41 protein-coding genes (1 of these 41 running past the window's edge) are annotated in these 57,671 nt (G+C 42.0%); 25 read left to right on the forward strand and 16 right to left on the reverse strand.

The features are described 5' to 3' along the window. The first annotated feature begins 119 nt into the window (after positions 1-119). The 4 genes from AAEZ00_RS05170 (at position 120) to AAEZ00_RS05185 (ending at position 3,680) form a co-directional block, all read left to right on the forward strand. Positions 120-410 carry a putative quinol monooxygenase gene (locus AAEZ00_RS05170; protein ID WP_124011806.1) on the forward strand — a complete coding sequence of 97 codons (291 nt, stop codon included), beginning with the start codon at positions 120-122 and terminating at the stop codon, positions 408-410. 138 nt (positions 411-548) lie between these two features. Then, a complete protein-coding gene (locus tag AAEZ00_RS05175) occupies positions 549-2,018 on the forward strand; it encodes an ATP-binding cassette domain-containing protein (RefSeq protein ID WP_351088412.1) in 1,470 nt (489 codons plus the stop codon). A 219-nt stretch (positions 2,019-2,237) separates the two neighbouring features. Next, the gene (locus tag AAEZ00_RS05180; protein ID WP_124011804.1) at positions 2,238-2,783 is read left to right on the forward strand and encodes a thioredoxin family protein; all 546 of its coding nucleotides are present in this window, start codon (positions 2,238-2,240) and stop codon (positions 2,781-2,783) included. 240 nt (positions 2,784-3,023) lie between these two features. Beyond that, entirely contained in the window at positions 3,024-3,680 is a 657-nt protein-coding gene (locus tag AAEZ00_RS05185; RefSeq protein WP_101032163.1) for a nitroreductase family protein, read from the forward strand. A gap of 118 nt (positions 3,681-3,798) precedes the next feature. Here the strand turns inward: AAEZ00_RS05185 and AAEZ00_RS05190 are convergent, their stop codons facing one another. Continuing rightward, positions 3,799-5,088: an alpha/beta fold hydrolase gene (locus AAEZ00_RS05190; protein WP_124011803.1), complete on the reverse strand. Its 1,290-nt coding sequence runs from the start codon at positions 5,086-5,088 to the stop codon at positions 3,799-3,801. A 269-nt stretch (positions 5,089-5,357) separates the two neighbouring features. On the opposite strand from AAEZ00_RS05190, the gene AAEZ00_RS05195 reads away from it, so the two are divergent. The 6 genes from AAEZ00_RS05195 to AAEZ00_RS05220 all read left to right on the forward strand — a co-directional run bounded on the left by AAEZ00_RS05195 (position 5,358) and on the right by AAEZ00_RS05220 (position 12,539). Beyond that, positions 5,358-6,002 (forward strand): MBL fold metallo-hydrolase, encoded by a 645-nt coding sequence (locus AAEZ00_RS05195; protein WP_124011802.1) that lies wholly within the window; start codon positions 5,358-5,360, stop codon positions 6,000-6,002. Between the two features lie 123 nt (positions 6,003-6,125). Next, positions 6,126-7,145 (forward strand): XdhC family protein, encoded by a 1,020-nt coding sequence (locus AAEZ00_RS05200; protein WP_101032160.1) that lies wholly within the window; start codon positions 6,126-6,128, stop codon positions 7,143-7,145. A 28-nt stretch (positions 7,146-7,173) separates the two neighbouring features. Then, entirely contained in the window at positions 7,174-7,779 is a 606-nt protein-coding gene (locus tag AAEZ00_RS05205; protein WP_124011800.1) for a nucleotidyltransferase family protein, read from the forward strand. Positions 7,780-8,110: 331 nt separating this feature from the next. Next, entirely contained in the window at positions 8,111-8,563 is a 453-nt protein-coding gene (locus AAEZ00_RS05210; RefSeq protein WP_101032158.1) for a (2Fe-2S)-binding protein, read from the forward strand. A 2-nt stretch (positions 8,564-8,565) separates the two neighbouring features. Next, complete coding sequence (locus AAEZ00_RS05215) at positions 8,566-10,809, forward strand: xanthine dehydrogenase family protein molybdopterin-binding subunit (protein WP_124011799.1); 2,244 nt, start codon at positions 8,566-8,568, stop codon at positions 10,807-10,809. 284 nt (positions 10,810-11,093) lie between these two features. Beyond that, positions 11,094-12,539, forward strand: a complete 1,446-nt coding sequence (locus AAEZ00_RS05220) for a methyl-accepting chemotaxis protein (RefSeq protein ID WP_351088413.1) — start codon at positions 11,094-11,096, stop codon at positions 12,537-12,539. A gap of 826 nt (positions 12,540-13,365) precedes the next feature. On the opposite strand, the gene xthA is transcribed toward AAEZ00_RS05220, so the two are convergent. The 4 genes from xthA to astB form a co-directional block, all read right to left on the reverse strand. Then, positions 13,366-14,172 carry an exodeoxyribonuclease III gene (gene xthA / locus AAEZ00_RS05225; protein ID WP_351088414.1) on the reverse strand — a complete coding sequence of 269 codons (807 nt, stop codon included), beginning with the start codon at positions 14,170-14,172 and terminating at the stop codon, positions 13,366-13,368. Further along, positions 14,172-14,471, reverse strand: a complete 300-nt coding sequence (locus AAEZ00_RS05230; RefSeq protein ID WP_101032154.1) for a YciI family protein — start codon at positions 14,469-14,471, stop codon at positions 14,172-14,174. Before AAEZ00_RS05230 ends, xthA begins: the two co-directional genes overlap by 1 nt. A gap of 35 nt (positions 14,472-14,506) precedes the next feature. After that, positions 14,507-15,058, reverse strand: a complete 552-nt coding sequence (locus AAEZ00_RS05235) for a septation protein A (RefSeq protein ID WP_101032153.1) — start codon at positions 15,056-15,058, stop codon at positions 14,507-14,509. A 1,020-nt stretch (positions 15,059-16,078) separates the two neighbouring features. Continuing rightward, entirely contained in the window at positions 16,079-17,413 is a 1,335-nt protein-coding gene (gene astB / locus AAEZ00_RS05240) for an N-succinylarginine dihydrolase (RefSeq protein ID WP_351075202.1), read from the reverse strand. A gap of 378 nt (positions 17,414-17,791) precedes the next feature. Here astB and topA point away from each other — a divergent pair, with 378 nt between their 5' ends. Next, the gene (topA, locus tag AAEZ00_RS05245; protein WP_124011795.1) at positions 17,792-20,431 is read left to right on the forward strand and encodes a type I DNA topoisomerase; all 2,640 of its coding nucleotides are present in this window, start codon (positions 17,792-17,794) and stop codon (positions 20,429-20,431) included. A gap of 259 nt (positions 20,432-20,690) precedes the next feature. Here the strand turns inward: topA and pta are convergent, their stop codons facing one another. Beyond that, positions 20,691-22,838: a phosphate acetyltransferase gene (gene pta, locus AAEZ00_RS05250; protein ID WP_101032150.1), complete on the reverse strand. Its 2,148-nt coding sequence runs from the start codon at positions 22,836-22,838 to the stop codon at positions 20,691-20,693. A 61-nt stretch (positions 22,839-22,899) separates the two neighbouring features. Then, positions 22,900-24,102, reverse strand: a complete 1,203-nt coding sequence (ackA, locus tag AAEZ00_RS05255) for an acetate kinase (protein ID WP_101032149.1) — start codon at positions 24,100-24,102, stop codon at positions 22,900-22,902. A 225-nt stretch (positions 24,103-24,327) separates the two neighbouring features. Here ackA and yfbV point away from each other — a divergent pair, with 225 nt between their 5' ends. Next, entirely contained in the window at positions 24,328-24,765 is a 438-nt protein-coding gene (yfbV, locus tag AAEZ00_RS05260) for a terminus macrodomain insulation protein YfbV (RefSeq protein ID WP_198554811.1), read from the forward strand. Between the two features lie 52 nt (positions 24,766-24,817). On the opposite strand, the gene pflA is transcribed toward yfbV, so the two are convergent. From pflA to cysK, 6 genes are all read right to left on the reverse strand, one after another. Beyond that, entirely contained in the window at positions 24,818-25,555 is a 738-nt protein-coding gene (gene pflA / locus AAEZ00_RS05265; protein ID WP_351075206.1) for a pyruvate formate lyase 1-activating protein, read from the reverse strand. 77 nt (positions 25,556-25,632) lie between these two features. Further along, positions 25,633-27,915 carry a formate C-acetyltransferase gene (gene pflB, locus AAEZ00_RS05270; RefSeq protein ID WP_351088415.1) on the reverse strand — a complete coding sequence of 761 codons (2,283 nt, stop codon included), beginning with the start codon at positions 27,913-27,915 and terminating at the stop codon, positions 25,633-25,635. Between the two features lie 402 nt (positions 27,916-28,317). Beyond that, on the reverse strand, positions 28,318-29,850 hold the full coding sequence (locus AAEZ00_RS05275; RefSeq protein WP_351088416.1) for a DUF3360 family protein: 1,533 nt from the start codon (positions 29,848-29,850) through the stop codon (positions 28,318-28,320). 1,454 nt (positions 29,851-31,304) lie between these two features. Beyond that, on the reverse strand, positions 31,305-32,195 hold the full coding sequence (locus AAEZ00_RS05280; RefSeq protein WP_124011791.1) for a LysR substrate-binding domain-containing protein: 891 nt from the start codon (positions 32,193-32,195) through the stop codon (positions 31,305-31,307). A gap of 624 nt (positions 32,196-32,819) precedes the next feature. After that, positions 32,820-35,717 (reverse strand): TonB-dependent receptor domain-containing protein, encoded by a 2,898-nt coding sequence (locus AAEZ00_RS05285; RefSeq protein WP_351088417.1) that lies wholly within the window; start codon positions 35,715-35,717, stop codon positions 32,820-32,822. 734 nt (positions 35,718-36,451) lie between these two features. Then, complete coding sequence (cysK, locus tag AAEZ00_RS05290; RefSeq protein ID WP_101032142.1) at positions 36,452-37,417, reverse strand: cysteine synthase A; 966 nt, start codon at positions 37,415-37,417, stop codon at positions 36,452-36,454. Positions 37,418-37,815: 398 nt separating this feature from the next. Between cysK and AAEZ00_RS05295 the strand changes: the two genes are divergently transcribed. Beyond that, positions 37,816-38,937: a beta-ketoacyl-ACP synthase III gene (locus AAEZ00_RS05295; RefSeq protein WP_101032141.1), complete on the forward strand. Its 1,122-nt coding sequence runs from the start codon at positions 37,816-37,818 to the stop codon at positions 38,935-38,937. Between the two features lie 1,128 nt (positions 38,938-40,065). Here AAEZ00_RS05295 and cysZ read toward each other — a convergent pair. Continuing rightward, positions 40,066-40,839, reverse strand: coding sequence for a sulfate transporter CysZ (cysZ, locus tag AAEZ00_RS05300; RefSeq protein WP_101032140.1), 774 nt, complete (start codon positions 40,837-40,839; stop codon positions 40,066-40,068). Positions 40,840-40,999: 160 nt separating this feature from the next. Between cysZ and smc the strand changes: the two genes are divergently transcribed. The 8 genes from smc (at position 41,000) to AAEZ00_RS05340 (ending at position 51,064) form a co-directional block, all read left to right on the forward strand. Beyond that, positions 41,000-44,434 (forward strand): chromosome segregation protein SMC, encoded by a 3,435-nt coding sequence (gene smc, locus AAEZ00_RS05305; protein ID WP_351088418.1) that lies wholly within the window; start codon positions 41,000-41,002, stop codon positions 44,432-44,434. Positions 44,435-44,455: 21 nt separating this feature from the next. Continuing rightward, positions 44,456-45,505, forward strand: coding sequence for a cell division protein ZipA (zipA, locus tag AAEZ00_RS05310; RefSeq protein WP_101032138.1), 1,050 nt, complete (start codon positions 44,456-44,458; stop codon positions 45,503-45,505). A gap of 101 nt (positions 45,506-45,606) precedes the next feature. Beyond that, the gene (gene ligA / locus AAEZ00_RS05315) at positions 45,607-47,619 is read left to right on the forward strand and encodes an NAD-dependent DNA ligase LigA (protein ID WP_124011787.1); all 2,013 of its coding nucleotides are present in this window, start codon (positions 45,607-45,609) and stop codon (positions 47,617-47,619) included. A gap of 54 nt (positions 47,620-47,673) precedes the next feature. Continuing rightward, positions 47,674-48,183 (forward strand): DUF2919 domain-containing protein, encoded by a 510-nt coding sequence (locus tag AAEZ00_RS05320; protein ID WP_351088419.1) that lies wholly within the window; start codon positions 47,674-47,676, stop codon positions 48,181-48,183. Positions 48,184-48,349: 166 nt separating this feature from the next. Continuing rightward, a complete protein-coding gene (locus tag AAEZ00_RS05325; protein ID WP_124011786.1) occupies positions 48,350-49,549 on the forward strand; it encodes an HD-GYP domain-containing protein in 1,200 nt (399 codons plus the stop codon). 27 nt (positions 49,550-49,576) lie between these two features. Then, entirely contained in the window at positions 49,577-50,383 is an 807-nt protein-coding gene (locus tag AAEZ00_RS05330; protein ID WP_124011785.1) for an SDR family oxidoreductase, read from the forward strand. Between the two features lie 50 nt (positions 50,384-50,433). Next, positions 50,434-50,667: an RNA-binding S4 domain-containing protein gene (locus AAEZ00_RS05335; RefSeq protein WP_101032133.1), complete on the forward strand. Its 234-nt coding sequence runs from the start codon at positions 50,434-50,436 to the stop codon at positions 50,665-50,667. Positions 50,668-50,677: 10 nt separating this feature from the next. Beyond that, entirely contained in the window at positions 50,678-51,064 is a 387-nt protein-coding gene (locus AAEZ00_RS05340) for a ribonuclease E inhibitor RraB (protein ID WP_124011784.1), read from the forward strand. 117 nt (positions 51,065-51,181) lie between these two features. Here the strand turns inward: AAEZ00_RS05340 and AAEZ00_RS05345 are convergent, their stop codons facing one another. Beyond that, positions 51,182-51,388, reverse strand: a complete 207-nt coding sequence (locus tag AAEZ00_RS05345; RefSeq protein ID WP_101032131.1) for a hypothetical protein — start codon at positions 51,386-51,388, stop codon at positions 51,182-51,184. A gap of 94 nt (positions 51,389-51,482) precedes the next feature. Here AAEZ00_RS05345 and AAEZ00_RS05350 point away from each other — a divergent pair, with 94 nt between their 5' ends. After that, positions 51,483-51,686: a hypothetical protein gene (locus tag AAEZ00_RS05350; RefSeq protein ID WP_101032130.1), complete on the forward strand. Its 204-nt coding sequence runs from the start codon at positions 51,483-51,485 to the stop codon at positions 51,684-51,686. Positions 51,687-51,769: 83 nt separating this feature from the next. Here the strand turns inward: AAEZ00_RS05350 and AAEZ00_RS05355 are convergent, their stop codons facing one another. Continuing rightward, the gene (locus AAEZ00_RS05355) at positions 51,770-52,447 is read right to left on the reverse strand and encodes an SDR family NAD(P)-dependent oxidoreductase (protein ID WP_124011783.1); all 678 of its coding nucleotides are present in this window, start codon (positions 52,445-52,447) and stop codon (positions 51,770-51,772) included. 276 nt (positions 52,448-52,723) lie between these two features. On the opposite strand from AAEZ00_RS05355, the gene AAEZ00_RS05360 reads away from it, so the two are divergent. The 3 genes from AAEZ00_RS05360 to AAEZ00_RS05370 all read left to right on the forward strand — a co-directional run. Continuing rightward, positions 52,724-53,485, forward strand: a complete 762-nt coding sequence (locus AAEZ00_RS05360) for a TSUP family transporter (protein ID WP_101032129.1) — start codon at positions 52,724-52,726, stop codon at positions 53,483-53,485. Between the two features lie 88 nt (positions 53,486-53,573). Continuing rightward, positions 53,574-54,917, forward strand: a complete 1,344-nt coding sequence (gene sbcD / locus AAEZ00_RS05365) for an exonuclease subunit SbcD (protein WP_124011782.1) — start codon at positions 53,574-53,576, stop codon at positions 54,915-54,917. Then, positions 54,914-57,671, forward strand: the 5' portion of a protein-coding gene (locus AAEZ00_RS05370) for an AAA family ATPase (protein WP_351088420.1). It continues 941 nt past the right edge of the window; 2,758 of the gene's 3,699 nt are visible here — the first part of the coding sequence; it begins with the start codon at positions 54,914-54,916; its stop codon lies beyond the right edge, outside the window. The genes sbcD and AAEZ00_RS05370 overlap by 4 nt, the downstream gene beginning before the upstream one ends.

The raw sequence follows: 57,671 nt of genomic DNA on the forward strand, positions 1-57,671 counted from the left end.
CATAGCAAATCTCACTTCTAGTCTTGATTTATACTATAAGAATAGGCCAAAACTGACTCAGATGCATAGGCATGTTATTTAATAATGTTAAGTACTTATATTATCGAACAGGAATAAACATGTCACATTTAACGATTGTAGCCAACATTAAAGCAAAAGCGGACAAAATTGAGTTAGTAAAAACTGAATTACTGAAGCTGATTGAAGTCACACGCGCTGAAGAAGGGTGTATTAATTATGACTTACACCGAGACAATGAAAACTCAGCCCACTTTATGTTTTATGAGACTTGGCAGACCCGTGAATTATGGCGTGTGCATATGGAAAATCAGCATTTAGCCGATTTTGTGGCTGCAACCCAGGATGCTGTCGATGAATTTATTTTGAATGAAATGACCGTTATCGGCTAGTTGTATTCGAGTTGGCCATTCAATTGAGTGGCATCCTAAAGCAGAACATAGAATGTTCTGCTTTTTTGTCGATTTTTTTTAGCATCTTATGAGACACTCAAGTGATGAATCGCTTTAAAGATTAGGATAAGTGGCAAGATGGAAATCAGATTTACGCAGTTGCAGTGCCGTTCATCGAGTGTCACTGTCGACATTGATCAATGGGTGATTGAACCACAACAATCTTGGGGTGTATTTAGCACCGAAGGTGATGTCGGCGCGTTGCTTGGCCAGTTATTAACTCGGCAAATTGATGCGCCGATCTTAACATATAGTGGCGATATTACCGGTGTCGCGCCATCTTGTGTGGCATTAGTGTCATTGCTTGAACAGCAATCATTGCTTGAAGATATTTTAGAGCAAGATGACAGTGAGTCACTGGGATATACCGATCCTAAAACGACCGTATTTGGGGTTATTTTTAGTCAATGCCATGACAATGGTTTAACCCATCAATTGCTGCAGCAATTAGATTTGACTCATTTAAGCTTAAGTCCTTTTACTCAATTGTCTACGGGTGAAGGTCGTAGAGTTATGCTTGCCCGTGCTGTCGCAACCCAAGTGCCATTTTTAGTGCTCGACGAACCTTATGCAGGGCTTGATGTTGCGCACAGACAGACTCTTACTGAATATTTACAGCAATTATCACAAACGATACAAATGCTGGTGATTGTGTCGCGTGAAGAAGATATGCCTAAATGGATTGAGCATGTTGCCCTGTTTAGTCATGGCACATTAGACAGCGTAATGACCAAGTCTGAGTGGGATAATCATCCGCTTATTGCTCAATTAACCGCGCAATCTGGGCAACAAAGTAATGACATGCTGGCGCTCATTCGCCGTCATCATCACAAATCGACATTTTTAAATCCAGTTTTTCAATTACACAATGGCCGAGTTGCTTACAGCGACAAAGTGATTTTTTCGGGTGTTAACTGGCGTATCGATAATGGCGTGCATTGGCAAGTAAAAGGCCCTAATGGCTGCGGTAAAAGTACTCTGCTGGGGCTTATTTTCGGCGACCATCCTCAATGCTACAGCAACGACATTGATATTTTTGGTAAAAAAAGAGGTTCCGGCGAGAGCATCTGGGAGATAAAAAAACACATCGGTATGGTGTCATCTGCCTTACATTTACAGTATCGGGTTAATTGCAGTGCACTTGATGTGATTGTATCGGGCTTTTATGACTCCATTGGTTTGTATCAACAACCGTCGAAACAACAAGTGGCCATCGCAACAGAATGGTTGGCGATTTTACACATGAGCCATTTGAGTAAATCCGCTTTTCGACAATTAGAGTATGGCCAGCAACGGTTATTACTCATTGCCCGCGCCATTGTGAAACAACCCACCTTATTGATCCTCGACGAGCCTTATCAAGGCTTAGATTATCTGGGGCGTAGATTGATTAAAAACGCCCTTGAACTCATTGCGAAAGAGCATTTAAGTCAATTGTTGTATGTGTCACATTATCAAGAGGATAGCCTCGATAGTATTAAGCACTTTATTGAGTTTATCGTCGATAAACACCAAGGTGGTTATCGTACAGTGGTGACTGAAGCTTAATGCTTTATGGCTAAGAGGTTAACGTTAATCAGCTGACAATTGTTGGCTGTTTTTATTTTCTCGTTTAATTGTCAAATAATAATTGATAATGTTTCAATTATTATGCTGTATATGGCAGCTAAAGTATCGTATATGATGGCGATATTAACGCGGTTCAACAACATTGCTAATCAATATTACTATTTGATAACCGTTTATTATTCCGAGATGAGGTTAACGATGTTACTCGATACACCCATTTGTGATTTTGGCTGGCAAGCACCTGATTTTAAGCTTAAAAATGCTAACGGTGACGTTTTTTCCATGAGTGAAAACTTAGGTAAAAAGGGCTTGTTGATTATGTTTATTTGTAATCATTGTCCCTATGTTAAAGCCATTGCAACTCGTTTAGCCGAGGACACAGAGCAGCTTATGGCCGAAGGTATTAATGTATTAGCGGTAATGTCTAATGATTATCAGCATGTTGAAGCAGATTCGCCGCAGAACATGTTGCGCTTTGCTGAGCAGTATGGATTTAAATTTCCGTATTTAGTTGATGAAGATCAACAAGTCGGTAAGCAGTATGGCGCAGTGTGCACCCCTGACTTTTTTGGGTTTAATCACCTTGGTGAATTGCAATATCGTGGCCGCTTAGACGATGCGCGTTTGCACAATGATCCTAATCGAGAGCCCGAACTACTTAATGCTATGCAACTGATTGCCGCTATTGGTAAAGGGCCTAAGCAACAAACGGCCAGTATGGGCTGCTCAATTAAATGGCGATAATGATTTTATTTAACTCATAACCTTGAAAAATTATTTATTAGCACAATAACAAGATATTAATATTTCTACGCAAATATTATTGTTAATTAATTGTATTTGTTATTTATTTTCAAGTTAAATTTATTTTGTTAATCACACTATTTTATTGTGATTAACTTGGCAGGTTAATTAATAACCATTTTATGTGTTGTTAATCGCCAACCTTTTTAATGATTGTTTCAAATCCATATGGAGTCTGACATGACCAACGCTATTATTACTGATTTAGAAAAACGTTATACAGCCAAACGCTATGATGCGACTAAGCGCGTACCAAAAGAAGATTTAGCGGTGATTTATGAGGCAATGAGACTGTCGCCTTCATCGATAAACTCTCAACCATGGAAATTTATCGTGATTGAAAGCGATCAAGCTAAGCAACGTATGCATGACACCTTTGCCAATAAATTTCAGTTCAATCAACCACACATTAACGCGGCATCTCATATTGTATTGTTTGCTTACAACCCTAAGTATACTCGTGAAGACTATGCCAAAGTGGTTGACCAAGGCATTGTAGATGGTCGTACTAAGGCTGAAGATCGTGAAGCTGCGTTTGGTGGATATGCATTTGTTGACTTAAATACTGATGAAGCGGGTAACAATGCGGCTTGGACTAAGTCACAAACCTATTTAGCCTTAGGTAACACTATGCATTCTTTAGCACGTCTTGGCATCGACTCTACTCCGATGGAAGGCGTTGACAGTGAGATGATTGGCCAAATATTTGCCAAAGAACTTGACGGTTATGTATGTGATGTAGCATTAGCGTTTGGTTATCACCATTCAGATGAAGACTATAATGCCAAGTTGCCTAAGTCTCGTTTAGCAGCAGAGCAAGTATTACAAGTATTGTAATTGATTGTTTTGCTGCAAGTATTCATTTGTATAAAATAATATAAAACGGCTTAAACATCTAATGTTTAAGCTTTTTTTTTCAATTTTTTTAGAAAAGCCACGTTTAACGCCAGCACTTTTAGCGTAAGCAATGACCACGATTAAGACTCATTAGCTTATCTAAAATGCGTTCGCCATCCATGCGGATGCCGTTGTGTTCGTATTCTGAAGTAAGCCAATATTTGAGGTTATTGACTTGTTTGGCTGTTTCTAAGCTGTATTGCATTTCAACATACATGTCGTTGCTGTAAATAGCGGCCGCAACCGGGACTTTATTATTGGCCAATTTTTCAAGATCATATAATGCTGGCCAGTCTTTTTTTGCGGCGATTAAGTCTGCAGCAGCTTGTAATGGTATCAATGCTTCGAGTTGGGCAAACATCCAGGGGTAGATCATTTCACCAGTAAACAGCAAGGGTTTATCTGGACGGTAATTGAATTGATTAAACTGGGCCCGTACTCTATGAGCTGCCCACGATGAAGCATTATTTTGACAATAAATAGATTCGTGCATTAAGGCAAAAATAGGATTGGTATTGTAACTAAGGAATTGGCTAAATTGATGTAAAAATAGCGGGTTGAGATCAATACCGTGAGGCGTGTCAATTAAAGCTTGTTCAAGCAAGTAGTAAACGGCTTCGGGCCCTTGTTCCATGCCTATATTAACGCCTAGTAGCTGAAGCATTTCTACCGTCAACTGCTCACCTGTAGCTAAGTACACTTTGTTTTCATATAGGTGCTTTGCTAAGTTATCGACCAGCATTCGAGCGTCACTAAAACGATTAAAAAAGTCATTATTTTTGGTAATAACACGCTGATATGTCGCTTTGTAAACGTCATCAGCAGGGCGGGTTAGCGAAGGAATACCGCCAGTAATGTAAGCCTCTTTTAGGCCTTCTGGCGCGGCAGACACATAATGCAGGACACAAAAACCACCAAAGCTTTGGCCTAAAATACTCCAAGGTTCGTCTGGTGATAGTTTGGCTCGAATATATTCTGCATCGCGGATGATGTTATCGGCGCGAAAATGGCTTAGATAGTCAGCTTGGTCTGTGGCACTCATATAACTTAAGCTGGTGGCATTGACTGGGCTTGATAATCCTGTGCCTCGCTGGTCAAGTAATAGCACTCTATATTCAGTTAAGGCTCGTTTTATCCAGCCGTTGTTGCTAATCGGTCTTACGGCGCCAAACCCTGGTCCACCTTGAAAAAACACCAAATAAGGCAGCTGTTTATGTTGATTTTCAACACTGACAATTTCACGGGCAAAAACAGTAATCTGTTTACTGGGACTTTGTTGGTAGTCTAACGGCACCGAGAAAAAGTGCTTACGGGCAATAATGTCTGATAAAGTAAGGTCGATGTGCATAAAATGCCTATTCAGTGGTGATTAATGGCGATACTAATACTATCCAATCTTGATTTGTCATTGACGACAATCGCACCGTAAATGTGAGCTAATTAGTATGGTATTAAAGACGCTTATGTCGATGCGAATCACACATATTTTATGAGTCATCTTGTATATTAACAATCAGTAACTTGATGGAGATTAAGTTTAATAGCTATCTAGACCCAATCTGCCTAGATAAAATTAACCGATAATTATCTTAATAATTATTAAGGACGAGGTTGTCGATGAAATATCAAATCATCCCTGTAACGCCTTTTCAGCAAAATTGTAGTGTCATATGGTGCGAAAAAACCTTGAAAGCTGCCGTGGTCGATCCGGGTGGCAACATTGAACGAATTTTAGCTGAAGTGGACAAGTTAGGCTTGAGTGTTGAAAAAATATTATTAACCCATGGTCATATTGATCATGTTGGCGGCGCAGCGGCATTAGCAGAAAGATTAGCGATCCCGATCGTAGGTCCGCACATTGACGATAAATTTTGGTTAGAAAATTTAGTGAAACAAAGTCAGAACTTTGGTTTTCCGCGTGTTGAAGCCTTTAAACCCACCCAATATCTTAATGAAAATGATGACGTGAGTGTCGGTGAGCAGCATTTACAAGTATTGCATTGCCCCGGGCATACCCCTGGACACATCATTTTTTATAACAAGACCGCTAACTTAGCATGGGTGGGGGATGTGCTTTTTCGAGGCTCTATTGGTCGTACTGATTTTCCGCAATCTAACCATCAGGACTTACTTCACTCTATTACCACCAAATTGTGGCCATTAGGGGATAATGTGAGTTTTATTCCTGGCCATGGACCCATGTCGACGTTTGCCGATGAACGACAACATAACCCTTTTGTTGCCGATCAGTTATTTGATTAATAATTTGTTATGTAATCAGATCATTGAGGTTATTTATTAATAAGTTGAAACCATTGATTCTTTGCATTGTATAGAGAGTCTGTTAGCTTAATAGACTGCGTTTACCTATGATGGACAGTTCAAATGGTTCAACACCTCGTTGATTTACTCGATACCTGGTTACCTTCTTATCAAGAAGACTGGGTAGTCGCCGTTCTTACTCAAGTGCAAGGCTCTTCTTACCGTAAACCTGGCGCCATAATGCTATTTCATCCAATGGGTAAAAGCTTGGGGATGTTAAGTGGTGGATGCCTTGAAGCGGATCTACGTCGTCACGCCCAGCGTGCAATTCAAACCCAGCAAGTTATTCAGTTAACCTATGACGCAACCGATGAGTCTGATACCAGTTATCAGCTGGGTTGTGGTGGTATCGTTAATATTATGATGGTGTCGTTAAATAAATCGAACAATTATCTTGGTTTAGTTCGTGTTCATGACGCTTTAATGCGTGGTGATGCAGGTGAATATCAACTTGATATCGTGGCGGATGGTACGCCGGCCCACCAATTGGCAGGTCACTTTGTTGAGCAAGATGCTGAGCGACCTGCGTCGATCACTCTCAATAGTAAAACCCGCACCGTGATCGATCAAGCTAGCTCTGTGTTGCATATTCCGCTTAGACCGCCAGTACATATTGGTATTTTTGGTGGCGGTTTAGATGCACAACCGATTACACAAATGGCGCAAACACTAGGCTGGAAAGTCAGTGTGTTTGATGAACGTACCGCCTATGCGCGTACTTATGATTTCCCAGGATGTCAGATTATTAAAAAACCGACGGCAGCAGTGTCAAAAACACTTTTGGCCAGTTTAGATGCCGCTTTTGTGATGAGTCATAATTTACAAATCGATGCTAAAACATTACAGGTACTCCAAACCATACCGTTGGCTTATATTTCGTTATTAGGTCCAACTCATCGTCGTGACAAAGTGTTGAACATGGCTGAGTTAACGGTTGACGACTTTAGTGGCTATTTTTCGGCGCCAGCAGGGTTAGCGCTAGGTGGCGAGCTGTCTGGTTCGGTTGGACTGAGTATCTTATCCCAATGCCATGGCGTGCTTTATCAAAGTAAGTTAACCAGTCTTGATACGGTAATGCTGTAATAACAACCTAGAGAATGCGCCATTGATAATGCCAAAAATTATTACGGTGATCTTAGCCGCGGGTGCAAGTAGTCGTTTTAACGGCGCTAAAATTGTCGCCAAAGTGCAAGGTGAACAAAGCTTACTCGCATATTGCCTGCAAACACTCGATCACGTCACCCAAACAGCGGGCATTGCCCCAGCGGTGGTGATGTTAGGTGCGCATCAAACAGATGAAGTGTTAGCTATTACCGCCAAGCATCATCGACTTATCAACCATGATTGGCAATTAGGTTTGTCCAGTTCGGTGAAACTCGCCGCGCGCTATGCTCAAAGCCAACAGGCGGATGCGTTGTTAATTGTGTTAGCCGACCAAGTCGCACTGCAAGGCGATGATTATCTGCAATTGATCCAAGCATATAGGCACAATAACTTAACCAGCAGTGCTTTTTACCGGCACAGTGTCGGCGTTCCAGCTATCTTTTTAGCTAAGGATATTAATGCTCTGTTGTCGATTGATGGCGATAAAGGTGCAAAAAGTATTTTAAAACAGCATGATAAAAATAATAGCTTGAATATTATTCATATGGAACAAGCCCAATTTGATATTGATACACCGGCTGACTTAGCACGTTGGTTGGACAGTGCCGGCTGATCTTTTAAGATGAATCTTGTAGCCGTTTGTGGCGATGTTATCCAAGTCAGAGCGAATAGCGGGTCGTTATTTTAGCTGCACAAACGATTACGAAGTAGAAATAAGCAACCAATGTACCCTGAAAGATCCGGCTAAACGGCTGCACTTATTTTGTAAACACGATTTGTAAACATGTTATGTAAACATGGGTCTTTGTTGCAAGGTATTAGCCAGCTTAGAGACTTTGTCTCTAAGCATTGGGCGCATCATACATTCACAAAAAGAGCTAGCCTGTTTGTGTCGAACAAACGTTAACCACAAAAGATCAATAGACCCTAATTAAGGAGTGATTATGACAACCCCAACACAAAAATTGATGGTAAATGGAAAGGATTTTACCCTTGATGCCGACCCTAATATGCCTGTGCTATGGGCATTGCGTGACATCCTTGGCCTGACTGGGACAAAATTTGGTTGTGGAGCTGGGCTATGTGGTGCATGCACTATTCATGTTGACGGCAGCCCGATGCGCGGCTGTTTAACCAGCTTAAAGCAAGTACAAGGCAAGCAGGTGACCACTATTGAAGGTCTTGAGGCTGAAAAGCTAAAGCAAGCTTGGTTAGAACATAATGTACCGCAATGTGGCTATTGTCAGGCGGGACAATTAATGTCTGCCGCAGCATTATTAACCACCACGCCTAAACCCACTGAAACCCAAATTGCTGATGCGATGTCGGGCAATATCTGTCGTTGTGGCACTTATCCACGGATAAAAGCTGCGATTCAATCGGCTTCGGAGGCGTGATCATGACCACATTCAAAGCGATTGAAAATATTAGCCGCCGTAACGTATTAAAGTTATTTGGCGCGGTCGGTGGCGGACTCGCATTAGGGGCCACGGGTTTAGGCTGGAGTCCAATGGCCTTAGCTCAAGATAAGCAAGCGCTGATGAACTTGTTTGTCGCCATTGGTGAAGACAATAAGGTGTACTTGACTTGTCATCGCTCTGAGATGGGACAAGGGATCCGAACTGGCATACCGCAAATTTTAGCCGACGAATTGGAGGCTGATTGGGACAATGTTGTCGTGGTTCAAGGCTTAGCAGATAAACGCTATGGCAGCCAAAACACTGATGGTAGCCGCAGTATTCGTAAGCACTATCATCGTATGCGCCAAATGGGCGCAACGGCTAGAACCATGCTCGAACAAGCCGCGGCTCAAGTGTGGCAAGTTCCGGTGACCGAGGTGTACGCTAAGGCGCATAAAGTCCATCATAGGGGCAGTAACAAAAGCCTTAATTACGGCGAGTTAGCGATCACGGCGTCGACATTACCGATGCCAGAATTAGATTCGGTGGTGCTCAAGCCTGAAAGTGAATTTACCCATATTGGTCAATCGCACACCATTGTCGACATGGATGCGATGCTAACAGGCAAAGCAATATACGGTTATGACATTAAACTCGATGGAATGTTATATGCCAGTATCACTCGTCCGCCAGTGTTGGGCAGTGATGTGGTTAGCGTTGATGAGACTAAAGCCCGTAAGATAGCCGGTGTAGTCGATATTATTACCTTGCCTGTACCTAAAGGGGCGCCATTATTTCAGGCTTTAGGCGGTGTTGCTGTGATTGCAACTAACAGCTGGAGTGCGATTGAAGCGCGTAAAGCATTAGTCATCACCTGGTCTAAATCGATTAATGATAGCCATAATTCAGACACCTACCTGCAAGGTTTGGTTGAGCGCGTTAACCTGCCGGGTAAAGTGATGCGCCAATTAGGTGAGTCAGTCACTGATTGGCCACAAGCATCAACGGTTAAGGCCGTTTACACCGTACCGTATTTAGCCCATGCAATGATGGAGCCGCCAGTGGCAACGGCGAGTGTGACTGCTGATGGTTGCGAGTTGTGGGCCTCGAGTCAAACACCACAAAGTACTCAGCAACATGTAGCCGGCGCACTCGGGCTTAAAGAAGATCAAGTTACTGTTAACGTGACGTTATTGGGCGGTGGCTTTGGGCGTAAATCTAAGCCTGATTTTAGTGTTGAAGCGGCAATTTTATCGCAAAAGCTCAATAAACCAGTCAAAGTATGTTGGAGCCGTGAAGACGAAATTCAAAATGGCTATTACCATGCGATCAGTGCGCAAATGTACCAAGTCTCACTCGACAGCAATAAGATGCCAACCGCATTGTTAGCGCGTACTGGCTTTCCGTCAATCAGCTCAACATTTGCTGAAGGGGTTGAATATCCTTCAGCTGGCGAACTGGATTTAGGCTTTAGTGATGTGCCGCTAGCCCTTAAACATATTCAACTTGAAGCGGTTAAAGCACCGGCGCACACACGTATTGGTTGGATGCGATCAGTCTGCAATATTCAACATGCTTTTGGTATTGGTAGTTTTGTCGACGAAATAGCGGTAAATGCCAATAAACCCTGTGTGCAAATGTGGCGTGATTTATTGGGTGACGCTAGGCTAGAAGCGTTTGAAAATCAAAATTTCACCTATGGAAATTACGGTGAAGAGTTAGCTGATCACCCGGTGGACGTGGGTCGTTATCATACTGTGTTGGATAAGTTAGAAGCGGTAATGGCTGATGCGCCGAAAGCGGCTAAAAATCAAGGTTGGGGTATGGCTGTTCATCGCAGTTTTGTCAGTTATGTTGCGGTCGCAACTTTAGTTGAAGTGGTGGATAAACAGCTTAAAGTATTGAACTCCATAGCGGTGATTGATGCCGGTAGAGTGATAAATCCAGATCGGGTGAAATCACAACTAGAAGGCGCTATCATTTTTGGATTAAGCTTAGCGACCATGGGCGAAATAACCTTTAAAGATGGCAAAGTTGAACAATCTAATTTTCATGACTATCCGTTATTACGTTTACCGCAATGTCCAGATATTGAGACTTATATAATCGAGTCTACGGCAAAACCTGCTGGTGTTGGCGAACCAGGGGTGCCGCCAGTGGCACCGAGTTTAACCAATGCCATTTTTGCTGCCACGGGAGTAAGATATCGCGATTTACCGCTTAATAAACATTTATCGGTGTAGCCATTTACCTGAGCTATGGTATTTAAGTTTACCCATCTTAAGCCGATAATATATTAGCCTATGCCCAAGTATGTTCGCACTTGGGCATTATTATTATGTTGGGGCAACAATAGTTGATATTAGGTTAAGTTGAATAGCGAGTGAATGTGAATGACCAACCTCAACTCGGATTAACTAGGCTCGTCTATATTATTGATTAATTTACTTTTGTGTAATGTAATTTTCGTTTTTAATCTTATTCTCGTTTGTTGAGATAGTGGTAAATTGCCTTAGGAAGCTTATATATGAAGCAAATCCAGTTTAGAAAAATAGATGCAATTTTGATTAAATTTAGCCTTAATGGAAAATTTTGGGTTGTTTGCTCACTGGTTGCATTGATCACCAGTGTTGTCGCACTAATGAATTACCAACAAACTCAGGACTTAATAGAGCAAACATCGTTACAGCGCGTTAAAGCAAGTGTTGCCAGTTATGCCTCTGTAGCCAATAACCAAGACTTAGACAATGATGCCCTTGAGCAATTTGCACAAGATAATCAATTACAGCTATCTGGTGGCGACAATACTTTTCGTCGCGGTGATCTAGTTACGGCATCTGCGAGCGTTGGTAATCAGTTTTTAACCGCGAGTCAAAATGTTCAACAGTGGGAACAAGAGCCGTTAAGCCAAACGAGTTTTATGTTGATAATGGCACTGGTTGGTTTATTGCCCTTATTCCAATTGAGTTACTGGATCTCAACCTCATTAGGCGGAGGCTTATGGGACATGTACATGGCAATAAAACGTCTAGCCGATGGTGATTTAACGTTGAGATTACACTTTTTTGGCACTGATGACTTTAGCTTAATCGCCACCGAAATTGATCGCTGTGCTGATAACATGAGTGAAATGGTGCGGGCGATCCGCAGTAATGCTGAAACATTGGCGGTTGCTGCCAATGAGTTTACTCACCAAGCCAGCACCAATGATGAGTTAATTGATCAGCAGCATCACTTCTTAGACTCGGTGGCACACGCCATGGATCAAATGACAGCAGCCATTGCAGATGTGTCACATCACGCAAGTGATACGTCATTAAATACCAAGCAAAATGCTAAACAAATGGATCAAAGCCAAAGCAAGATTAATGATGCGGTTAAACGTATTAGTTATTTGTCTGAGCGTATTGCCGAAGCATTTTCATCGGTAGATCAACTCTCCCGCGATGCGATCCAAATTAATGCTGCCGTTACCACTATTGAAAGTATTTCAAAGCAAACCAATTTATTGGCATTAAATGCAGCCATTGAAGCGGCGCGTGCAGGTGAACAAGGTCGCGGTTTTGCGGTAGTCGCGGATGAAGTGCGTACCCTCGCAGGACGGACCCAAAAAGCGACCGTTGAAATTCAAAACATGATTGAAGACTTACAACAAGGCTCTAAAAAACTGACCAGTATTACTAATGTGATTGTTGAAGAAGCAGATCAAGGTAGTACGAGTATTAAAGCCGTCGGTGATGATATTACTCATATGGCACAGTCTATCAATGCTGTGTTTGATATGAGCAGCCAAATAGCGGCATCTGCCGAACAACAAAGTGTGTCTGCCGGAGATATTGGCTCACAGCTCAATCAAATTCGGCAGCAATCGGACACTATTCGCAGTACTTCCAAAAAAGCAGGCGCATTAGCTAACGATTTGAATCAATCGTCTAAGGGATTAGCGTCGATTTTAAGTCAATATAAAATCTAGTTTTGACTGACTGTTTATCAAATCCAAGATCATGGATATTTTTGATTAGCTGACATAAAGCACCCAGGTATTTGTTATCTTACCCAGTTTTTGAGTGGTTGTTTTTAAGTATTAGTTTTTGAGTATGATTTTTTAGTATTAGTGTTTAAGTAATAGTTTTTGAGTGGTGGTTTTTGAGTTAGTTGACTTGTATTAGTCATGTTGAAGCAAACTGGCATTTGCCTCATGGTGTCAGTTTACCCCGTCAATTTATCTAAGCAACCCGCTTAATGAACACCACGGATGGCTATCTGTGGTGGAAAAGGATTTTCAATCGAGCGATATCTTACTCAGTAAAGATTATTCGCAGCACAGTATAATTTACCTGTTGAGGATTTTTGGTTACCGGCAATGACACAAGACTTGGTGGTGATGATAACCAAGAAGGCAAATTATTCACGTTTGCTTATCAATACTCACTTAGCTGGCTAGGGTTTATTCAATTTGAGTACAATCTTATCGATTCAAATTGACCTTTTAGAGGATATCCTATCTAAATTATTGATTCTGTTAAGTGTGAATGCAAGTGTCGAGTCGAAACTTATTGTGAATAAGTGAATAAGTGAGTAAGTGAATAAGTGAATAAGTGAAAAATATAGTACCAATATGTTAGACCCGTGAAGGCGGCTCGTTACCAAGGGTTAGCATTAGCCTGTTGAGGTGAGTCGGTTCTGAGGGGAGCAGTACTGGTAAAAAGTAGCTATAAGCGAGACACGCTCATAGCTTTTATCGTTTCGAGTAGCGAAGCGATTTAGTTGTTAGGCTATTTGTTTTTACCTATCCGCTTTTAGCTAAAATCACTCCAAATAGGAGCATGATCTGACGGTTTATCGATAGCCCGTAAATCATAATCAACATCAGATTCAATTAAGCGTGGTACTAATGATTCGGTCACTAATATGACGTCGATCCGAAGACCACGATTATCAACAAAGCCTTTACTGCGGTAATCGAACCACGAGTAACGTTCCGTGCGACTTGGGTGTAATTGACGGAAGCTGTCGATAAAGCCCCATTGCTGCAGACGCGCTAACCATTCACGCTCTTCAGGTTGAAAACTGCATTTACCGGTTTTTAACCAACGCTTGGCGTTCACTTCTCCGATGCCGATGTCTAAATCGGTTGGCGAGATATTAATGTCGCCAATAATCGCGATGTCTTCACTTGGGTTATGATGTTTTTCTAAATGTAACATCAAGTCTTGATAAAACTTACGCTTAGCTGGATATTTAGTTTCGTGATGGATACTTTCACCTTGTGGGAAGTATCCATTGAAGACCGTTAATATACGACCGTTAGCTTGGGTAAATTTACCAATAATCAATCGGCGTTGAGCATCTTCAGCATCAGTTTCAAAACCCTTAATGATTTCAATAGGTTCGGCTTTTGATAGCATGGCCACACCATAATGGGCTTTACCGCCGTGAAAATGCACCTGATACCCCATGGCTTCTACATCAGCGACAGGAAACGCTTCGTCATGAACTTTGGTTTCTTGTAAGCCAATAATATCAGGAGAATGACTGTCGATTAGGGCTTGCAATTGATGCAAGCGCGCACGTATACCATTGATATTAAAAGACACTATTTTCATTAAGGAAGCACTCGCTTAAATGGCTTAACGATAACGCTTTTGTACACGCCAGCACCAATATAAGGATCCACATCAGCCCAAGCTTGTGCATCTTCCAATGAAGGGAAATCAGCAACAACTAATGATCCTGTGAAACCGGCTTCCCCCGGATTTTCATTATCAATGGCAGGATGGGGGCCGGCGGTTAATAAACGGCCTTCATCGGCGAGCGCTTGTAAGCGGGCTAAATGTTCGGTGCGGACGGATAAACGCTTTTCTAAACTATTTTCCACGTCTTGAGATGAAATCATATACCACATATCACTACTTCCTTTAATCGTTGTTATAAAATAAGTTATTGGTCATCATTGGGTTGAGTGGTGTCTTCTTGCATATGTTTATATAAGTACAATACCGTGACAACCGTGTTAATTAAGGTGAGGGCGGTTAGGCCAAATACTTTGAAGTTTACCCACATTTCTAGCGGTAGGCTAAACGCAACATAGATATTGGCGATGCCACATACTACAAAAAAACTGACCCAATACCATGTTATTTGTGTCCATATTTTATCGTCAACTTTCATTTCTTTGCCTAACATGCTCTTTAGCGCAGGTTTGCCCATCATTTGAGAGGCAATTAATCCTATAGCAAACAAAGCATAAACAATGGTTACTTTCCATTTAATAAAGGCATCATCGTGAAAAAATAGCGTAAGTGAACCAAACACAGTGATCATGGCAAAGGTAGCTAGAAGCATTTTTTCGATGTGTTTATACAATAGGTAAGTGATGACGAGTTGGATCGCGCTTGCCGCAATCAGTACAGCCGTTGCGGCATAGATGTCATACAACTTGTAGACTGCAAAAAAAATGACCAGTGGTAAAAAATCTAACAGTTGTTTCATAAAAAATCTCAGGCTAGGAAAATACTATTGCATAATGTTGGTGTTATGTTGCCACCGTAATGATGGCCGATTGTAGCATGATGTCATTGCCATTCGCATTAATTAAGGACAGTGATGGAGTGGATTATAAACTATTGCGCTAGGCTATTTTGCAAGAGGATGTAAATTCCGCTAAGCAGCTTAGTGAGCAAGCTATTCTTGCTGTGAATTTGACTCTGTGACACGTTTAGCTTATTTAAATGACCTTATGTATGCTTAATCGATAGGTGCTAAGCAGTTGAGCAGAATGTTTTTTCAAATACCGACTTATCGTCATATCGTCTTATTGTCTTATCGTCGCGAGGGTATTGCGCCAAGGTTTATCAATAGAACCGGGTCATCGTTAAATCGATCTTTCTGTAGCATGGTGATTAAGCGGCGATCAGTAACAGGGTATGGTTAAAGCGATAGCGATGTAAAATGCTCGTGCCTGGTCAGTCTAAACCTTGAACAATAATGATGTTGTCATGCTTTCTCGTGTTGTTAGCGGATTAAATTGGTGTTGATTGCGTGACGAATAATACCAATTCGATACCAACTAATCGCCTTTAAGACGAGTATATAGGCAACTTGCAGTAGGTCTTCCCGCTCTTGCTGTTCATACTTCACACTCCATCGAGCATATTATTATCGGCTCCCATTTTAAATGCGCGGCGCTGGGGTAGGTTGATCATGGCGACTTGCATTTTATCGCGACGGTAATAATCGGCGCTTTTATCTCAGGCAAGAGCTAACAGCGACATAAAAGAGGCCTGTTTGGCAGCAATACTTTGAACCGAGGAATTATCATTAATCACCCTGGGTTGTACACCGGTTGCTAAAGTCTGCTGAATAGAGACTCAACCCAGTACGGCAAGTGTTAGCAGCTTTATGCAGTTACTTTCATACTGCGCCGAGTAATAGGTTGATTAACAATCGATATAGATGACGATAAAAAGAGCCAAATTTATGGCTCTTTTTTGTTTTTAATGAGTAGGTGTTTTATCGTTGGAACTGATAAACACTGCCTAACTTCAAGATTTGTGTGAGTTGATCTAATGCGGTGCGCGATTCCATAATCAATTGCGGATCGGCTAGATCGCTAACGGTCAGTTGATCACGATAATGTCTATCAACCCATGTATTTAAGCGAGTAAATAAACCGTCATTCATTAATGTGTTTTGGTTAACCGCGGCGACTTCTTGTTCGTTCATCGCCACTCGTAAACGTAAACAGGCTGGCCCCCCCCCGTTTTGCATGCTTTGTTTTACATCAAAATAGCGCACTTGTTTGATCGGCGTGCCTAAGGTAACAAGTTCATTTAAATAAGCAAATACTGCAGGGTTTTCTTGGCAATTTGTGGGTGCAATAATGGCCATTTCACCTGAAGGTAGGGTGATGATTTGGGTATTAAATAAGTAACTACGAACGGCATTATCAATTGATACTTGCTCTGTGGTGACTTTGACAAAATGCATATCAGAGTTCATTTTTCGGCGAATTTCATCGAACTTTACTTCGGTATTTAAAAACGCTTGTTCGTGGTAGAAGAGCACATTTTTGTTACCCACTGAAATGACGTCATTGTGGAACACGCCTTGGTCAATCACATCAGGGTTTTGCTGCATAAATACGCAGCTTTCCTCTTCAAGTTGGTGTAAACGTGCTACTGCCTGAGAAGCCTCTAATGTCTGTCGAGCAGGATATTTTGTAGGTTTTGGAGCGTTAGGGTGAGTGGCTGACTGGCCGTAAACAAAAAGTTCTACTCCACTATGACCGTATTCAGAACACAAACGGGTATGATTTGCAGCGCCTTCATCACCAAAACTTGCGTGTTCGGGTAAATGCTGATGATGTTTAAAATAGCGATCATTATTGAATGTTGACTGTAGAATGTGCCCTGTGGTGATAGGTTCAATGCTACGGTGTAATTTATCGACTAGGTTAGCTGGTGTGAAATGTACTTTTCCATCACGAGTGTCAGCACTGGGTGACACTGTCGCCGCATTAGCGGTCCACATGCTCGAAGCACTGCAGCAAGCATTAAGTAGCGCAGGTGCTTGCTGAGCAGCTTTCTGTAAAACCTCAGTGTCAGACCCAGAAAAACCAATTCGACGCAATGTGTAAAGGTCTGGGCGCTCTTGTGGGGCTAATACGCCTTGCACCATACCTAAATCTGCTAATGACTTGGCTTTTTGCAAACCTTGTTTAGCTGCCGCTTTAGGATTTGAGGTTTGGGCCGCATTACTAAATGAGGCCACATTACCAAACGATAATCCGGCATAGTTATGGGTTGGTCCTACCAAGCCATCAAAGTTCGCTTCAAAATGCTTCATTCGTGATCCTTGAGAATTTTAGTGAATAATTATTATTGTAGTTGCGCATATTTGTGTTACTTATAAAAAAGGAACGTGATTGTTCATGTCAGTTAACGCTAATTGAAGCCAGTATACTGGAGCTATAAGGGTTAACAAGGTGTGGTTAATTTGTACAAATGTGTATGAATGACTAAAAATGCACTGAAGGTGCTCGTAAGTATCATTAAGTGACAAATTACGTTTAAAAAACGCATATTATTTTTACATTTTTTATTTTTGATTAAAAAATGACTTACTAGCCGTGTAAAAGAGGGATTAACTTGAAAATCTTGTCTCAACCCTCTATATATGGAATCAATTTTCTTTTTCTCGAGACTTTTTGGCGCAAATAAAACTATGGGTAAATCGCTAGTTATTGTCGAATCGCCGGCTAAAGCCAAGACAATTAATAAATATCTTGGTAAAGACTTCATCGTGAAGTCGAGTGTAGGTCATATCCGTGACTTACCAACTTCGTCTACTTCTGACGGTACAACTGCGACTAAAACCGCTGCAGAAGTTAGAAAATTACCTCCTGAAGAAAAAGCTCAATATAAGCTGATCAGAGACAAACAAGCGCTTGTGGCGCGAATGGGTGTGAATCCCGATAAAGGCTGGGCAGCCAAATATCAAATATTGCCTGGCAAAGAAAAAGTCGTTAAAGACCTAAAAGCGTTAGCAGAAACTGCTGATAAAATCTATCTCGCAACGGATTTGGACCGTGAAGGTGAAGCCATTGCCTGGCATTTACAGGAAATTATTGGTGGTGACGCTTCACGGTATCAGCGGGTTGTGTTTAACGAAATTACTAAAACTGCGATTCAAGATGCGTTTAGTAAACCGACTGTGCTTGATACCAATATGGTCAATGCCCAGCAAGCGCGTCGCTTTTTAGACCGTGTTGTCGGCTTTATGGTGTCACCATTATTATGGAAAAAAGTCGCTCGTGGTTTATCTGCGGGACGTGTTCAATCGGTTGCTGTTCGCCTTGTAGTCGAGCGAGAAGGTGAAATTAAAGCGTTTGTTCCAGAAGAGTTTTGGGATATCCATGCTGAGTTAAATACCCCTACCGCAGCTAGCTTAAAAATGCAGGTGATGAAATATCAATCTGCTGCATTTGAGCCGATTAGTAAAGCGCAAGCGCAAGTGGCGGTTGATGCACTAGGTGATGCAACGTTTGTTGTTACTGCCCGTGAAGATAAAGCCACTTCAAGCAAGCCTTCAGCACCTTATATCACCTCTACATTGCAGCAAGCTGCCAGTACTCGTCTTAGTTTTGGTGTGAAGAAAACCATGATGATGGCTCAGCGCTTGTATGAAGCGGGTCATATTACCTATATGCGTACCGATTCAACTAATTTGAGTAAAGAAGCGGTTGAAAACTTACGTGAAATGATTGGTTCTGAGTTTGGTGACAAGTATTTACCTGCAGAACCTATTCGTTATGGTAGTAAAGAGGGCGCTCAAGAGGCGCATGAGGCTATTAGACCGTCAAACGTGGCTGTGCAGTCAGCATCTTTAACCGATATGGAAAGAGACGCTCAGCGTTTGTATGAGCTTATTTGGCGTCAATTCGTGTCTTGTCAAATGACACCGGCACAATATGATGCGACACGTTTAACGGTAACCGCGGGTGATTACGAATTAAAAGCCAGTGGCCGTACCTTACGCTTTGATGGTTGGACTCGGGTTCAACCGCAGATGGGTAAGAAAAACGAAGAAGACAAAACGCTGCCAGTGGTTGAAAAAGGTGACAAGTTAGTGCTTGAAACCCTGTCGCCAAAACAGCATTTTACTAAGCCAGCGCCTCGATATAGCGAAGCCTCTTTAGTTAAAGAGCTTGAAAAACGAGGTATTGGTCGTCCATCGACGTATGCGACGATTATTTCAACCATTCAGGATCGTGGTTATGTCAAAGTTGATAATCGCCGTTTCTTTGCTGAAAAAATGGGTGAGATTGTTAGCGAACGCTTAGTGGGCAGTTTCAAAGAGTTAATGAGTTACGATTTTACCGCCAGTATGGAGCAGACATTAGATGATGTTGCTCAAGGTAAACTGGACTGGAAAAAAGTACTCGATGGGTTTTATGGCGACTTTACCAAGCAATTATTGTTGGCCGAGTTAGATCCAGATGAAGGCGGCATGCGCCCCAATGAAATGGTACTGACAGACGACATTAAGTGTCCAACCTGTGGCCGTGCAATGGGGATCAGAACGGGTTCAACAGGGGTCTTCCTAGGTTGTTCTGGTTATGAGTTACCGCCGAAAGAACGTTGTAAGACTACGCTTAACTTAACCCCAGGTGAAGAAGCGGTTAGTGACAATGAAGATGCTGAAACTGAAGCGCTACGAGCTAAACATCGTTGTGGGAAGTGTGGCACAGCGATGGACAGTTATCTCATTGACGAGACCCGTAAATTACATGTCTGTGGTAATAACCCGTCATGTGATGGCTACGAAGTGGAAGCCGGACAATTTAAGATTAAAGGTTATGAAGGTCCGATCATTGAATGCGATCGCTGCAGCAATAATATGGAACTTAAAAACGGTCGATTTGGTAAGTATTTTGGTTGTACCAATACGGAGTGTAAGAACACCCGTAAGTTGCTGAGAAGCGGCGAAGCGGCGCCACCAAAAGAAGACCCAATTTTTCTACCTGAATTAAAATGTACTAAATCCGATGCCCATTTTGTGCTTCGTGATGGTGCTGCTGGAATATTTTTAGCGGCGAGTACTTTCCCTAAATCCCGTGAAACACGTGCGCCTCTAGTGGAAGAGTTAGTTCAGTATCGTGATTTGTTATGGCCTAAATATCAGTATCTTGCTGACGCACCAGTGGAAGATGATGAAGGTAACAAAGCCTCGGTTAAATTTAGCCGTAAGACGAAGGAGCAGCATGTTGCTACTGAAGTTGATGGCAAAGCGACCGGCTGGTCTTCTAAATTTATAAACGGTAAATGGGTCAGTGAATCAGCTAAGAAAAAAGCTAAGAAATAACCTTTAGCTTTAGTTGCTTCATCACTCTATTCATTAGCGCTACCCGATTGGGTAGCGTTTTTGTTTGTGCAACAAATGGATTTATTATTGTTTCTATAGCGAATAGGTTCGTGGGCATATTTATGTAGACTATGACAAACGAACAAACGAACAAACGAATTAAAGATAATCAGACACAAAAAAGCACTGATAATTATCAGTGCTTTTTTAGTGGTAAATTATTGCGAATTACCTCGGTGTTAAGCCGATATACCGCAATTTATTTGGCACTGTTTTGTGCTGCTTGAATGGCGGTTAATGCAATAGTGTAAACAATATCATCGACTAATGCGCCACGTGATAAATCGTTAACCGGTTTACGCATACCTTGAAGCATCGGACCGATACTGATTAAATCAGCACTACGCTGTACTGCTTTGTATGTTGTGTTACCCGTATTTAAGTCTGGGAATACAAATACGGTCGCTTTACCCGCAACTGGGCTGTTAGGCGCTTTAGATTGAGCGACGTTAGGCATAACGGCTGCATCGTATTGCAACGGACCATCGATGATTAAATCGGGACGTTTTTCTTTGGCAATTCGAGTGGCTTCACGCACTTTATCAACACCCAACCCGGTGCCAGAGGTACCTGTTGAGTAACTGATCATCGCGACACGAGGTTCAATCCCAAAGGCTTTAGCTGATTCCGCTGACTGAATCGCGATTTCGGCTAACTGCTCAGGATTTGGATCTGGATTAATGGCACAATCACCATACACGAGTACTTGATCTGGCATCAGCATAAAGAAAATCGACGATACCAAGCTAGAACCTGGTGCGGTTTTAATTAATTGCAGTGGTGGGCGAATAGTTTGTGCAGTAGTATGAACCGCACCAGACACAATACCATCAACTTCATCTTGTGCCAGCATCATGGTTCCAAGCACCATGTTGTCTTCTAGTTGCTCTCGGGCTACCACTTCTGTTAATCCTTTGCTGCGACGTAATTCGAGCATAGGTTCAACATATTTGTCACGCACACTAACAGGCTCAATGATCTCGATGCCTTCACCTAAAATGACATCTTGTTGTAATGCGACACGCAAGATCTCTTCACGGTTACCTAATAATACGCAACGAGCAATACCACGTTCTGCACAAATAGCTGCCGCTTTAACGGTTCTCGGTTCTTCACCTTCGGGTAGCACGATGGTTTTACGTGCTGCACGGGCCAGTTCGGTTAACTTATAACGGAATGCTGGCGGTGATAAACGGTGTTCTCGAGGAGAGTCTTGAGTGATGCTTTCAATCCAAGTTTGGTCGATATGGCCTGCAACGTATTCTTGTACTTTGTCAACGCGAACCGCATCATCCACAGGCACTTCATGGTCAAAACGTTGGATATTGAGTGACGTTTCCCATGTGTTTGATTCAATTAAGAACACTGGCAAGCCGGTTTCAAATGCTTGCTCACACAACTTCATAATTTCTGGCTCAGGCTGGTAGCCACCAGTAAGCAATAGTGCGCCAATTTTAACGCCGTTCATCGCCGCTAAACAAGCTGATGCGATGACGTCAGAGCGATCACCTGAAGTCACTAAAAGTGAATTGGTTTTGATGTGAGTAACCAAGTTTGGAAGACTGCGAGCACAAAATGTAACCCGGCGCATACGGCGAGTATTCATTTCACCGGCATTAATGATTTTAGCATTTAAGTGTTTTGCTAAATCAGATGCGCGCGGTGCAATTAACTCTAAATTGTATGGCACTCTACCTAAAATGCGCAGTGGACTTTTACTGGGTAGTTGGAACATGTCCGCGCTATCAGTGGCGTTAATTTGCTTATTAACAAACACTTCAGATAAATCAGGACGAGTACGACCTTCATTATCAACTGGCGCACCAATTTTATTAATGATGGCGCCAATTATGCGCTTGTTTTTTTGTCCGCCCCAAGAGTTATAGGTGATTTCTAATCGATTCATTAACCCATTAGGCGTATCAACCCCTGGTGTTGCGATGAAAATAACATCAGCATCTAGTGCTTTAGCTATTTCGTAGTTAATGTCATCAGCAAAAGGGTGGCTACGTGTCGGCACCAAGCCTTCAACGACTAAGATTTCAGTATTGCTGGCGCATTCTGCAGTGCGGGCAATAATTTGTTCCATTAAGACATCAACTTGCTCTGTGCGGATTAAGGCTTCAGCGTGTTCCATTGAAAATGGCTCTAACGGATTGACCGTTGGTGAGGTACTTAAAATGGTGGTTGAACGTTCAGGACCTGTATCACCCGAGCGGATCTGTGCAATAGGTTTAAAGAATTGTACTTTAACGCCTTTACGTTCTAGGGCGCGAACCATACCTAAGCTAAGTGATGTTAATCCTACTCCAATACCGATTGGAATAAGTAAAATATTACGAGACATAACGACCTCTTGTGTGCGTATTGTTCATGTTAATTAACCGAGTATAAGACCGAATAGGGGCTTATTTAGCTGTGACCAACTTGATTGCATCTTCAGCAATGACCCACTCTTCATTTGTCGGTATGACCATGGCAATAGGGCTGCCTTCTTTGGTAATGATACCTTGTTGGCCAAAACGAGCCGCTGTATTCAAGTCGTCGTCGACTTTGAAGTTAAATATTTCTAATAAATTAAGAACTCTTTCGCGAATAAGTTTTGAGTTCTCGCCAATGCCACCGGTAAAGATAATGGCGTCTAAACGGCCTAGTGGCACAGTGTAAGAGGCGATATATTTAGCTAAACGGTAACAGAAAATATCTAGGGCTAACGTGGCCCCTTTATGGTTGTCATGATAACCTTCTTCAATACCACGACAATCATTGGTCAATTCTGAAATACCGAGCAAACCACTTTGCTTATTCAGCAGGTTATTAACTTCATCAATGGTATAATTAAGTTGATTAACGAGATGAAAAATAATCGATGGATCTAAATCACCACAACGTGTGCCCATGACTAACCCTTCTAGTGGGGTTAAGCCCATAGACGTGTCAACACTTATGCCGCCTTTAATGGCTGTTACCGATGCGCCATTGCCTAAATGTGCACAAATAACGTTGATGTCTTTTGTGTCTTTGCCTAATACTTTGGCCGCCTCGCGACAGACATATAAATTACTCGTACCGTGCATGCCATAACGGCGAATACTATGTTCACGATACAATTTGTAAGGTAGGGCATAAATATAAGCTTTTTCCGGCATGGTTTGGTGAAATGCGGTATCAAATACAGTCACTTGTGGCAAGTTAGGAAAAGACGCTATTGCAGCACGAATACCAATTAAATGCGCCGGATTATGCAGTGGAGCTAACGACGCACAATCTTCAATACCTTGAATGACTTCAGGGGTAACAATAACAGAGCGGGTAAACTTTTCACCACCATGGACGATACGGTGGCCAACGGCTTTAATTTTAGCCGCAAGTTCTGGGTGTTCTGCCAAGATGTTATTAACGATAAATTCTACCGCTTCGCGATGTGCAGTAAAGGCACCTAAACTGGCTTCATGTTTGTTGCCATTAAATTTCCACTTAATGCGTGAATCTTCTAAACCAAAACATTCTGCTAGACCAGAAATTTTATCATCGCCTGATTGAGCATCAATGATGGCAAATTTTAATGATGAGCTACCGCAGTTGAGCACGAGTACTAATTTGTCTGACATGTTAACGCCTTTTAAGTCAATGAAACTAAATGAAAAAGGAAAATTCCATTTTGATTAAGGTTTATGATCATTCATAAACGCCATACTTCGCTGTTCTTGTTGTGATTTGCGACTGTAAGTTAAATCATTATAGTGGCAAATCGGCCAGTGCATTTTGGGCATGACACTGTATTATGTTATCGTTATACTCATGTCCTAAGCTGTAAAGGTAGCCGTATATTGAACATGAATTTGGTTAAATTACTTGGTGACGGTCAACGTTATATGAAGACCTGGCCAATGGTTAGGCAACTTGGGTTTTATTTCCCAGAGTACCGTGTCGTCAAAGCGACTCAATTAGCTATTATCGCAATGCCGATATTGGCATTGGTGGTTGCGGCCAGCCAACTCTATGTATTGGGCTGGGATTATTTACCGCAAGCATTAACGATGTTACTGTTTTTTATCAGCCTGCCATTACAAGGCTTATTATGGTTAGGTTGGCGAGCACGCCATCCATTGCCTTTATCGTTATTCGATTGGAGCAATCAACTCAGTTCAACATTGACTGAGATGGGTATCTATTGCCAACCATTAGGCTCGACAGCCTGTTATTCAGATATGGCAGCCATTTTGAAACTGGCTTTTGAACGCTTAGATCAAAGTTATTGGGATGAACTGTAATCGCTCTTTTTTATAAGTCACTGCTAATTTAAGTCTATTTTTTTTATTGTGACTAAAATGTCGCGTTAATGTCTCGATCTAAAAATACCTGCTGAATTTTCTGCATAGTTTCGGTACTCGGCGGTGAAACATCTGCCATGGTGTATGTTTCGCCAAAGGCTTGCCATTTATGCTGCCCTAAAGGGTGATACGGCAATAACTCAACTTTTTCAACGTTATTCATTGGTTTAATGAACTCAGCTAATGCAATGGCTGACTCAAGGTCTTCTGTAAATCCGGCGACGACCACGTAACGGATCCAGGTTTTGATATTTCGTTTAGCAAGATATTGGGCAAATTGTAGTGTTCGATGGTTACTGACTTTTGTCAGCTCGATGTGCTTGGTATCGTCCATTTGTTTGATATCAAGTAATACTAAGTCTGTATTGTCGAGCAACTCATCAATCACAGGTTCATATTTACGCACAAAACCGTTGGTGTCTAAACAGGTGTGTACCCCTTCAGTTTTACAGGCTTTAAATAATTCACTCACAAATTGAGCTTGTAAAATAGCCTCACCACCACTAGCAGTAATACCCCCACCACTGGCTTCTAAAAATGGTTTATAAGCAATGACTTGGTCCATTATTTCAGCAACAGAAGTTTCTTTGCCGCCGTCCAAATCCCACGTATCACGATTATGGCAATATTGGCAGCGCATAAGGCACCCCTGCATAAAAGCGATATAGCGGATCCCCGGACCGTCAACGGTTCCGAATGATTCAACTGAATGTATGCGACCTAACGTCATTGTTGTTCCTTAAATGTCTATAAAAAAGGCTGTATCGATAAGAAATCACCCATCGATACAGCCAATTTTAGCAGAGACTACATACTTTTTGTAAATGTACGAGTGATAACATCTTGCTGCTGCTCTGGGGTGAGCGCATTAAAGCGAACAGCATAACCCGATACACGTATGGTTAATTGTGGATATTTATCCGGATTAACAATAGCATCTTCTAACATTTCACGGTTCATCACGTTAACGTTTAAGTGTTGGCCACCTTCACGATTTGGCTTGCTTAAGAAGTAGCCATCCATCAGTGACGCTAAGTTAGTACGACGACCCGTATCATCTTTACCTAATGCATTTGGCACGATAGAGAAAGTATAAGAAACACCATCTTGTGCGTGGGCAAATGGCAGTTTAGCAACCGATGTTAATGAAGCAATTGCACCATTTTCATCACGGCCATGCATTGGGTTTGCACCTGGAGCAAATGGCGCACCAGCACGACGACCGTCAGGAGTGTTACCGGTTTTCTTACCATAAACCACGTTTGAAGTAATGGTTAAGATTGATTGTGTTGGGATCGCATTACGATACATTGTTTTAGTGCGAATTTTCGCCATAAAACGTTCAACTAAATCGCAAGCCATGTCATCAACACGAGGATCATTATTACCAAATTTTGGATAATCACCTTGAATATCAAAATCAACCGCAATACCATCTTCGTCGCGGATAGGCTTAACTTGAGCGTACTTAATCGCTGACAATGAATCGGCGGCAATCGATAAACCGGCAATACCACAGGCCATTGTGCGGCGCACATCACGGTCATGTAATGCCATCAACGCTGACTCATAAGAGTATTTGTCATGCATAAAGTGAATCGCGTTAAGTGCAGACACATATTGTGTTGCAAGCCAGTCCATTGAGCTGTCAAAACGTGACATTACATCATCAAAATCAAGTATTTCGGCAGTGATTTTGTCAGATTTTGGCGCGATTTGGGTTTTAAGTTTTTCGTCAACACCACCGTTAATGGCATATAACATGGTTTTGGCTAAGTTAGCGCGAGCACCGAAAAACTGCATATCTTCACCCAAAATCATTGGGCTAACACAACAGGCGATGGCGTAATCATCCGACCCAAAGTCTGGGCGCATTAAATCATCGTTTTCATATTGAATTGAACTGGTATCAATAGACACTTTGGCACAGTAGCTTTTAAAACCTTGTGGTAATTGTGTTGACCATAACACGGTAATGTTTGGCTCAGGGCTTGCGCCCATGTTGTATAAGGTATGTAAGAAGCGGAAACTAGATTTGGTGACCAGTGGGCGACCATCAAGACCCATACCCGCGATAGATTCAGTGGCCCAAATTGGATCGCCAGAGAATAATTCATCGTATTCAGGTGTACGTAAGAAACGAACCATACGCAATTTCATTACGAAATGGTCAACCATTTCCTGGGCTTGCTGCTCATTAAGAACACCATTTTTAATGTCACGCTCAATGTAGGCATCAATGAAAGTTGAGGTACGACCGAGTGACATTGCTGCGCCATTTTGACTTTTTACTGCAGCAAGGTAACCAAAGTAAGTCCATTGGATCGCTTCTTTGGCATTTTGAGCCGGTGCAGAAATATCACAACCGTATTTGGCCGCCATAACTTTCATTTGGCCTAAAGCACGATGTTGCTCAGCAATTTCTTCACGTAATTGGATCACACTTGATAAATCTTCGCCGGCTTCAAACTGCGCTTGCAGTGAACTGAATTGGGCAAACTTATCTTGCATTAGGAAATCAATACCGTACAAAGCAATGCGGCGGTAATCACCGATAATACGACCACGACCATAAGCATCAGGTAAACCGGTTAATACGCCTGATTTACGACAAGCCATAATTTCAGGGGTATAAACATCAAACACACCTTGGTTATGGGTTTTACGTAATTCAGAATAAACGTAATTAACATCTTTGTTGAGTTCACGGCCATAAGCTTTACATGAACCTTCAACCATGCGAATACCGCCATTAGGCAACATCGAACGTTTTAGCGGTTTTTCTGTTTGTAAACCAACGATGGTTTCTAGATCTTTATTGATATAACCAGCATCATGAGACGTGATAGTCGAGACCACCTCAGTATCGAAATCGACAGGAGCATGAGTTTGGTTCTCAATTTTGATGCCTTCCATTACTTTGTCCCACAAAGTTAATGTTGCAGCAGTTGCACCAGCTAAGAATGATTCGTCACCCTCATATGGTGTGTAATTTTGTTGAATAAAGTCACGTACGTTAACTTCTGTTTTCCAATCGCCAGCTACGAAACCTTCCCACGCGTTGGCAAATAGTTCGGTTTTATCTGTCATTTATTTAACCCTCTGGTTGATTTTCTACGGGCATCATCTCAAATAGTACAAGGTGATGTTATCCGTAAGTGTTTACATTCTGTCGTCTAGGCACATTCGCTAGATTGAGCCGTTAACATGTTCTGCGACATTGGTGTCAGAAATGTTCCGCCTGACTTTTGTAATGACGCTAATCGATATTGTTTCAGCTAATGCATAATTGGTAAGACCATTTATCCATGCTTAATAATAACACAGCTGATTAACCATATCGGTAAAATTGATATTTAAATATTAAAAGTGCTAGCTGCCTAACAAATCTATCTAAAATTAAGAGTAGAACATAGAATTGTCGGCAAATATAAAAGCGAAACCCTTGTCAATCTCGCCTTTATATTTGTGGTATTGCTGAGCATGACGGGATTATAAGAACCCTGGTATCCCTTCGATCATGCCTACTGCTAACATGGCCGCTAAACAAATAATAAATGCAAGACTCGGGATGACGATGCGGTCGGCAAATGATAAGGTTTTAGGACGCTCTTTATCACCAATTAAGCCATTATTATCAAGCAGCATAGTCAATGCCCAAGCTAATACTGGATTGGCAACAAATGAAGCAAAAATACAGATACCTGCAGCTTGGCTACTCGTGGTGTCTTTAACCATCTGTAAACCTGCTTCAAGTAACGGTAGGAATACACCCACTAGCAGTGCAATCGCCATTACAGGGCGCCATACGGTTATATCCATAGGGTAACCCATGATTGCAACGACAATACACATGATACCGAGTAAAATTGCTCCAGCAGGAATAGGGCGTTTGGCAATGGCGGCAGGGATCATGTAAGTTCCCCAAGAAGAGGTAATGTTACCGCCTCCGACTGCGGTGCCAACGATCTGTCTGACTGAACAAGTCGCCATGGTGTCATCGACATCCATCAGTACCTTTTCAGCCCCTTTTGGATAATTTAATTCTTGGAAAATACGATGACCAAGGAAATCAGGCGACCACATGGCAACAGCAAGAATGGCGAACGGTAATGATGCAATAAAATGCGCCATATTAGGTAAACCTAACTGCCAACCTTGATCAGTTGAGCCCCACCAATAAACAGGATTGAGATTGGGAATGCCAGGAGCTGTGGTAAATTGCAGATCTAAGCCCGCGCCGAGACCAAATGACAATGCGACAGCCGCAATAGAACACAAAGGAATGGCTAACCAACGTTTACCGTATTTAGCTAATGCGGCATAGATAATCACGTTGACTAATAATATGGCAAATGCGACATAACCGAGTGAGTAGTCAAGGCTATGCTTAGCTTGAAGTCCTCCTGCCCAAGTAAATAACGATCCTATCTGACTTTTTGCTCCCATAAACCCTAGGAACACTAATAAGCCGCCAGCCACACCGCTACTGGTGAGGTTAACCAGTTTAGAGCCACCTTTGAAATAACTTAACAACAAGCCAAATATACCAATGAGAATTGCCAATGCTAAGGGATGGGCGCCGGCGAGTGCGATGGTACCAATTAACGGGATCATCGGCCCATGGTTGCCACCGAGATTGGCTCTTGGATTAATAAAACCAGAGCTAATGATACAAAATAGTAGTGCTGGTATTAGCATTTCTACACGGACTATTTGGATAGCAAATTCTGCCCCAAGACTCACGTGGTCCCATTTATCACTTAAGCCTGCAGCCCAAGCAGCCATTACTGCTGAATACATCACAGTAATCCCAATTGTTCCTGCGATGGCTGGGACTAAGTCTTCCCATTCAAAGCGAAAATCACGCCCAGGAAGATTGAGTCTCCAGCGTCTTGGCTTCATTATTTTGAGTTCGTTTTCTAAATAGGCATCGCGACTTTCAAATTCGCTCGCGGGGCGATGAAGCTCGCTATAGCTAGCTTCTTGAGCTTTTTTTTCTGAATTGCTGACAGTTTCTGACATAATTTCTCATTCTCCGAAAAGAACAGGTTAGTCCATCAAATGATGAAGTTTGAGTGTGTTCCTTTGAAGTGACGGCGATGTCTATGAGAGCAGCTTGCCAGCGAGCCTATAGTGGCTCTTATCACTTTGTTCAGCTGCAATACCTTTATCGCGAGGCATTACAGTGACGTCCTTATTTCGGCCTTGCTTTGGTCATACCAATTTACCTCATTGATTTTAGCATAGCGATGAGGTTGCATCACTCAGGTTTCAAGAAAGTTACTGTTTTGTTTGCTGGAAGTGAGAGCTGGTTAACAAGTTGATGGCAAAGTTAGAACGGAAAATTGGCATAATAGTCAGCTATTCCAGCAAGACAGCCTTTAAAATATTAATCCAAATCAATAATATTGATACATAGTATCAGTCTGGTTCAATTCTGCTTAATTGTTGATGGCGGTATCCTGAGGTTGCCTAAAGAAAAAGGTATTTGCAGGCGTCACCATCTTGATCATGATTATAAATATAGAACATTTCAGTGCAAAAGGCGCCATGGCTGCAACCGCAATCTATGTTAACTGCAGATGTTGCCATTCTAATTCTCATTGTAATTGTAATTGTATTGAGAATAGGTAAATCAGTATTCCCTAAGAGGGCAAAGTATTGATAAACCAGCACCGCAATCTAAAGAATGGCATTAAGACGATAACGGTGCCATTGAGCCACGATAAATGGCATGTTTCATTGGTGCAAGAAGTTGAATGTAAGACGGCAACATAGCGACTGTCTCCGGTTGTTGCTTCGGCATTAATCGTTAATATTGTTGTCGGCTAAAATAGTGTATTGGTTAACATTCCTAAGTTGCTAAAGACGTCATCAAAAAAAATAACCAAATTTGAGTCCAGTTGAGCCGCAAAAAGCAGGGCTCAAACCGCGAGTACAAAACGAAAGATCGTCTCCATCCTCTTTACGGGGAAATCTCCCAGAACGCTTTGGGATCGCCAACCAAGTATCTTACTATGGCTAAGGCCAGTGATATCGTGGTGTTTGATAATTTGAATGTCAAAGGGATACAGGCGTTTTATGGCCCTATGGTTAATGATAAGTGATGGGAATGATCACAAATATTACCCAGTCACACTAAATAGCGGTATTTACTGTGTTTGTAAACACAAGCATAAGCTTGATTTATCAGCGCGTTCATTTGCTGGTAATAAGTGCGGCTTTGAGTCATGCAGAGGTCTATCGGCAGCTCAATCCGCTGCGGCTCAGTCCTTAGCAATAACAGGTGAAAATGATTTAATAGCGGTTGAGGAATCGTTAGGCTAACACCCCAATATCAGCATAAATCATCCAATAAAATGAACAACTTTGCGGTGTCGAAGTTTGATTTGGCAACTGAGGAAAAAAGCAATCTAGCGGTTAGTAACTCGATTGCTGAAGTCTATTGATCGACACGTAGATGTATCGATGGGTCGTTAACTGTGAGAGACACGCTTTGCTTCTGCAATGAGACAATCTCGTAGTGGGTTTTCACCGGTATCTTGACGCCAAATAAACGATAAATGGCGGTTTAAGTTTAACTCTGGCGTGGTCAGCATGACTAATTCTCCTTTGGCCACGTCTTTTTCTACATCTAAATAGGGCAAGCAGCTTAAATAAACCCCATTCTTGACTAAAGCCTTTAATAGCCCGACATGCTCATATTCTTTCCAGACATTTAATTTAACGATTAAGCCGTGGATTGCTGCATCAAAAATACGTCGCGTGCCAGCCCCTGGCTCTCTTAGCACCCATTTGGCTTGTTCTAATTGGGCAATACTAGTGCGTTCGTTTTGCGCGAACGGATGATTCGGTGAGGCGATAACCACAAGGTGATCATCAATCCAAGGTTCTTGATGTAATCGACTATCGTCATTGCGGCCTTCAATCACGCCTAAATCAAATTGATAGTCGAGGACCTCTTGAGCCACTTTATCGCTATTTTCGACTGCAATTTCGATTCTAAGTTCGGGAAAATCATTATCAATTTTACTAATAAGAGCGGGGAGTAAATGCTCCGCGGCCGTTTGGCTAGAGCATAATTTTACTGTACCGCTGATGATGTGCTGTTCATGAAGTCCAGATTCAATTCGATGGGCATCTTGCAGTAGTTTTTGAGCTTTAGGGCGTAACCATCGGCCCCAATGACTCAAAATAAGTCGATTACCTTGGCGAATAAATAATGGCCGGTCTAATAAGTGTTCGAGCTGGCTTAACGACATGCTAACCGCTGATTGGCTCATTGACAGTTTTTTGGCCGCAGCGCTGACACTCTCTAAACTTGCGACGGCATCGAAAACGGCTATTTGCTTAAGCGTATAATGCATGAAATACCTTATCTGTGGAAAAACAATATATAAAACAATATGAGTATGATCTGCTATTTTTGATTGCAGGTATAGGTACTGCTTCATAATTTGTGGGCTTGATACAAGAATACTGTGTTATTGGTCGAAAAAAAACTCATTGTGCTTAGGATTATTAACAATATTAGGTATTAATTAAATTATGTAACCTCAGCTCGGATTAAGGGATGAGATAAAGAGGTAAAAGAGTAGCATTTGTTTTGTTAATAAGGCGTATTAATGTGTTAATAGCCGTGTTAATAGCCGTGTTAATAGCCGTGTTAATAGCCGTGTTCATAGTGGCACTATGGCAAGTCAATACAAGGAGCTTAGTAAGACAAAGGATTGCTTGATGACAGTGTATTATCCAAACTTGGGTATAAATAATTATCATCGTAAATTGAGCGGATAAATTTGAATCGCTAATATCAATTGTGTGACTGATGATTGTGTTAGTCGTTATTTCAGCCGTTATCAATGCCAATACTGATGCCAGGTGTGTTGGCCACTTTGCTGTTTCTTTTTTGCGCATACTATTGAGATAATGAGTAGATAAAAAAACGGCATCTTAAGATGCCGTTTTTAACCAACCAATCAACCTACCGCTTAGAACTTATAGGTCGCGGTCGTATGGAAGAAACGGCCGACGTTATCGTAAGCTGAGCTGGTAGTATCTGTACCAGTATAGCCGTAAGGTAAGTCACGGTTAAACAGGTTGTCGATACCAAATTTCAACTTGATACCCGAGTCAAAGTTATAGGTAACTGCGACATCACTGATAAAGTAATCGCTAAATTCCATGTTGCTATTAGGATTGGCGTTTAATGCTAATTCTTTATCGGTATAAAGGCTCACACCTTCAACATAGCGCGTTCTCCAGTTAACATCCCAGCTATTAATTGAGTAACCTAGACTCCAGTTTGCTTGCCATTCAGCATAGCCTGCCGTGCCTGCAAGTTCCTCAAATGTATCAGGCTCATCCTGGAATGAGAAATCTTTACGTTTTAGGAGACGAGTCGCAATCAGGTTAGTGCGAACGTCGCCATTAAAGGCTTCAAAGATATAGCCAATGTCAAAGTCGATACCAGCCGCTTCAAGCGAGGCAATATTTAACGAGAACTGTCTAATTTGAGTAATCTCGTGGCTGGTTGGATCACGAGTAATCAAACTACAGTATTCGTTATCCACACCGGATGGCGAATCAACGCATCGATCGATAATATCCTGAGCACCAACGGCGCTGATGGCGTTTTCGATCTCGATATTCCAATAATCAGTGGTGATTGATAACCCATCGATATAATCAGGTTGATAAACAACCCCTAAAGTATAACTTTTTGACTCTTCGGCCTTTAGCTCACGGTTACCACCACTTAACCCTTCAAGGGTTTTATCGTCGTAGTCAGCATCAAAACCCGCTGGGATCCCCAATGCTGTACAATTGGCTTGGCGTAGGGTTGGATCGGCTAGATCATTTAAGTTTTTAGCTCGGCAAGAATCATTTACGGAGAAGAAGTTTTGGCTTGCTGCACCATAAAGCTCACTGATGTTGGGGGCGCGAATAGCTTCTGAGTATGTGGTACGAAGTCTGAGTTGATCATCGACTTCCCAGCTTAAACCTGTTTTCCACGTTGTCGCATTGCCAATGGTGCTGTAATCAGCAAAGCGCACGGCAAGATCTAAGTCTAACTGACGAACCATAGGTAAGTCGGCTAACAAGGGTAGCGTGATTTCAGCAAAGATTTCGTTGACATCAAAATCACCTTTGTCTTCACCGAGTGCATTAAAGAAAGTATCACTAGCATTGCTAGGCTCAAAGATTTCACTTTCTTCTTTACGGTATTCAACACCGGTAGAGAAACCAACATAACCCGCTGGTAATTCAAATATACCAGAGTTAGTCATGGTTCCGCCTAACACGGTTTGCTTAATAATGGAGGTTCCGGTTGAAACCGTATTAATGTAATTGATAGCATCTTGACTTGGGGCGCCAAAACCAAAAATGTTAACCGGTACACAGCCCGCATCTCTAGCATCTTGATCACGACATACCGCAACACCGTTTTCTAACACAGAATCAAGGGCGTTGGTATAATTGTCATAGACTAGGTTGTTTTTATTGACTCGTTCTAGATCGGTTTGACCATAAATGGCATAAACATCGTAATCCCAATAGTCAAGGACTACACCTTCAAGGCCGAATACATAGCGTTGGGTTTCGCGGGTATCATCTTCAATACGTGCACCCAAATCGGTCATAAAGCGGCGAATATTAATAGAGTCTAATGGCGCAGCATTACCCTCGCTATCTTTGTTTGCTTTCATTAACGCAACAAGTTCAGGATTGATAAAAGCATTATCAATTTGGACATCGTTAACCTGGTTACCGAAGAAGTATGCAGGGTTACCGAAGAAGTATGCAGGTTGACCTTCATCGGTGGATTGGCTGTTAACGTATTTAGCTTCAAAATAGACGTTATGGTTATCATTTAGCTGATAGTTAGTTTTAAAGTTAATGTTATAACGTTCAAATTCTGGCTGTAATTCAACAAATTGGTTTAAGTTAGTGAAGTCACAATCAGCACAACGAATGCCATCTACATTCTGACCGCTGTAGACATCTCTTAACGAGCCATCAGGATTAAAGCTTTTCCAACCGTCTAAATTGAAATTACCCGCATTACTAATGGTGTAATGACCCGCATTAGGTGTCCATATTTTGTCTGGATTTGATGGGTCATTGTTATCCGGTACGGTTGCACGATTGCTATTCGCTAAGCTCGTAAAAGCAGTTGACGTCTGATCTCGGTCAAACGCTCTCAATTGCTCTTGGGCGCTGTATTCAACGGCAAAGGCAACATTACCATCGTTTTGGGCAAAATTAGTACCATAAGATAATGAAAAACGATCTTTGTTATGGCCACTATCATCCGCCCAACCTTTGGTGGCGGATACATCTAAGCCATTGACATCTTTCTTTAAAATAAAGTTAACCACACCCGTTACTGCATCGGCACCATAAATGGCTGATGCACCACCGGTAATCACTTCAACTTTATCGATCCATACACTTGGGATGGTATTGATGTCGACAGATGAAGTACCCGCAGAACTTGATACATGACGCTTACCGTTCACCAGCACCAGTGTTCTGGCGGTACCCATGCTTCTTAAATCGAGCAAGTTAAGCCCAGAAGTACCGATAAAACGGCCAGAATTGGCGAGCGAATAAGTATTACCTAGCGCAGGTAACTGGTTTAAGGCTTCGCCAATATTGGTCACACCCGTTGATAATAATTCGTCGCCGGTAATGACGGTTACCGGTGTTGGTGCGACAGCGCCTTCGCGAATAATACGTGAACCTGTTACTGAAATCCTTTCTACAGGCGACGCTGTATTAGCAACGTCTTCAGCATAGGTATTGAATGTGGTCGCTGCTGAAACAGCAACGCCACTGATTAGCGCAAAGCGAATTGCTTTGGCTAAATGTGAATTAACTTGCATTTTCTCACTCCCAGAAATGTTTTTATTATGAGGTAATCATTCAGATCATTTTTAATATAAAAATGAAACAAAGTTACACCACTATTGATATAACCATACCTAAATAAAAAAACAATATTGGTTTAGCCGAGTGAGTCTCGAGTTGGTGGTTACAATTAATGGCCACCTTATTAACACTAAAGGTAATAAGTGGCAACATAGGTGTGGAATTGAAAGGAAATATTCCAAATTGTTAATGGCGTGCTTATTATTGGTACGACTTTGTTTTCGGATTGTAGGTTTTTTGATTTGTATTTAAGTAGGTAAAAATAAAATTGTTAATAATTTGTTTGTAAATTATTTTTAATTTTTAGGTGAAAAAATTTAATCTATAATTTTTTTTGAAGTAAATCACTGTTTTAACCTATTTAAAAATCTATTTATGTGTAATTGGAGAATATTAGCATTATGTTACAAACAATAAGTTTTAATTTTATTGGCCGTGAATTTCTCTTTACAGTGTGAATATTTATATGTTTTTTGTGATTTTTTATATGAGCCGGTGACTCTTGACTTAACGGGATAAACCGTTTGATTTATTCCACTTTTCGCAACACACCCCGTTTATAACGTGAATTGCTGAAATAAAAATGCCAGCAATATGCTGGCATCGACTAAATACTAATAGTGTAAAGAATCAATAATCATTGTTATTAGATTGATCCGTTAAGCAACGATTATTTTAACAACAGTCATTACTGCACATTTTCACTGTCGTTAAATTCACCAGCAAATAATACAGTCGATAAATAACGTTCTGCAGCAGAAGGCAATATAACCACAATAGTTTTGTCTGCAAACTCGGGTAATGCAGCGATACGGTTCGCGGCAACAACAGCGGCACCAGAAGAGATACCGACTAAGATGCCTTCTTCTTTCATTAACCGACGAGCCATCTCAATTGACTCATCATTAGTGACGGCTTCAACGCGGTCAATAATGGATAGGTCTAAGTTGCCTGGAATAAAGCCTGCACCAATACCTTGGATTTTATGAGGACCAGGTTGGATAGGTTGTCCAGCTAATGCTTGAGCAATTACAGGTGAGTCAACCGGTTCAACCGCCACAGACGTAATAGTCTTGCCTTGTGCTTTTAAATAACGGCTTACACCGGTTAATGTTCCACCAGTACCGACACCGGCGACAAATACATCCACTTCACCATCGGTATCATTCCAGATTTCTGGACCTGTGGTTTTTTCGTGGATTTCAGGGTTAGCAGGATTATCAAATTGACCAAGAACCAAGTATTTTTCAGGTGCCGATTGGCGAATTTCTTCAGCCTTATTAATGGCACCTTTCATACCTTTGGCGCCATCAGTCAAGATTAAGTTTGCACCTAAAGCTTTAAGCAGTTTACGACGTTCTAAGCTCATGGTATTTGGCATGGTTAAGGTTAATTTGTAACCACGTGCAGCAGCAACATAAGCAAGTGCAATACCTGTGTTACCCGATGTAGGTTCAACTAACTCAATATCTTTGGTTAATAGACCTTTTTTTTCTGCATCCCAAATCATGTTAGCGCCAATACGGCATTTAACGCTGAAGCTTGGATTACGAGCTTCTACTTTGGCTAACACCCTGCCATTGCTGACGCGATTTAAACGAACCAGCGGTGTGTTGCCCACAGTATATGAATTATCTTCGAAAATTTTGCTCATGGATTATTTGCTCCTATGTTTGCATTATCTAATCATAATCTGCTCAGCAGGATTTAGAAGTGAAAGTTTGTTCTGCCTTATTCTTTTTAGTTATTAATGGTAGCCTATTTATTCTAAATATCCTGTTTGCGGCGCTTTAATAGCCTTTTGAGTCGAATTAGCCTCCTTTAATGGTCTGACCATTAGAGAAATTTAATTTAGTATGCCAAGAATAAATTATAAAATACTAGAATGGCGTTAATCAGCAAAATGTTTCTATGTCGTGCCACCCAATTGACGAGTCATGATATTGATAAGTGCTTGTCAAACCTTCAATAAAACAGATCGATTTATTGATGTCGATGTGTCTGGCGCAGATGAGCTTTCGCTAACTCATTCACTAAAAATGGTAGAGTAAAATGAATAAAGTTGTGATTTCAGGAAGTGGTTTATATACACCACCTTACAGTGTATCTAACGACGAATTAGTTAACAGTTACAACAGTTATGTTGACCAGTTTAATCAACAGCATGCCGCAGATATTGAGGCTGGAAAAGTGCTAGCCTTGGCGTATTCTTCAAGTCAGTTTATCGAAAAGGCCTCAGGGATCAAAAGCCGTTATGTCATGGTAAAAGAAGGTATTCTCGATACCAACATCATGATGCCGTTAATTGCTGATAAGCCTTCTGAATCCTTGTCTATGCAAGCAGAAATGGGCATTGAAGCCGCGAAACAAGCATTACAACAAGCAAACTTAACGGCTGAAGATATCGACTTAGTGATTGTTGCCTGTGCTTATACTCAGCGAGCCTATCCGGCCATTGCGATTGAGATCCAGCAAGCCATGGGCACCAAAGGGTTTGCTTACGATATGTTAGTGGCTTGTTCATCTGCTACTTTTGCGATTGTGAATGCCGTTGATGCAATTCGAGGCGGAACCGCTAATCGGGTACTGGTAATCAATCCTGAATTAACATCACCGCAAATCAATTTCCGTGATCGTGACAGTCATTTTATTTTCGGTGATGTTGCCACCGCGGTGGTGGTTGAACGCGATGAATTATCGACATCTACTCATGCCTTTAGCGTATTGTCTACCCGTTGTGCAACGGATTATTCCAGCAATATCCGCAGTAATTTTGGTTTTGTTAATCGCTGCGATCCTGAAAATGCGACCACAGCTGATAAATTGTTTCATCAACAAGGCCGCAAAGTATTTAAAGAATTATTGCCGATGATTTACCAACATTTAGATGCCCAATTTAGCGACGAGCAAATAAAACCTGAAGAATTTAAGCGTCTATGGCTTCATCAGGCCAATATAAACATGAATTTATTTGTGGTGAAGAAGCTTCTTGGTGATAATGTTGAGCCCACTCAAGCGCCTATCATATTGGACGAGTATGCCAACACCGCTTCTGCGGGATCGGTTATTGCTTTTCATAAATTCAATCAAGATTTTAAAACGGGTGATCTGGGCTTGTTGTGCTCATTTGGTGCAGGCTACTCTATAGGTAGTATTGTACTTGAGAAGTGTTAATTGACTCGAGTTCTAGATAATAAAGCTGAATATATTGTGAGTGTTGATTGAAGACGATAGCACCACTATAACCAAAATATTAACGCATATGCTTGTTGAGGATTTTGGATTCTATGTGGATATCACCTGATATGTCGAGTGTTTTGGTAGTGTTAGGAATAATCAATAAGGCATAGTTATTGTTTTTAAAGGTTTAGAGACCATTAAAGCAAGCACATAGGTCAATAAATGTAGACCGCAATGTGGCAACAATCCCATGGGGAATTGTGCTGGAGATGTGTTTATTTCATTTAACTGTGGCGTGTCTATCATGAGTAATGAAACATTTGCACGCACATTGCTTCGCGCGGATGAGCGGATGAATAACAGCGCGCGGATGAATATTTGTCTAAAGCTAAACATGACAGTTGTTTCTCAATAAGCTATTTTTAATCAGAGAAACACAAAAAGGCCGTTGATGCTTAAGCATCAACGGCCTTTTTGTATTTAGCTTCAAGTCTGATAAAAGATGAGATAAATCGTTAACAACGAGTTTATTTCAAGTCTGCAATATCAAACTTGCCCCGTGTTTTGCTAACAAGGCCAATTGACGGATCAATAGTTGGCATACGGTCCGTCGAGACAATAACGATTATTGAACAAAGCGTTGTTTGATAACCTTTATTATCCACCATTGAGGTTATTTAAGGCTTGCTGCCATACGGATCCATTAACGTCACCATCAAATTCAATGTCTTCATCGATGGTGAGTATGTGAAATAAAACGGCTGGTTAGAAGCTGGCAACGCGGTAAAGAGGAAAACGGCTCAATACTAAAGCCAGTGTAAGGTCGTTTATCTGGAGTAAGTCGTTAGCTGGAATTAAATCGTTGATCACTATTATTGTTGGCAACTCTTTTTCATTTTTATTATTGCCCTTATTATTGCAGACAGTTATCGCAAAAAGTGGCGTAGAAAAGACATTAACACCTAGGTCCAACGGGTATTAAAGTATCGTAAAATTGTCTCGGAATGTTAAATTAGTGCGGGGGATATAATGAAAAAGCCCGATGCTAGGCATTGGGCTTAGGCTGTGCAATCTAGGTGATGACGCTTTGGGCTATTTTTTTATAGATTCGCCCTCTATGGATTAGTCTGGGGCGATAGCGTTATTTTTATAAGCCTCTCGATATTTATCGACCCACATTGCCGTTGCACCACAAATGGCGACTGGCATGACGACAAAGTTAACAATGGGGATCATTGAAAACAGTGTCACAGTAGCACCGAAGCTAAAACTAGACCCCTTGGTATTTCTCAGAGCAAATTTCATGTCATCAAAACTGACTTTATGATTATCAAATGGAAAGTCGCAATATTGAATCGCCATCATCCATGCTGTAAATATAAACCATAAAATGGGTGCTGCGGTTTGACCGACAATAGGTAACCAAAATAAGACTAAAAACAATAATGCTCGTGGCAAGTAGTATTTAAGTTTTATCCATTCTCGGCCAAAAATACGCGGTAAATCTTTAATCATATCGACGGAGTTACCGGTATTTAAGCTTTTCCCTGTGAGGTGTTGTTCTACCTTTTCGGCCAATAAGCCATTAAAAGGTGCCGCAATCCAGTTCATCACTGAGCTAAATAGAAATGACATCACCACTAACATCGTTAATACCGCTAATGGCCACAACAGAAAATTCAACCAGCTTAGATATTCTGGAAGTTGACTATCCATCCATGTAAATAGCTCTGTTAATTGTCCTAGCGCAAAATACATCGCGGAGGCAAATAAGACTAAATTGATCATCAGTGGAATAAAAACAAATGAGCGTAATCCCGGTTGTTTAATTAGTTGAAACCCTTGGATAAAATAATTTACACCACTCTTGTTACCGATTTTCGAATTGCTGACCATTAAGACTGCCTATTCTGTGACTTATATAATTGATTTTGACCAGCCTAGCGCAATAAAACAAGTGATAAACGGTGTCTAAAGGATAAAAATCGTTACAAAATGGATCTCAATTGCTAAAGTGAACTGCTTTTTCCATTTATAGCGTACCTGAACTGGCAACATGAAATTAAAACACATAAAACTTGCTGGATTTAAGTCGTTTGTAGACCCAACTAAAATCCCATTTGATAATGCCTTGTCGGCAATTATCGGCCCTAATGGCTGCGGAAAATCCAATGTGATTGATGCCGTGCGCTGGGTGCTGGGTGAAAGTTCGGCAAAGCAACTACGTGGCGATTCTATGACCGATGTGATTTTTAACGGCTCATCGGCACGTAAGCCTATTTCTGTTGCGGGTGTCGAACTGGTGTTCGAGAACATTCAGGGAAGGCTCACTGGCCAGTACGCCAGTTATCAAGAAATTTCGGTTAAACGACAAGTTAATCGTGATAGTGAATCAAATTATTTTTTAAATGGCCAAAAATGTCGTCGAAAAGACATTACCGACTTATTTATGGGCACTGGCCTTGGGCCGCGTAGCTATGCCATTATCGAGCAAGGTACCATTTCACGCTTAATCGAATCTAAACCTCAAGAGTTAAGAGTGTTTATTGAAGAGGCTGCGGGCATTTCTCGTTATAAAGAGCGCCGTCGTGAAACCGAAAACCGTATTCGTCATACCCGTGAAAACCTCGAACGTTTAAATGATATCCGGGTTGAGCTCGGTACCCAGTTAGACAAATTATCGCAACAAGCAACAGCGGCTCTGCAGTATCGAGAATTAAAAAATAGTGAACGCCAGTTACATAGCCAACTATTGGTTATGCGATACCAACAACTGTCGCTGCAAACCGACAGACTCGATGCCGAAACCGCTGAACGTGAGCTCAAGGCTGAAGCGTTAGCAAAGACCGCGCAGCAAGCAGATACCAGTGTTATCGAGCTGAAACAGCAATTGGCAGAACTCAGTGACGGCGAACATAAACTGGTGGAACAGTATTACCAAACCGGTAATACCATGAGCAAACTTGAGCAACAGCTTGCACATCAGCAGCAACAAGACACCCAGTTGCAGCAACAAATTCAACTATTACAGCAGCAGATCCAACAAGCTGACGATAAGATTGTCGATATGAACCATGTTCATCAGCGATTGGTTGAGCAAGTTAATACTCATCAACCCGCTTATGAACAGGCGAGTCAGGCGCTTGAGCAGATCGATGAGCAAGTCTTTGCTATTGAAGAGACGTTTGATGCTCAGCAACGTCAGTTAACCCAGTATGCCGAAACCTTAGCCGCCAATAAAATGCAGTTAGCCCTGAGCCAATCAACCCTCAGTCACCAGCAGCAAAGTTTACTTCAAGACCAGCAGCATTTATCACAATCACAGCTTGAACTGGCGGCGTTAACCCAACAAGATGGGCAACAACAGTTGCAAAGCAGTGCCACAGAATTAGCCAGTATTGAACAACAACTCAATGATAAACAGCTGCAACACAGTCAGCTTGAACTCTCATTAATCGAGCAGCAGCAGGGCGTGACTCAAGCTAGCGATACTTATCAAACACTAAAGCAATCGGTGACTCATCATCATTCACGATTGCAATTTATTGATGAGCTGCTTGCGGATCATACCCAAGATGATGGCCAACAATTATGGCAAGTGATTGAGGTGGTGCCAGGTTGGGAAAAAGCCGTCGACAACGTCTTACAAGGATTAAGTCAATTACCTGTTTTAGCGCTGGACCAAACATCCTTGTTAAGTGTTACAGAACCATTAGTAGGTTTTGAACAGCAACATCAAGTGGTTTATCCCGCATTAACGACCCCGGTAAATTTAGCGCCGTGGTTACAAAAAGTGGTGTGGGCGTCGAGTGTCCGTGAAGCAAAAACGATATTGCCGACATTGCAATCTGATCAATATATTGCCACCCAAGAAGGCTTGTTGATTGGCCATGGTTTTGTACTTAACCCTAGTCAGTCTGGGCAATCGGCGATTGTCCTAAGCCAAGAACGATTAAGCTTAAGCCAGCAATCAGCCGTGCTTGAACAGCAGCTGTCATCGTCTCAACAAGCGTTAACATCGTTAACCCATATCGCCACGTCAACTCAGGTGGCACTGAGTCAATGCCAACAAAGCTGTCATCAGTTACAGATCCAACAAACAAAACTGCACTCGTTAGTGACCAGTTTAACTCAGCAAATGGTTGAAAAACGCGATAAACAACAACAATGCAGTCAATCAATCGCCAAGCTCGAACAGCAAATATGCGATAAAAAAATGCAAGTAGAGGTCTTTGAAGAACACGTCTCGACCCAAGAAGATGCATTGTTACTGGCGATGAATCAACACGACGTTGCCCAGCAAGCTTGGCAAACGAGTCAAGCTCAGTTACGTGAAACCAAAGCCATTCGCGGTGATGCTGCTAATCGTGTTAAGCAGCAGCAAACACAAGTGCAACAACATGCCACCCAACATGCATTAAGCGAGCAGAAATTAAAGCAACAACATGAAAAACAGACAGAATTAGCAAGCCAATTATCTCAGCTACAACAAATGCTGCTCGACAATCAGCAACAACGAGGTCAACATCATTTAAGCCAATTATCAACACAACTGGCACAAGCTCTTGAGCAACAGCAAGCCCTGCAGCGACAATTACAACAAAATCGTTCCCAACAAGCAGAGCTTCAAACTAGCTTAGACAGTTTAGTATTGATGCAAAAACAACAGCTTGTAGTGTTACAAGACTTGACTCAAGCGATAAGCACGTTAAAGTTACGTCGTGAGGGCTTAAAAGGGCAGGCGAATGCGCAGCTGCAATTGCTGCAAGAACAGCAAATTCAGCTACAACAAGTCATTGTCGAAATCCCTGAACATGCATCTGTTGATGTTTGGGCGCAACAGCTTGAAAAAGTAAAACAAAACATTTTACGTTTAGGTGCCATCAACCTTGCCGCCATTGAAGAATTTGAATCGCAACGAGAACGAAAAGCCTATTTAGACAGTCAAGACGACGACTTAAATAAAGGGTTAGCGATCTTAGAAGACGCTATCCGTAAGATAGACAAAGAAACCCGAAGCCGTTTTAAGGCCACATTCGAAACGGTAAACCATGACTTAGGGCTACTATTTCCAAAGGTATTTGGCGGGGGAAAGGCTTATTTGGCATTAACCGGTGATGACCTGCTCGAAACGGGTGTTACTATCATGGCACAGCCGCCAGGTAAGAAGAATAGCACCATACATTTACTAAGTGGTGGAGAAAAAGCGTTAACCGCATTATCATTAGTCTTTGCTATTTTTAGACTGAATCCAGCACCTTTTTGTATGCTCGATGAAGTCGATGCACCTTTGGATGACGCCAACGTCGAACGTTTTTGTCGCTTACTGAAAGAAATGTCACAAAGTGTGCAATTTATTTATATCAGTCATAATAAAATAACAATGGAAATGGCTGATCAACTTATTGGCGTTACTATGCATGAACCTGGCGTTTCAAGGATAGTCGCAGTGGACATTGAAGCCGCCGTCGCCATGGCTGACGCGGTATAAATTAGGAAGACAGGGAATCTAATGAAAGATTTACAACTTGTGTTGTTCGTATTAGGCGCAATCGCAATTATTGCGGTGTTAGTGCACGGTTTTTGGTCGATTCGTAAACAACAACCTAAATCAATGAAGCAAAGTCCGATGGCTGGATTTTATAAAGACCAAGCTGAACGTACAGACTCTGAAGGTTTTGACGCAGATGGTATTGGTAAAGTGCGCGTGCGCAAATCAGATGACATTGAAGAACCCGTTGTTAAGCCGATACTTAAGACCCAGTTAAGCCAAAAATCCAATCCGAGCGAGGCTAGGTTATCGGACACTCCACTACGTGACTCGTTGCGTCAGCCTGATCCTAAAAAGTCTAAGCCTGCCCATGTTGAACCTAAAGCGGCGCACCCCACTCAACAAGCGTTATTTGTTGACGATGAGGTTCAACCCGAACCCACTGCAAACGTGTCAATGAACACCCCTAAAAAGATATTTAATCCTTCAACCAGTACGGCCAAGTTAGAAAGCTACACAGGTAAGCCTACTGTAACCAAACCGGATCCGATTAAGCCAACGGGGCAAGCTGCAGTGCCTAAAGTTGATGCTGAAGTTGATACTGAAGTTGACCCTAGCGTTAACATTAATCCGCCTGCGGATGCGCCTGTTAATGAACTTGCTGAGCCTACCGATGTATTAGTGCTGCATATTGTTGCTAAAGAAGGTGAGCAAATTCAGGGAGCAGAATTACTGCCAAGCTTGTTATCGCTTAATTTTAAATTCGGTGAGATGGATATTTTTCATCGCCACATTGATAATGCCGGCACGGGCAAGGTGCTGTTTTCACTCGCTAACATGTTAAAACCTGGCATCTTTGACCCAGATCAAATGGAGCAGTTTGTCACTCAAGGCGTGGTGTTATTTATGACATTACCTTGTTATGGTGATCCGTTAATGAACTTTACCATAATGCTGAACTCGGCCTATCAAATTGCCGATGATCTCGGTGCCCAATTATTAGACGGACAACGTCAACCTTGGTCAGATGAGACCAAAAAAGATTATCTACGACGACTGAATGCGGCGTAGGTAGATATTTTTATTAAGGCCGCAGCAGCGGCCTTAATTGTTTTATGCCTTTACTCTTTATCAAGAATATCACGGTTACAACTCGTATGACGGATACCACAATGCACGCTATTCAAACTGAAATGGATCAACTGACTCACACTATTAATCAACATAATATTCGCTATTACGTTGATGATGCTCCGTCGATACCCGATGCTGAATACGATAGATTAATTAAACGCTTAACTGAGTTAGAGCGTGACTATCCGCAATGTAAAGCCATAGATTCACCGACCCAACGAGTCGGTGGGATGGCCTTACAAAAATTTTCCCAAATTACCCACCTTAAACCGATGTTAAGCCTCGACAATGCGTTTGAGCAAGTTGATTTTGCGGCATTTAACAAGCGTATTATCGATAAAGTCGATAGCACTGAGTATGTTTGCGAACCTAAACTCGATGGTCTCGCGGTGAGTATTACCTATCGTTTGGGCGTTCTTGAACGCGCAGCAACACGAGGTGATGGTAGTGTGGGTGAAGATATTACTGAAAATGTGCGCACAATTAGATCCATCCCACTTAAATTACGTGGTGAAGGATTTCCGGATTTAGTTGAAGTTCGTGGTGAAGTGTTTATGCCCAAAGCGGCATTTGAGGCGTTAAACCAGCGTCAAATCGGTAAAGGCGACAAAGTATTTGTTAATCCGCGTAACGCCGCGGCAGGCAGTTTACGCCAATTAGACAGTAAAATTACCGCTGCACGCGCACTAGGATTTTATGCTTATGCATTAGGCGTGGTGGAAGGTGAATCACAACCGATGCAAACAAGCCATTTTGGCCAGTTGTCTCAATTAAAACAATGGGGCGTCCCGGTCAGCAGTGAAGTAAAAGTGGCTGATTCAGTCGATAAAGTATACGCGTATTATGCTGATATTATGGCCAGGCGCAGTGCGCTTGCCTATGAAATTGATGGTGTGGTGATTAAGGTCAATGACATTGCTAAGCAGCTGACTCTGGGCTTTGTAGCCAAAGCACCTCGATGGGCCATCGCATACAAATTCCCAGCACAAGAAGAAATGACCCTGTTAGAGTCGGTTGATTTTCAGGTAGGTAGAACGGGCGCTGTCACTCCGGTTGCCCGTCTCAAACCTGTATTTGTCGGTGGCGTAACTGTGTCTAATGCCACCTTGCACAATGCTGATGAAATTGCCCGTTTAGGCGTTAAGATTGGCGACACCGTGATTATTCGTCGCGCCGGTGATGTGATCCCGCAAATTGTCGCGATTGTTCCAGAAAAACGTCTCGATGAGGCTCAAGATATAATCTTTCCCGATCACTGCCCTGTTTGCCAAAGTACTGTTGAGCGTTTAGAGGGCGAAGCCACAGCGCGTTGCAGTGGAGGATTATTTTGTGAAGCTCAGCGTAAAGAGGCCATTAAACATTTTGCCTCCCGTAAAGCATTAAATATTGACGGCATGGGTGACAAAATTGTCGAACAACTGATCGATAAAGAATTGGTTAAAACCCCTGCAGACTTATTTAAGCTAACGCCTTCGACTGTCACTATGTTAGATCGCATGGCAATGAAGTCAGCGACTAATATTGTCGCTGCTATTAAAGAGGCTAAAACGACCACGTTGGCGCGTTTTTTATATAGTTTAGGCATTCGTGAAGTTGGCGAGGCTACTGCTGCCAACTTAGCACAACACTTTGCCGATTTTGAGCTGATCTGCGATGCCAGTGTCGAGCAATTACTTGAAGTGGCAGATGTGGGTGAAATTGTGGCAAAACATATCCGTCAATTTTTTGCTCAGTCCCATAACATTGAAGTGATTGAGCAGCTGCTTAACGCCGGAATTACTTGGCCTGTAATAGAAAAAGCTGATGAGTCGCAATTGAGCCTAAAAGGTCAAACTTGGGTGTTAACCGGTACATTGACGCAACTTAATCGCAATGACGCCAAAGCACGCTTACAGGCATTAGGGGCAAAAGTAGCCGGCAGTGTATCTAAAAATACCGATTGTGTTGTCGCGGGTGAGGCTGCTGGCTCTAAGCTCGCAAAAGCAGAGGCGTTGGGTGTTACTGTGATAGATGAACAAGGTTTGCTGGATTTACTGAATGCATCCAACTAATGCTGATGATATTGATGCTTAATTTATACTTGTGGCCGCCGATAAGAGTTTATTGTGAATTTTAGTAATATTACTTGGCTTGATGATCGCGGCCACATAAAACCACCCTTGTTTTTATATTTGATCTTGGTTTTCTTAGCCCGTGGCTGGTGTATTTTTATTGCATCCTTGACCCAGTTTAATGATCGATCAGGTTTAGTTCGGTTGTTGTATCCTGAAAAAAGCGATTTTATATTGGCCTTAATTACCGGTGTCGGTGCGGTGTTGATTTATGGACTTATTATTGCCGAGCGTAAACGCAGTTGGCCGATATTAATGCCTTTATTTCGATATAGTGGTTGGTTGTTATGGGGATTACTCATTGTTGATGGACTATTTTTATTTCAGCGGATGGTGCACGATGACTATTTGTTTAAAATTAGCTATTCGATTGATGCACTTTTTCTATTTTGGTCAGTCATTTATGTGTTTAAATCAAAGAGGTTATATTACTACTTTGCCGACTGGACAGCAGATGATACCGCAGTAAAAGTTGAAACCTCATCTGATGACGAGATCAAGTAACATACTAAACAATGTACGGCTTGGTATAAATGCTCTATATTAACTGTGATCCAAAAGGTAAAGATGTAAGGCCTTGATACACATAACTCTATTACTGAAAATGTTAGTGTAAGAATGACATTATCATCTTAGCTATAACGTGGCGAATGTGAAAAGGATCAATACTTTGGCTAAAGTCGAATTAACACAAATACCTGTATCGCAAATGGTTATCGGGTTAACCGTTAAGCTGCCTTTGTCATGGACAAGCCATCCTTTTTTTCGCAGTAAAGTTAAGATTGAACAACAAATTCAAATCGAGATGATCAAAGGTCTCGATGTGTCATTTGTGTACCTGGTTGATGGGCATGACTTACTGCCTAAAATTGATGTTCCTGTTGAAATTGAACAGCCCGAAAAAGTCGTTAATCAAGACATTGATTATCGACCATTGGCTAAAAAAAGTATCCGAGTCAGTCAACAGCGATTTTTGAAATCAGTTAATGATATCAGAACGGGATTTGGTAAAATAGTGAGTGATCCCGAAGGCGCTTATCGTGAAACTGCTACGTTAGTCGAAGATTTAGTTGAACATTTGTATGAAAGCGAAACCCCTCACTTAACCTTAGTGAGCAGTGGTGAGACGGATGTGAGTGTGACTCAACATGGTATTTCAGTCGCGGTTATTTCTATGATGATTGGCCACACATTATCACTGCCTAAAAAAGATGTCCGTGACGTTGCATTAGGCAGCTTGTTTCACGATATCGGTAAACTCAAAGTGCCTGATGTTATCAGGCGTAAGCGTGGTGAGTTAAGCGATCATGAAAGTAATTTTTTAAAAATGCACCCTAATTTTGGCCATGAGATGCTTAAGCGGACGGGGTTATTTCCTGACGCTATGTTAGACATTGTGTTGCATCATCACGAGTTTATTGATGGCAGTGGTTATCCTCATCATTTGACTGAAGCCAACATTTTACTCACCACCCAAATAGTGTCATTAGCCAATGACTATGAAACCTTATTACACCAATACCAGACTCCGCAAATTGCACTGGGTATTTTATTTAAAACTCACAGTAGTAAACACAGTGATAATTTGATTTCGGTGTTAGTCAAAATTTTAGGTATCTATCCACCTGGCACTATAGTGCGCTTAACTGACGACAGCATCGCGAAGGTGATGATGACTACCGCCGATGTCAAGCAGCCACATGTGTGGTCTTGTAATGTCAGCGGTGCAGAGCCTAGCTTTCGATTTTTAATTAATGAAGATGTCCAAGTGAAAGAAGTTGTAAAGTTAGATGACTTATCTGATGGGGCAATGAAAACATTGCAAGTTAATAGTCCAATCAGCTTTTACTTCAATAACTTCAATCATTAAGACTTAACGAAGTAATATTGAGGATAGATGAACACAATTACCCTTATCGGATGCGGTTGGTTTGGTTTTCCGCTCGCCACACAATTAATGAAACAAGGTTTTCAGGTTAAAGCGTCAAAACGTCATCCTGATGATTTAGCTCAATTACAGCAAGCTGGTATTGAGGCTTATCAATTAGATTTGGCGAATGTGACTACCCAGGTAAAAAAGGCGACTTTATTCGATGCTGACGCCATTGTGATTAACTTACCGCCAGGACTGCGACGAGGTGAAACTGACTATCTTGGCTATTTAACCCAGTTGAAAAATTTGATGGGTGAACGCCAATATCAAAAAGTTATTTTTATCAGTTCCACTGGGGTCTATCCGTCGCTAAATCAAACGGTAACCGAACAAGATGCTGGCGCATTTAATGATACCAGTCACACCTTATTGCAAGCTGAAGCCATATTTTCAGCAATGGCAAATAGCTGTGTTGTGCGATTTTCAGGCTTAGTTGGACCTAAGCGTCATCCGGGACGTTTTTTTGCGGGTAAAACCGATGTTAGCGGCGCTAATGTAGCGGTTAACCTAGTGCATTTAGATGACTGTATTGCAGCCGTTAGCTTGATCCTTTCTCGTACGGATACGTTACCGATTTATAATCTCACAGCAAATGAACATCCTACTCGTGGAGCGTTTTATGCTGCCGCCGCCGAGCATCTTGGATTAATTGCCCCGCAGTTTAATCAGCAGCAACAGCCAAGCAAAATTATCGACGGTCAATTAATCAGTCATCAATTAGGGTTTCAATATGCGTTTAGTAGCCCATTCAAAATGCTTGATGCTTGCTAAACTGGCATAGGCTATAATAGCCAGCATATTTTGATTAAAAGGCGATTATTGTGACGACTCAAACTCAAGCGTTTGCATTACTTCAAGGTGATGAATTCGTAGAACTGTACAAAGTACTAAAAGTACTCGGTTTAGTGAACGGCGGTGGCGAAGCAAAGCATGTCATTACTGAAGGTCAAGTTACCGTCAATGGTGACGTTGATACTCGTAAACGTAAAAAGTGTGTTGTTGGCGATATAATTTCGTTCAATGACGCGACAATTGAAATTGTTCCTGCAGACTAAGGATTGATAAATGCAATTCCCAGACGATGATAATGGCCAAATGTTGGCTGCAATGGCTGATGCCGGTATTGACCTTACTCAATCAATAGAAGTAGATTTCTTCTTAGTGTTTGATGACCAACGTGATGCCGAATCGGCGTTAGAAGCATTAAGTCAAACCGACATGCAAGGTGAGCTTGAGGTTAACTTTGATGAAGAAAGCACTAAGTGGGAAGTGATTGTTTGCCTGCAAATGGTACCTGATTACGCAGCACTTGTTGCCAAAGAAACTGAGTTAAATAGCTTTGCGCAAGAGTTTGACGGTATTTCTGATGGTTGGGGCGTAATGCAAAACCAAGCTAGCGATAGTGAATTTACTGATGATGACCATGTGCACAGCGAGCATTGCAAGCACTAACATCGCCATCACTAAAGATTGATTTATTGAATGAATCATTCAATGAATCATTCAATGAATCAAAAAGCCGTTAATGCCCAGCATTAACGGCTTTTTGATGATATAAAGCGACAGGGTTTAGTCATCTTCTTTTATGTCATTAATGACTTCTTTGGTTCCGTGACCAATGGCCTTGACGGTATCGCGGGTCCCGTGACCGATTGCAGTGGTCACTTTTTTGGTGGTGTGACCAATTTCTTTGCCAGTGTGTTTTAATTCAGCGCAAGCTGACAAGCCCAGAACAAGGCTTATCGACAGCAGTATTACGACGACTTTTTTACACATTGTAGTAGCCTTATCAATAATCTAATATGAGGTATCATCAGCAACGTCGTTGCTATTTCAGCATAACGGGCTTGATGGTTAAAAGGGTAACATCATGAATTTAAATGCCACATTGATTGGTCAAATTATTTTCGTTTTAACCTTGGTTGTGGTGTTCTTTACCTTAAAGTTTGCCAAAGGTAAAACCCCTAATTTACCGTTAGTTGGTTTTTACGCCATAGTGTTAAACGTTATTTTTGCGCCCGCAGGGTGGATATATTGCTGGTATTGGTCAACCAAACCATTTTTACCCAAATAAACCCAAACTCAAAAACATCACTAGCAGTTAACTTGGGATAATAAACCGTTCGTTCTACTTTAGGTTAACTAATTAACGGAATATTAACCTCGGTTAATGGTGATGTCAGAGACATAACCATGTTCTGTCGCTATTAAGGCTTGTTTGAGCATGGCGGCGGCTTCTGTTGCGGTCATAAAGCTTGAGGTATTAATGTCTTTGCCACTAGTTTGCCAAAAGTCTGTTGCCATTCCTCCTGGATATACCGCAATTAATTTCATCGGGCTATCTTTTAATTCTAATCGCAACGATTCAACTAAGCCTTTAACCGCCCATTTTACTGCACAATAGGTTGACTCATTGGCTTTACCTGCTTGCGCTGCGGTCGACATCACCACGATAACCGTGACCTTGTGATCGCGATAACGACTTACCAACTCTCGTAATACCAGAATGCTTGAAGTTAGGTTGTTGTTGATCAACTGATTAATAGCTTGCGGCGTTTGCTGTTCAATTGGGCCAAAATAACCACTACCAGCACAATGGATCACGCTGCTTGGTGGCGTTGATAAACGCGAAAATAAATCACTGACCTCTTCTGCCACACATAAGTCTGCTGCGTGAGTCTGCACCTTAACTTGCTCAAGAGGAGTCAAGCTGGCCATTACATCCGCTAATTTTTGCTCACTGCGACCAGTGATCAACAGGGTATGATCTTCTGCTGCATATTGTTGAGTCAGTGCAGCGCCTAAGCCGCTGCTCGCGCCCGTAATAACAATCATAATAAAACCTTCAGCCAAATTTACATTAGGTTGGCTACTATACCAATGCATAAGTGAACCGCAAAGTGCTTGTGTTGCATCAACGACTATCAATGGAAGGTGAATAGTCAAACATTGAGCTATTTAATAATCATTTATTTTCCAGAGTCGCTATTAGTTAAGTAAAATTGAATAAATATCTCGGAACGCTTTGTATTTTGACGATAAAGATTGTCTAATAACGCCTCGTCTTATGTCTTACCGACTTCACCCTTGTTGCTAATAACGAGAAACGTAATGTTTGAACTCACGCTCCAGCTCGCGGTTATTTTATTTTTTGTTGCTTTGGTTGCGGGTTTTATTGACGCGATTGCCGGTGGCGGAGGGTTACTGACTATACCGGCATTAATGTGGGCGGGATTGCCGCCTGCGGCCGCATTGGGTACCAATAAACTGCAAGCATGTGGTGGTAGTTTTTTTGCGAGTTTATATTTTGTGCGCAAAGGAATGGTTGATTTGCCTAGCATAAAACTGTCATTGTTATGCGCATTTATCGGTGCCTCTATCGGCACAATATTAGTACAAATGATCGATGCAAAACTACTGGAAGTGGTGCTACCATTTTTGATTTTAGCGATTGGCTGTTATTTTTTATTCTCTAAAAAAATTAGCGAGCAAGATCGCCAGCAAATTCTTACTCCGAGTGTTTTTGCCTTCACTGCGGCATTAGTCGTTGGGTTTTATGATGGTTTTTTCGGTCCCGGTACTGGGAGTTTCTTTGCGTTAGCGTTTGTCTCATTGGCTGGGTTTGGTTTAGCCAAAGCAACTGCTCATGCTAAATTATTAAACTTTGCGACTAACATCGCCTCGCTAATTTTCTTTCTTATCGGGGGGCAAGTGGCGGTCGTGCTGGGATTAATTATGCTCGTTGGCCAAGCGGTTGGCGCAACGTTAGGCTCACGTTTAGTGGTCACTAAAGGGGTTAAAATTATTAAACCTTTGGTGGTGGTGATGTCATTAGGTATGAGCGGGAAATTATTGTGGTCGCAATACATGTGATCTACATGTGGTCATAGTATCGATAATTTGGGCTTATTCACGCCATCATTATTTGACGTTCATGTTTGTTTATATTTAAAGGGATGTTATGCGCATCATTCACACATCAGATTGGCATCTTGGCCAATATTTTTATGGCAAAAGCCGCGCAGCCGAGCACCAAGCCTTTATGACATGGTTACTTGAGCAAATAAGCCTCCATCAAGTTGATGCCATTATTGTTGCTGGCGATATTTTCGATACTGGCACTCCGCCAAGTTATGCCAGAGCACTGTACAATCAATTTATTGTTCAAATTCAACAAACGGGTTGCCAGCTGATTTTACTGGGCGGTAATCACGATTCTGTTTCGACCTTGAATGAATCTAAACATCTACTGGCTTGCCTTAATACTATCGTGATCCCTGGTGCATTAGAACATTTTGAAGAGCATGTATTTGCACTTAAAACCCGCCAAGGTGAAATTGGGGCTATTTTATGTGGGTTACCTTTTTTACGCCCACGTGATGTAGTGTTAAGTGAATCTGGTGAGTCTTCAATGGATAAGCAACGCAAACTGGGTGATGCCATTAGTGCGTTATATCAGCGTTGTTTTGAGCAAGCTAAGCAGCTCAATAGCACATTTACCACGCAGGTACCCATTGTGGCGACAGGTCATTTAACCACGGTAGGAGCCAGCACTTCAGAATCAGTACGTGATATCTATATTGGCAGTTTAGATGCCTTTAATGCGGCACATTTCCCCGCGGCAGACTACATTGCATTAGGCCATATTCATCGCCCACAAGTGGTGGCGAAATCTGCGCATATTCGTTACAGCGGCTCACCGATAGCATTAAGTTTTGATGAACTATCGACCAATAACACCAGTAATAAATCAGTGTTTTTGGTTGAATTTACTGATGCTCAATTATCCCTCGTCACGCCATTAATGGTGCCTATTTTTCAGCCCATGCAGGTGCTAAAAGGTGATTTAGATAGCATTGAGCAGCAGATAAATGCATTTTCTTCTCAAACAGCCGCGACAAAAACCACTTGGTTAAGCATTGAAGTATCGCAGCAAGACTATTTGTCTGATCTACAGTCTCGTATTGCTGACATGACTCAAGACAAGGCGGTTGAGGTATTGCAATTAAAGCGTGCCCGTAGTCAACGACAGCAACACATTAAAAAGCTTGATAATGAAACCTTATCCGAGTTGAGTGTCGAGGAAGTGTTTGCGCGCCGTTTAGCCCAAGAGCAATTTGACAGCGATCCCCAACAGGCACAATTAGGCCGAATTAAGCAGCGCTTTAGCCAAATAGTTGCCGAGGTGGAGTCAGAGCGAAACACCCAAGAAACCGCCGCGAGCCATGTTCTGCAAGAAACGATGACCCATCATGGTAAAACAGAGGTTGCAACAAAAAGTGCTACAGACGGTGAACAGTCATGAAAATTTTAAGCCTTCGTTTTAAAAATATTAACTCGCTTAAAAACGAGTGGAAAATCGACTTTACCCAATCGCCTTTTGCTGAAAACGGACTATTTGCCATCACAGGCCCAACGGGTTCAGGCAAAACCACGATACTCGATGCCATTTGCTTAGCGCTTTACCACCGAACGCCGCGGTTAAATAATATCTCTAAAACCACTAACGAGTTAATGACTCGCGGCACCGCAGAGTGTTTAGCCGAAGTCGAATTTGAAGTGAAAGGCATTGCCTACCGCGCCTTTTGGAGCCAACGTCGCTCGCGCGACAAAGCCGACGGTAACTTGCAAGATGCTCAAGTGGAACTGGCACAACTGAGTGACGGTAAAATTCTTGCCAGTCAAATAAAGCGCAAAACGGAACTCATTGAACAGATCACCGGGCTCGACTTTGCTCGCTTCACTAAATCGATGATGTTATCTCAAGGGCAGTTTGCCGCTTTTTTGAATGCCGATGCCAATGACCGAGCGGAATTACTTGAAGAGCTCACCGGTACTGAAATTTACGGGCTTATTTCTGAGCGGGTTCATCAGCACTTTAGTGAAGCCAAGACTAATGTGAAATTACTCGAGGCCAAACTGGGCAGTGTCGAGTTGTTTGATGAACAACAAGTCGATCAACAAAATAAACAAATTGAACAATTTAAACAAACATTGGTGCAGCAACAATTACAACTGACTCAGTTAAGCCAATTTATCACTTGGGCCACTAATTCTGAGCAAGCACAGCAGGCATTGGTAAAGGTTCAGGGCGAACAGCAAGACGCGCTAACGTGCCAGCAGCAACATAGTGAAGCGTTAATACAATTGCAGCATAGCGAGCCGGCACAACACATTTTGCCATTATTTGAGCAACAGCAAAAAGCGCACAAAAAAGTCCAAGAGTTAACCGCACAGATCCGTCAATTAAGCCAACAAACCGAGCAAGCTGAAACGGCACTGCAAACCCATAAACACCAGCACACACAGGGCCAGCAACAGGTTAAGCAAGTTAATCAGGCGCATAAAACACTGCTGTCGTTGATCGATGAGCAAGTACTGCCGCTGGATCAACAAATTAATCAGCACAGTTATCAGTTATCTCAGGTCAAATTAACCCATCAACAAACATATGAACAGCAACAAAAGGGCCGCGAGCAACAACAACTGTTATTGACCCAGCAACAGGCGCTGACAGCGGCGAAGCAGCAAATTGATCATCAACTTGATAGTTTGCCTCAAGGTCAAGAAGTGGCTAAAAAGTTTGCCGCTTGGCAAACCCAATACACACAAGTTGTGCAACTAAGTGACCAACGTAGCCAAATTCATAACCAATGTACTCAGCAACAAGCCGGCATAAAACAAACTCAAGACACACTCACTGCGCTCGCGCCGCAAATACAACAGGCTCAAGCGGAGCTAACTCAGGCGACAGCGCAGCAAGATGACAGCCAAAAAGCATTAATTACGCTGTTGGCTGGACAAGACGAAACGAAAATTAATGATGATTATCAGCAAGTTGTTCAGCAGCAATCTGGGCGTTATCAATTAACCCAGTTGTTTAGCCAGTTTGCACGCCAGCAACAGCAATGTCAGCAGTTAACCCGTCAATCGGCGCAATTTAAGACTGAGTTGCAGGCACTGCTACAGTCTCTTACTGTGGTGAGAACTCAGTGGAGTGATAAAAATCAGCAAGTTAAAGATGTTCAAATGTTGCTACAGCAAGAGCAACAAATTGCCAATTTAACCATCGAGCGCGCCAAACTAAAAGCGGGTGAGCCTTGCGCCTTGTGCGGCTCGACCGATCATCCGCTAGTTGAGCGCTATGAAGCGCTGAATGTGTCGGTTACCGAGCAAAGGGCGCAACAGTTACAAGCTGAACTTGATGTGATTAAACAGCAAGGTGAGCAACTTAACCATCAGCAAACGGCGTTACAAGTTAACGATGACAATTTACAACAACAGCTAAGTCAAATTCACACAGATATTCAAACCATTGCGCAGCAGTGGCGGCAGCAAACTGAGACATTATCAATCTCTCTTGAGTTGGATTTGCAGCAAGAACAAGCATTAACCGATTACATTGCCCAAACCGAAACCAAACAACAGCAATTGGCTGTCACCATTACTGAGCTTAGCCAATGTCAAAAAACGTTACATCAACACCAACAGTATGTGATTCAAGCACAGCAAGCGCTCGTTAAGCAGATCAATCAGCAAGGGTTATTACAACAACAGCTTGATAACTTGCAGCAAGGTTTACTCAACCATCAACAGCACATTGAGGCCGTCACTGCGCAGCAAACTGCATTAATCAATGCGCTTGAAACACAAATTACTGCTTCAGGGTTAACGCCGCCAACAATAGTGAATGCCGTTATATGGCTCAACGAGTTACAACAACAACTCGAGTGTTGGACTCAAGCGCAGCAGCAGGCTGTCGACAATCAGCAGCAATTGAGTATCACAGCTGAAAAGCTCATGGCCAATCATCAGCAAGCGGACGAGCAGACCGCCAAGTTAACCGCGATCAGTGAACAAGTTGATAAGGTACAGACGCAGCTCAGTACTGTGTTAGCTCAACGTAACGAGGTCTTTGCTGATAAAGTCATTGAGGATGAAAAACAACGCAGTCAAACGGTGTTAGATCAAGCACAACAACAATTTGAGTTAGTACAGCAGCAATTACAAATAGCAGATAAGCACCTTGCCAGCTTAAGTGCACAGCAGCAATCCATGC

Source organism: Shewanella sp. S1-49-MNA-CIBAN-0167 (assembly GCF_040310145.1).
Classification (GTDB): domain Bacteria; phylum Pseudomonadota; class Gammaproteobacteria; order Enterobacterales; family Shewanellaceae; genus Shewanella; species Shewanella psychromarinicola.

Excerpts from the sequence above, each read along its gene's own strand:
- smc (WP_351088418.1), top strand. The coding sequence starts at position 41,000 with ATGAAATTAAAACACATAAAACTTGCTGGATTTAAGTCGTTTGTAGAC.
- AAEZ00_RS05350 (WP_101032130.1), top strand. The coding sequence starts at position 51,483 with ATGAATTTAAATGCCACATTGATTGGTCAAATTATTTTCGTTTTAACC.
- AAEZ00_RS05230 (WP_101032154.1), bottom strand. The coding sequence starts at position 14,471 with ATGTGGTATATGATTTCATCTCAAGACGTGGAAAATAGTTTAGAAAAG.
- cysZ (WP_101032140.1), bottom strand. The coding sequence starts at position 40,839 with ATGGTCAGCAATTCGAAAATCGGTAACAAGAGTGGTGTAAATTATTTT.
- pflB (WP_351088415.1), bottom strand. The coding sequence starts at position 27,915 with ATGACAGATAAAACCGAACTATTTGCCAACGCGTGGGAAGGTTTCGTA.
- pta (WP_101032150.1), bottom strand. The coding sequence starts at position 22,838 with ATGTCTCGTAATATTTTACTTATTCCAATCGGTATTGGAGTAGGATTA.
- AAEZ00_RS05330 (WP_124011785.1), top strand. The coding sequence starts at position 49,577 with ATGAACACAATTACCCTTATCGGATGCGGTTGGTTTGGTTTTCCGCTC.
- yfbV (WP_198554811.1), top strand. The coding sequence starts at position 24,328 with ATGAATTTGGTTAAATTACTTGGTGACGGTCAACGTTATATGAAGACC.
- AAEZ00_RS05210 (WP_101032158.1), top strand. The coding sequence starts at position 8,111 with ATGACAACCCCAACACAAAAATTGATGGTAAATGGAAAGGATTTTACC.
- AAEZ00_RS05185 (WP_101032163.1), top strand. The coding sequence starts at position 3,024 with ATGACCAACGCTATTATTACTGATTTAGAAAAACGTTATACAGCCAAA.
- AAEZ00_RS05275 (WP_351088416.1), bottom strand. The coding sequence starts at position 29,850 with ATGTCAGAAACTGTCAGCAATTCAGAAAAAAAAGCTCAAGAAGCTAGC.
- AAEZ00_RS05190 (WP_124011803.1), bottom strand. The coding sequence starts at position 5,088 with ATGCACATCGACCTTACTTTATCAGACATTATTGCCCGTAAGCACTTT.
- AAEZ00_RS05170 (WP_124011806.1), top strand. The coding sequence starts at position 120 with ATGTCACATTTAACGATTGTAGCCAACATTAAAGCAAAAGCGGACAAA.
- xthA (WP_351088414.1), bottom strand. The coding sequence starts at position 14,172 with ATGAAAATAGTGTCTTTTAATATCAATGGTATACGTGCGCGCTTGCAT.
- AAEZ00_RS05360 (WP_101032129.1), top strand. The coding sequence starts at position 52,724 with ATGTTTGAACTCACGCTCCAGCTCGCGGTTATTTTATTTTTTGTTGCT.
- pflA (WP_351075206.1), bottom strand. The coding sequence starts at position 25,555 with ATGACGTTAGGTCGCATACATTCAGTTGAATCATTCGGAACCGTTGAC.
- AAEZ00_RS05295 (WP_101032141.1), top strand. The coding sequence starts at position 37,816 with ATGAATAAAGTTGTGATTTCAGGAAGTGGTTTATATACACCACCTTAC.
- ackA (WP_101032149.1), bottom strand. The coding sequence starts at position 24,102 with ATGTCAGACAAATTAGTACTCGTGCTCAACTGCGGTAGCTCATCATTA.
- ligA (WP_124011787.1), top strand. The coding sequence starts at position 45,607 with ATGCACGCTATTCAAACTGAAATGGATCAACTGACTCACACTATTAAT.
- AAEZ00_RS05280 (WP_124011791.1), bottom strand. The coding sequence starts at position 32,195 with ATGCATTATACGCTTAAGCAAATAGCCGTTTTCGATGCCGTCGCAAGT.
- AAEZ00_RS05235 (WP_101032153.1), bottom strand. The coding sequence starts at position 15,058 with ATGAAACAACTGTTAGATTTTTTACCACTGGTCATTTTTTTTGCAGTC.
- cysK (WP_101032142.1), bottom strand. The coding sequence starts at position 37,417 with ATGAGCAAAATTTTCGAAGATAATTCATATACTGTGGGCAACACACCG.
- AAEZ00_RS05345 (WP_101032131.1), bottom strand. The coding sequence starts at position 51,388 with ATGTGTAAAAAAGTCGTCGTAATACTGCTGTCGATAAGCCTTGTTCTG.
- AAEZ00_RS05205 (WP_124011800.1), top strand. The coding sequence starts at position 7,174 with ATGCCAAAAATTATTACGGTGATCTTAGCCGCGGGTGCAAGTAGTCGT.
- AAEZ00_RS05195 (WP_124011802.1), top strand. The coding sequence starts at position 5,358 with ATGAAATATCAAATCATCCCTGTAACGCCTTTTCAGCAAAATTGTAGT.
- topA (WP_124011795.1), top strand. The coding sequence starts at position 17,792 with ATGGGTAAATCGCTAGTTATTGTCGAATCGCCGGCTAAAGCCAAGACA.
- AAEZ00_RS05200 (WP_101032160.1), top strand. The coding sequence starts at position 6,126 with ATGGTTCAACACCTCGTTGATTTACTCGATACCTGGTTACCTTCTTAT.
- zipA (WP_101032138.1), top strand. The coding sequence starts at position 44,456 with ATGAAAGATTTACAACTTGTGTTGTTCGTATTAGGCGCAATCGCAATT.
- AAEZ00_RS05215 (WP_124011799.1), top strand. The coding sequence starts at position 8,566 with ATGACCACATTCAAAGCGATTGAAAATATTAGCCGCCGTAACGTATTA.
- astB (WP_351075202.1), bottom strand. The coding sequence starts at position 17,413 with ATGAAGCATTTTGAAGCGAACTTTGATGGCTTGGTAGGACCAACCCAT.
- AAEZ00_RS05175 (WP_351088412.1), top strand. The coding sequence starts at position 549 with ATGGAAATCAGATTTACGCAGTTGCAGTGCCGTTCATCGAGTGTCACT.
- sbcD (WP_124011782.1), top strand. The coding sequence starts at position 53,574 with ATGCGCATCATTCACACATCAGATTGGCATCTTGGCCAATATTTTTAT.
- AAEZ00_RS05355 (WP_124011783.1), bottom strand. The coding sequence starts at position 52,447 with ATGATTGTTATTACGGGCGCGAGCAGCGGCTTAGGCGCTGCACTGACT.
- AAEZ00_RS05340 (WP_124011784.1), top strand. The coding sequence starts at position 50,678 with ATGCAATTCCCAGACGATGATAATGGCCAAATGTTGGCTGCAATGGCT.
- AAEZ00_RS05285 (WP_351088417.1), bottom strand. The coding sequence starts at position 35,717 with ATGCAAGTTAATTCACATTTAGCCAAAGCAATTCGCTTTGCGCTAATC.
- AAEZ00_RS05180 (WP_124011804.1), top strand. The coding sequence starts at position 2,238 with ATGTTACTCGATACACCCATTTGTGATTTTGGCTGGCAAGCACCTGAT.
- AAEZ00_RS05220 (WP_351088413.1), top strand. The coding sequence starts at position 11,094 with ATGAAGCAAATCCAGTTTAGAAAAATAGATGCAATTTTGATTAAATTT.